This window comes from Streptomyces sp. NPDC029296 (assembly GCF_055569255.1).
Map to the genome: position 1 here is coordinate 23,912 of NZ_JBVHXT010000026.1, position 54,820 is coordinate 78,731.

The 54,820-nt window shown below is 72.1% G+C and carries 55 protein-coding genes and 1 other RNA gene; 22 read left to right on the plus strand and 34 right to left on the minus strand.

What is annotated here, in order from left to right; all coding sequences use genetic code 11:
• Window positions 1–92 precede the first annotated feature (92 nt).
• On the minus strand, window positions 93–926 hold the full coding sequence (locus ACZ4W9_RS22735; protein WP_467938602.1) for a DUF5336 domain-containing protein: 834 nt from the start codon (window positions 924–926) through the stop codon (window positions 93–95).
• A gap of 83 nt (window positions 927–1,009) precedes the next feature.
• The gene (locus ACZ4W9_RS22740) at window positions 1,010–1,966 is read right to left on the minus strand and encodes an N-acetylmuramoyl-L-alanine amidase (RefSeq protein ID WP_467938604.1); all 957 of its coding nucleotides are present in this window, start codon (window positions 1,964–1,966) and stop codon (window positions 1,010–1,012) included.
• Between the two features lie 195 nt (window positions 1,967–2,161).
• On the opposite strand from ACZ4W9_RS22740, the gene ACZ4W9_RS22745 reads away from it, so the two are divergent.
• Window positions 2,162–2,533, plus strand: a complete 372-nt coding sequence (locus ACZ4W9_RS22745; RefSeq protein ID WP_467938606.1) for a DUF6907 domain-containing protein — start codon at window positions 2,162–2,164, stop codon at window positions 2,531–2,533.
• Window positions 2,533–2,907: a helix-turn-helix domain-containing protein gene (locus tag ACZ4W9_RS22750; RefSeq protein WP_467938608.1), complete on the plus strand. Its 375-nt coding sequence runs from the start codon at window positions 2,533–2,535 to the stop codon at window positions 2,905–2,907. The genes ACZ4W9_RS22745 and ACZ4W9_RS22750 overlap by 1 nt, the downstream gene beginning before the upstream one ends.
• A gap of 194 nt (window positions 2,908–3,101) precedes the next feature.
• On the opposite strand, the gene ACZ4W9_RS22755 is transcribed toward ACZ4W9_RS22750, so the two are convergent.
• The 4 genes from ACZ4W9_RS22755 to ACZ4W9_RS22770 form a co-directional block, all read right to left on the minus strand.
• Window positions 3,102–3,554 (minus strand): glycine-rich domain-containing protein, encoded by a 453-nt coding sequence (locus tag ACZ4W9_RS22755; RefSeq protein WP_467938800.1) that lies wholly within the window; start codon window positions 3,552–3,554, stop codon window positions 3,102–3,104.
• A gap of 987 nt (window positions 3,555–4,541) precedes the next feature.
• Window positions 4,542–5,015 (minus strand): hypothetical protein, encoded by a 474-nt coding sequence (locus tag ACZ4W9_RS22760; protein ID WP_467938610.1) that lies wholly within the window; start codon window positions 5,013–5,015, stop codon window positions 4,542–4,544.
• The gene (locus ACZ4W9_RS22765) at window positions 5,012–5,350 is read right to left on the minus strand and encodes a hypothetical protein (protein WP_467938612.1); all 339 of its coding nucleotides are present in this window, start codon (window positions 5,348–5,350) and stop codon (window positions 5,012–5,014) included. Before ACZ4W9_RS22765 ends, ACZ4W9_RS22760 begins: the two co-directional genes overlap by 4 nt.
• Window positions 5,347–5,754 carry an ATP-binding protein gene (locus tag ACZ4W9_RS22770; RefSeq protein ID WP_467938614.1) on the minus strand — a complete coding sequence of 136 codons (408 nt, stop codon included), beginning with the start codon at window positions 5,752–5,754 and terminating at the stop codon, window positions 5,347–5,349. Before ACZ4W9_RS22770 ends, ACZ4W9_RS22765 begins: the two co-directional genes overlap by 4 nt.
• 331 nt (window positions 5,755–6,085) lie before the next feature.
• Here ACZ4W9_RS22770 and ACZ4W9_RS22775 point away from each other — a divergent pair, with 331 nt between their 5' ends.
• Entirely contained in the window at window positions 6,086–6,853 is a 768-nt protein-coding gene (locus tag ACZ4W9_RS22775; protein ID WP_467938616.1) for a helix-turn-helix domain-containing protein, read from the plus strand.
• A gap of 297 nt (window positions 6,854–7,150) precedes the next feature.
• Here the strand turns inward: ACZ4W9_RS22775 and ACZ4W9_RS22780 are convergent, their stop codons facing one another.
• The gene (locus ACZ4W9_RS22780) at window positions 7,151–7,804 is read right to left on the minus strand and encodes a class I SAM-dependent methyltransferase (protein ID WP_467938618.1); all 654 of its coding nucleotides are present in this window, start codon (window positions 7,802–7,804) and stop codon (window positions 7,151–7,153) included.
• 254 nt (window positions 7,805–8,058) lie between these two features.
• On the minus strand, window positions 8,059–9,804 hold the full coding sequence (locus ACZ4W9_RS22785) for an MFS transporter (RefSeq protein ID WP_467938620.1): 1,746 nt from the start codon (window positions 9,802–9,804) through the stop codon (window positions 8,059–8,061).
• Window positions 9,805–10,164: 360 nt separating this feature from the next.
• Between ACZ4W9_RS22785 and ACZ4W9_RS22790 the strand changes: the two genes are divergently transcribed.
• Window positions 10,165–11,022: a MaoC/PaaZ C-terminal domain-containing protein gene (locus ACZ4W9_RS22790; RefSeq protein WP_467938622.1), complete on the plus strand. Its 858-nt coding sequence runs from the start codon at window positions 10,165–10,167 to the stop codon at window positions 11,020–11,022.
• 70 nt (window positions 11,023–11,092) lie between these two features.
• Here the strand turns inward: ACZ4W9_RS22790 and ACZ4W9_RS22795 are convergent, their stop codons facing one another.
• Both ACZ4W9_RS22795 and ACZ4W9_RS22800 read right to left on the minus strand, forming a co-directional pair.
• The gene (locus tag ACZ4W9_RS22795; protein ID WP_467938624.1) at window positions 11,093–11,251 is read right to left on the minus strand and encodes a hypothetical protein; all 159 of its coding nucleotides are present in this window, start codon (window positions 11,249–11,251) and stop codon (window positions 11,093–11,095) included.
• Window positions 11,252–11,347: 96 nt separating this feature from the next.
• Window positions 11,348–12,763, minus strand: a complete 1,416-nt coding sequence (locus tag ACZ4W9_RS22800) for a hypothetical protein (RefSeq protein WP_467938626.1) — start codon at window positions 12,761–12,763, stop codon at window positions 11,348–11,350.
• Between the two features lie 187 nt (window positions 12,764–12,950).
• On the opposite strand from ACZ4W9_RS22800, the gene ACZ4W9_RS22805 reads away from it, so the two are divergent.
• Genes ACZ4W9_RS22805 through ACZ4W9_RS22815 form a run of 3 tightly spaced genes read left to right on the plus strand, consistent with a single transcriptional unit; the run spans window position 12,951 to window position 15,765 of the window.
• Window positions 12,951–13,787, plus strand: coding sequence for a Nif3-like dinuclear metal center hexameric protein (locus ACZ4W9_RS22805; protein WP_467938628.1), 837 nt, complete (start codon window positions 12,951–12,953; stop codon window positions 13,785–13,787).
• A 17-nt stretch (window positions 13,788–13,804) separates the two neighbouring features.
• Window positions 13,805–14,548 (plus strand): zinc ribbon domain-containing protein, encoded by a 744-nt coding sequence (locus tag ACZ4W9_RS22810; protein ID WP_467938802.1) that lies wholly within the window; start codon window positions 13,805–13,807, stop codon window positions 14,546–14,548.
• Between the two features lie 20 nt (window positions 14,549–14,568).
• Complete coding sequence (locus tag ACZ4W9_RS22815; protein WP_467938630.1) at window positions 14,569–15,765, plus strand: bifunctional RNase H/acid phosphatase; 1,197 nt, start codon at window positions 14,569–14,571, stop codon at window positions 15,763–15,765.
• Here ACZ4W9_RS22815 and ACZ4W9_RS22820 read toward each other — a convergent pair.
• The 3 genes from ACZ4W9_RS22820 to ACZ4W9_RS22830 all read right to left on the minus strand — a co-directional run bounded on the left by ACZ4W9_RS22820 (window position 15,737) and on the right by ACZ4W9_RS22830 (window position 17,835).
• Window positions 15,737–16,399: a bifunctional 4-hydroxy-2-oxoglutarate aldolase/2-dehydro-3-deoxy-phosphogluconate aldolase gene (locus tag ACZ4W9_RS22820; protein WP_467938632.1), complete on the minus strand. Its 663-nt coding sequence runs from the start codon at window positions 16,397–16,399 to the stop codon at window positions 15,737–15,739. The two genes, ACZ4W9_RS22815 and ACZ4W9_RS22820, sit on opposite strands and share 29 nt — an antisense overlap.
• A 63-nt stretch (window positions 16,400–16,462) precedes the next feature.
• On the minus strand, window positions 16,463–17,245 hold the full coding sequence (gene yaaA, locus ACZ4W9_RS22825) for a peroxide stress protein YaaA (RefSeq protein ID WP_467938634.1): 783 nt from the start codon (window positions 17,243–17,245) through the stop codon (window positions 16,463–16,465).
• Between the two features lie 68 nt (window positions 17,246–17,313).
• Window positions 17,314–17,835 (minus strand): hypothetical protein, encoded by a 522-nt coding sequence (locus ACZ4W9_RS22830; protein WP_467938636.1) that lies wholly within the window; start codon window positions 17,833–17,835, stop codon window positions 17,314–17,316.
• A gap of 259 nt (window positions 17,836–18,094) precedes the next feature.
• On the opposite strand from ACZ4W9_RS22830, the gene ACZ4W9_RS22835 reads away from it, so the two are divergent.
• The 3 genes from ACZ4W9_RS22835 (at window position 18,095) to rnpB (ending at window position 19,491) form a co-directional block, all read left to right on the plus strand.
• Entirely contained in the window at window positions 18,095–18,520 is a 426-nt protein-coding gene (locus tag ACZ4W9_RS22835) for a DUF4260 family protein (RefSeq protein WP_467938638.1), read from the plus strand.
• Window positions 18,513–19,034 carry a TetR/AcrR family transcriptional regulator gene (locus ACZ4W9_RS22840; protein WP_467938640.1) on the plus strand — a complete coding sequence of 174 codons (522 nt, stop codon included), beginning with the start codon at window positions 18,513–18,515 and terminating at the stop codon, window positions 19,032–19,034. The genes ACZ4W9_RS22835 and ACZ4W9_RS22840 overlap by 8 nt, the downstream gene beginning before the upstream one ends.
• A 55-nt stretch (window positions 19,035–19,089) precedes the next feature.
• An RNA gene (gene rnpB, locus ACZ4W9_RS22845) (RNase P RNA component class A) lies at window positions 19,090–19,491 on the plus strand.
• Window positions 19,492–19,612: 121 nt separating this feature from the next.
• Here the strand turns inward: rnpB and ACZ4W9_RS22850 are convergent.
• The 13 genes from ACZ4W9_RS22850 to ACZ4W9_RS22910 form a co-directional block, all read right to left on the minus strand.
• On the minus strand, window positions 19,613–19,909 hold the full coding sequence (locus ACZ4W9_RS22850) for a DUF6087 family protein (protein ID WP_467938642.1): 297 nt from the start codon (window positions 19,907–19,909) through the stop codon (window positions 19,613–19,615).
• A gap of 17 nt (window positions 19,910–19,926) precedes the next feature.
• Complete coding sequence (tgmC, locus tag ACZ4W9_RS22855) at window positions 19,927–20,925, minus strand: ATP-grasp peptide maturase system methyltransferase (RefSeq protein WP_467938644.1); 999 nt, start codon at window positions 20,923–20,925, stop codon at window positions 19,927–19,929.
• A 302-nt stretch (window positions 20,926–21,227) separates the two neighbouring features.
• Window positions 21,228–21,950 (minus strand): 4'-phosphopantetheinyl transferase family protein, encoded by a 723-nt coding sequence (locus ACZ4W9_RS22860; protein WP_467938646.1) that lies wholly within the window; start codon window positions 21,948–21,950, stop codon window positions 21,228–21,230.
• Complete coding sequence (locus ACZ4W9_RS22865; RefSeq protein WP_467938648.1) at window positions 21,947–23,233, minus strand: cation:proton antiporter; 1,287 nt, start codon at window positions 23,231–23,233, stop codon at window positions 21,947–21,949. The genes ACZ4W9_RS22860 and ACZ4W9_RS22865 overlap by 4 nt, the downstream gene beginning before the upstream one ends.
• A gap of 129 nt (window positions 23,234–23,362) precedes the next feature.
• Window positions 23,363–23,911 carry an RBBP9/YdeN family alpha/beta hydrolase gene (locus ACZ4W9_RS22870; RefSeq protein WP_467938650.1) on the minus strand — a complete coding sequence of 183 codons (549 nt, stop codon included), beginning with the start codon at window positions 23,909–23,911 and terminating at the stop codon, window positions 23,363–23,365.
• Window positions 23,912–23,913: 2 nt separating this feature from the next.
• The gene (cmlS, locus tag ACZ4W9_RS22875) at window positions 23,914–25,629 is read right to left on the minus strand and encodes a chloramphenicol-biosynthetic FADH2-dependent halogenase CmlS (protein WP_467938652.1); all 1,716 of its coding nucleotides are present in this window, start codon (window positions 25,627–25,629) and stop codon (window positions 23,914–23,916) included.
• Between the two features lie 72 nt (window positions 25,630–25,701).
• A complete protein-coding gene (locus ACZ4W9_RS22880) occupies window positions 25,702–26,337 on the minus strand; it encodes an LbetaH domain-containing protein (protein ID WP_467938654.1) in 636 nt (211 codons plus the stop codon).
• Window positions 26,334–27,695 (minus strand): ANL family adenylate-forming protein, encoded by a 1,362-nt coding sequence (locus tag ACZ4W9_RS22885; protein ID WP_467938656.1) that lies wholly within the window; start codon window positions 27,693–27,695, stop codon window positions 26,334–26,336. Before ACZ4W9_RS22885 ends, ACZ4W9_RS22880 begins: the two co-directional genes overlap by 4 nt.
• Window positions 27,695–28,393, minus strand: a complete 699-nt coding sequence (locus ACZ4W9_RS22890; protein ID WP_467938658.1) for an SDR family NAD(P)-dependent oxidoreductase — start codon at window positions 28,391–28,393, stop codon at window positions 27,695–27,697. Before ACZ4W9_RS22890 ends, ACZ4W9_RS22885 begins: the two co-directional genes overlap by 1 nt.
• 30 nt (window positions 28,394–28,423) lie before the next feature.
• A complete protein-coding gene (locus ACZ4W9_RS22895) occupies window positions 28,424–28,765 on the minus strand; it encodes a hypothetical protein (RefSeq protein ID WP_467938660.1) in 342 nt (113 codons plus the stop codon).
• A gap of 41 nt (window positions 28,766–28,806) precedes the next feature.
• Window positions 28,807–30,099 (minus strand): MFS transporter, encoded by a 1,293-nt coding sequence (locus ACZ4W9_RS22900; protein WP_467938662.1) that lies wholly within the window; start codon window positions 30,097–30,099, stop codon window positions 28,807–28,809.
• Complete coding sequence (locus tag ACZ4W9_RS22905) at window positions 30,096–32,567, minus strand: ATP-grasp domain-containing protein (RefSeq protein ID WP_467938664.1); 2,472 nt, start codon at window positions 32,565–32,567, stop codon at window positions 30,096–30,098. The genes ACZ4W9_RS22900 and ACZ4W9_RS22905 overlap by 4 nt, the downstream gene beginning before the upstream one ends.
• Window positions 32,568–32,646: 79 nt before the next feature.
• Window positions 32,647–33,900, minus strand: a complete 1,254-nt coding sequence (locus tag ACZ4W9_RS22910; RefSeq protein WP_467938666.1) for a condensation domain-containing protein — start codon at window positions 33,898–33,900, stop codon at window positions 32,647–32,649.
• 700 nt (window positions 33,901–34,600) lie between these two features.
• Between ACZ4W9_RS22910 and ACZ4W9_RS22915 the strand changes: the two genes are divergently transcribed.
• The 3 genes from ACZ4W9_RS22915 to ACZ4W9_RS22925 are packed head-to-tail and all read left to right on the plus strand — an operon-like array spanning window position 34,601 to window position 38,721.
• Window positions 34,601–36,805 carry an MMPL family transporter gene (locus ACZ4W9_RS22915; protein ID WP_467938668.1) on the plus strand — a complete coding sequence of 735 codons (2,205 nt, stop codon included), beginning with the start codon at window positions 34,601–34,603 and terminating at the stop codon, window positions 36,803–36,805.
• Window positions 36,806–36,856: 51 nt separating this feature from the next.
• Window positions 36,857–38,062 carry a sensor histidine kinase gene (locus tag ACZ4W9_RS22920; protein ID WP_467938670.1) on the plus strand — a complete coding sequence of 402 codons (1,206 nt, stop codon included), beginning with the start codon at window positions 36,857–36,859 and terminating at the stop codon, window positions 38,060–38,062.
• Window positions 38,059–38,721, plus strand: a complete 663-nt coding sequence (locus tag ACZ4W9_RS22925) for a response regulator (RefSeq protein ID WP_467938672.1) — start codon at window positions 38,059–38,061, stop codon at window positions 38,719–38,721. Before ACZ4W9_RS22920 ends, ACZ4W9_RS22925 begins: the two co-directional genes overlap by 4 nt.
• A 78-nt stretch (window positions 38,722–38,799) precedes the next feature.
• On the opposite strand, the gene ACZ4W9_RS22930 is transcribed toward ACZ4W9_RS22925, so the two are convergent.
• A complete protein-coding gene (locus ACZ4W9_RS22930) occupies window positions 38,800–39,345 on the minus strand; it encodes a DoxX family protein (RefSeq protein ID WP_467938674.1) in 546 nt (181 codons plus the stop codon).
• Between the two features lie 159 nt (window positions 39,346–39,504).
• Between ACZ4W9_RS22930 and ACZ4W9_RS22935 the strand changes: the two genes are divergently transcribed.
• Together ACZ4W9_RS22935 and ACZ4W9_RS22940 are read left to right on the plus strand one after the other, a co-directional pair.
• The gene (locus ACZ4W9_RS22935; RefSeq protein WP_467938676.1) at window positions 39,505–39,831 is read left to right on the plus strand and encodes a nuclear transport factor 2-like protein; all 327 of its coding nucleotides are present in this window, start codon (window positions 39,505–39,507) and stop codon (window positions 39,829–39,831) included.
• Between the two features lie 103 nt (window positions 39,832–39,934).
• Window positions 39,935–41,143, plus strand: coding sequence for a D-alanyl-D-alanine carboxypeptidase family protein (locus ACZ4W9_RS22940; protein ID WP_467938678.1), 1,209 nt, complete (start codon window positions 39,935–39,937; stop codon window positions 41,141–41,143).
• Window positions 41,144–41,489: 346 nt separating this feature from the next.
• Here the strand turns inward: ACZ4W9_RS22940 and ACZ4W9_RS22945 are convergent, their stop codons facing one another.
• On the minus strand, window positions 41,490–42,248 hold the full coding sequence (locus ACZ4W9_RS22945; RefSeq protein ID WP_467938680.1) for an SDR family oxidoreductase: 759 nt from the start codon (window positions 42,246–42,248) through the stop codon (window positions 41,490–41,492).
• A 128-nt stretch (window positions 42,249–42,376) separates the two neighbouring features.
• Window positions 42,377–43,396 (minus strand): Gfo/Idh/MocA family protein, encoded by a 1,020-nt coding sequence (locus tag ACZ4W9_RS22950; RefSeq protein WP_467938682.1) that lies wholly within the window; start codon window positions 43,394–43,396, stop codon window positions 42,377–42,379.
• 137 nt (window positions 43,397–43,533) lie between these two features.
• Here ACZ4W9_RS22950 and ACZ4W9_RS22955 point away from each other — a divergent pair, with 137 nt between their 5' ends.
• The 5 genes from ACZ4W9_RS22955 (at window position 43,534) to ACZ4W9_RS22975 (ending at window position 48,525) form a co-directional block, all read left to right on the plus strand.
• Window positions 43,534–44,841 (plus strand): multidrug effflux MFS transporter, encoded by a 1,308-nt coding sequence (locus ACZ4W9_RS22955; RefSeq protein ID WP_467938684.1) that lies wholly within the window; start codon window positions 43,534–43,536, stop codon window positions 44,839–44,841.
• On the plus strand, window positions 44,781–45,962 hold the full coding sequence (locus ACZ4W9_RS22960) for a serine hydrolase domain-containing protein (RefSeq protein WP_467938686.1): 1,182 nt from the start codon (window positions 44,781–44,783) through the stop codon (window positions 45,960–45,962). The genes ACZ4W9_RS22955 and ACZ4W9_RS22960 overlap by 61 nt, the downstream gene beginning before the upstream one ends.
• A gap of 87 nt (window positions 45,963–46,049) precedes the next feature.
• Window positions 46,050–47,027 (plus strand): small ribosomal subunit Rsm22 family protein, encoded by a 978-nt coding sequence (locus ACZ4W9_RS22965; RefSeq protein ID WP_467938688.1) that lies wholly within the window; start codon window positions 46,050–46,052, stop codon window positions 47,025–47,027.
• Window positions 47,028–47,057: 30 nt separating this feature from the next.
• Window positions 47,058–47,672: a TetR/AcrR family transcriptional regulator gene (locus ACZ4W9_RS22970; protein WP_467938690.1), complete on the plus strand. Its 615-nt coding sequence runs from the start codon at window positions 47,058–47,060 to the stop codon at window positions 47,670–47,672.
• A 115-nt stretch (window positions 47,673–47,787) separates the two neighbouring features.
• Entirely contained in the window at window positions 47,788–48,525 is a 738-nt protein-coding gene (locus ACZ4W9_RS22975) for a bifunctional DNA primase/polymerase (protein WP_467938692.1), read from the plus strand.
• Window positions 48,526–48,567: 42 nt separating this feature from the next.
• Here ACZ4W9_RS22975 and ACZ4W9_RS22980 read toward each other — a convergent pair whose 3' ends face one another.
• The 4 genes from ACZ4W9_RS22980 to efeO are packed head-to-tail and all read right to left on the minus strand — an operon-like array spanning window position 48,568 to window position 52,801.
• Entirely contained in the window at window positions 48,568–49,560 is a 993-nt protein-coding gene (locus ACZ4W9_RS22980) for an SCO2278 family lipoprotein (RefSeq protein ID WP_467938694.1), read from the minus strand.
• Window positions 49,520–50,392 (minus strand): iron uptake transporter permease EfeU, encoded by an 873-nt coding sequence (efeU, locus tag ACZ4W9_RS22985; RefSeq protein ID WP_467938696.1) that lies wholly within the window; start codon window positions 50,390–50,392, stop codon window positions 49,520–49,522. Before efeU ends, ACZ4W9_RS22980 begins: the two co-directional genes overlap by 41 nt.
• A 3-nt stretch (window positions 50,393–50,395) precedes the next feature.
• Window positions 50,396–51,646: an iron uptake transporter deferrochelatase/peroxidase subunit gene (efeB, locus tag ACZ4W9_RS22990; protein ID WP_467938698.1), complete on the minus strand. Its 1,251-nt coding sequence runs from the start codon at window positions 51,644–51,646 to the stop codon at window positions 50,396–50,398.
• A gap of 18 nt (window positions 51,647–51,664) precedes the next feature.
• Window positions 51,665–52,801 (minus strand): iron uptake system protein EfeO, encoded by a 1,137-nt coding sequence (efeO, locus tag ACZ4W9_RS22995; protein WP_467938700.1) that lies wholly within the window; start codon window positions 52,799–52,801, stop codon window positions 51,665–51,667.
• A gap of 224 nt (window positions 52,802–53,025) precedes the next feature.
• Here efeO and ACZ4W9_RS23000 point away from each other — a divergent pair, with 224 nt between their 5' ends.
• Both ACZ4W9_RS23000 and ACZ4W9_RS23005 read left to right on the plus strand, forming a co-directional pair.
• Window positions 53,026–53,670, plus strand: coding sequence for a PhzF family phenazine biosynthesis protein (locus tag ACZ4W9_RS23000; RefSeq protein ID WP_467938702.1), 645 nt, complete (start codon window positions 53,026–53,028; stop codon window positions 53,668–53,670).
• Between the two features lie 113 nt (window positions 53,671–53,783).
• Window positions 53,784–54,053 carry a hypothetical protein gene (locus ACZ4W9_RS23005; RefSeq protein WP_467938703.1) on the plus strand — a complete coding sequence of 90 codons (270 nt, stop codon included), beginning with the start codon at window positions 53,784–53,786 and terminating at the stop codon, window positions 54,051–54,053.
• On the opposite strand, the gene map is transcribed toward ACZ4W9_RS23005, so the two are convergent.
• The gene (map, locus tag ACZ4W9_RS23010; RefSeq protein ID WP_467938704.1) at window positions 54,016–54,693 is read right to left on the minus strand and encodes a type I methionyl aminopeptidase; all 678 of its coding nucleotides are present in this window, start codon (window positions 54,691–54,693) and stop codon (window positions 54,016–54,018) included. The two genes, ACZ4W9_RS23005 and map, sit on opposite strands and share 38 nt — an antisense overlap.
• Window positions 54,694–54,820 lie beyond the last annotated feature (127 nt).

Below are 54,820 nucleotides of genomic sequence, written 5' to 3' on the forward strand. Positions count from 1 at the left end.
ACCCCCCCCCCCCCCCCCCCCACCCCCCCCCCCCCCCCCCCCCCCCCCCCCCCCCCCCCCCCCTCCCCCCTTCCCGCGACGGAGATCCCGGCTCAGCCGCGCTGGATCCCGGAGGTGTCCTGGAGCACGCCACGACGGCCGTCCTGGGTCTGCGCGACCAGCGCGGCACCACGCTGCTCGACGGCCAGGTACCAGGTGCCCGGCGCCAGTTCGGCGATCTGGCCGGCCGAGCCGTCCTCCGCGAACAGCGGACGGGTCACCGGCACGGCGAACCAGAAGGGGGAGAAGTCGGCGGCCGGGGGCTGCGCGGCCGGGGCGGCGGCCTGCGCGGCCGGCTGCGGCTGCGGCGCGTACGGCTGGCCCGGCTGCGGCTGGGCACCGTACGGCTGCTGCGGCTGGGCGCCCGGGTAGCCGTAACCACCGGGCGGCTGCGTGCCGTAGGGCTGCGGGGCGGGCGGCTTCGGGGCCGGGACCAGGGGCGCCTGGAGGGCGGGGACGAGCGGGGTGGCGATGGCTGCGGCGGCCATCACCAGGGTGGCGATCAGGGCGAGGATCAGCCCCGTGCCGGCGTCGGGGGACCGGTCGGAGCCCTCGCCGATGTTGTCCAGACCGCCGACCGGGTCGAAGACGTTGCCGAGCGCGCTCCACGCGGCGAAGACCGCGAACGCCACGCCGAACGCGCCGAGTTCCAGACCCGCGATCTTGCGGGGCTGCGGCAGGCCGCGGCTCACGACGATGAGCGCCGCGCCGATGAGGCCCGCCAGTACGACACCGAGCAGGACCGGTCCGCTCTCCCAGAGGTTCGGCAGGTCGACGCTGTCGGGCAGCCCGTCGTACGAGTAGTTGTCGAGGAACGACGCGATGAGGAGCACCACCGCTGCTCCGATCACCACGCCGTCGCCTCTAGTGAGGGAGCGGATATTCACTTCAGGTCCTTCGTAGGTCGTCTCGTCGTCGGTAGACACTACAGTCCGCAAGATCGGGCTGTCCGGCCGGTTACGGCCGCCGGTCACGAATCGCGCAGGAAACTCACGATTCCCTCAGAGATCCCTTGCGCCGCCCGCTGCCGCCACGCTCCGCTGGTCAGCAGGCTCGCATCCGTGTCATCGCGCATGTTGCCGCATTCGATGAACACCTTGGGAACCTTTGACAGATTGAGACCACCCAGGTCCGTCCGCGTGACCAGACCGGTACCGCCGCCGACGTAGTCGGCGGGCGGCTCACCGGTCGCGCGGAGGTAGTCGCCCGCGACCCGCACCCCCAGCTCGTGGGACGGCCCGACGATCGGACGGGTGTCCGCCGCACCGGCGTGCACGGACCCCGGCAGGATCACGTGGAAGCCCCGGTTGCCGGGGTCGGACCCGTCGGCGTGCAGCGAGATCGCCGCGTCCGCGTGCGCGGCGTTCCCGATCCGGGCCCGCTCGTCCACGCACGGTCCCCAGGCCGGGCTGTCGCCGTCACGGGTCAGCTTCACCGTCACGCCCTCCCGCTCCAGCAGCGTCCGCAGCCGGTGCGCCAGGTCCTCGGTGAACCGCGCCTCCGTATAACCGTCGTCGGTGGACGTCCCGGTGGTGTCGCACTCCTTGAAGTTGGTGCCGATGTCCACCTGGCGGTTGATCTCGGCCGTGTGCCGGAAGTTGCCCGGGTTGTGCCCCGGGTCGATGACGACGACCTTCCCCCGCAGCGCCGCCGAGCCGCCCGGCCGGGCGGCGGGCGAGCCGGGCACCTTGCCGTCGTCGCCCCGGGAGGCCGCCGGGACGGACGCGGACGACGCGGCGGAGGCGCGCGGGGCGGACGTGGAGGGGGCCGTACGGACCTCGCCGCCCGGGTCCCCGTCGCCCAGCGCCTCGTACACCACCCAGCCGAGCAGCGCGCCGGGCACCAGCGCGGCGAGCGCCACGGTCAGCGGGCCGCGCCGGGGCCGGCGGGGCTGGGGGGCATCGAATTCCGGTCCTGTGTACGACACGTCTGCCACCTTAAAGGCCGTTCACATGCTCCGCAGTCTCAGCGAACCGTCCGCATGTTCCGCCTCAAGGGCGATTCACCCGCCCCCGCCCGCACCGTTTGTGAGACGCGTGTGAGACGGGCGGCCCCGGCTCGGTGACTCCAACACCGGCCGGGGCCTTAGTCCGAACCCTGCTCAGATCAGGAGATCGAACCTGTGACGAACCGTACTGTCACCCTGCCCACCATCGACCACGGGGACCTCACCCTCCCCGAACCCACGTGGTGCGCCGGCCACACCCACCACGACCCGCAGACCGTTCGTGTCGACCTCATCCACGCCGGGCCCTCCATCCAGTGCGACTTCCTCGGCCGGCCCCTGCTCGCCGCCGAAATCGTCCAGTCCCCCTACGCCATGGCCAGCACGCCCCGGCTCGGCGGCCGGACGCCCGGCGCCTCCGTGCACCCCCTCGGACTGACCCTCGGCCCCGCGGACCTGTACGGCCTCTCTGCCGCCCTGGACGGCTACGCCGACCGGTTGTGCGACCTCGCCGACCAGCTCACCGTGATCCTCGCCGGGGGTGCGTGATGGCTGCGCTGTCCCGCGAGGTGCGGCGCATCGTCGTCGCGCACCTCACCGACCGCGGCATGAGCCCGCAGCAGATCGCCGATGAGCTGGGCGTTTCCCGCGAAACCGTGCGCAGGGACCTCCACAACCCGCCCCCGTCGGCCGCGCCCGCACCGGTCCCCGATGTGGCGCCCGGTGAGGAGGGTCTGAGCCTGCCCGCGAGTCTCCAGCTCGGGAAGGATCTGCGCCTCCTCGCCGTCTCTTACAAGGCGCCCGCGGCGGCCGTCGCCGAGCAGTTGCTTCACCGCGCGGCGGAGGCGATCCGTGCCCGAGTGCACGCCCGCTTCTCCGCCGGAGCCGGGAGCGGTCCGGATCCGCGCGACCTCGTCCGCTGATCGGTGGCCCGGCCGGACAGTGTTCACCGACCAGGCCACCGATGTTGTTGTCAGCTCTTCGGCGGGACGATGAACGCCCGCCGCGGCTGCGGTTCCTGCGGGTCACGGGACTGCGGTAGCTGACTACGCTTCCACGTCGTCACCAACCAGGCGTACCGCGGGTCGATCCACTCTGACATCGGGCACCTCCGCCGTCAGGCTACGGGAGGCTGGGGTGTCGGCATGGGGCGAATCGTGCACTCCGGCGCATGCTGGCACTGCGCCGCCACGGCCACGAGCGTCTCGTCCGCCGGCGGCCCCCACAACTCCGGGTCCGCCTCCCACCCGAGTTCGCTGATCTTCTCGCGGGTGCGGTCCAGGATCGGCGGGTCGTAGTGCGTCGGGTCGTAGCCCGGGTAGTGGTGGATGAACCGGCCGCCGAGCCGCTCGCACAGCTCCGCGTACATCGCGGTGTGCAGGAGCAGGGCGTGCCAGCCCTCGTCCACGATCCGGCTGGGCGCGAGCCCGGTGTCGGGGTTCTTCGCGCAGGCGGCCACGAACTTCAGGCCTTCCTCCACGATCCGCCCCGCCATCTCCGGGGACATGTCCGGGTTGGCGTCCGCCACCGTTCGGCGGCAGCTCGTGAACTGCTGGTCGGTGAGAAGCATCCGGGCGAAGACCGTCGGCGGCTTGGGGTCGACGGGACCGCCGTCCGGCGTGGGTCCGGGAGGTATGGTCACGATGTTCTCCTTCGCTGGTTGCGGATGGGGACACGCACCCGGGCCGGGTGTTCTTCGCGGGACTGCTCGGCCCGGGTGACGCGGTTGTTGAGCGACGTGCGGCCGGCGCCGACAGGGTGACGAGGACGGCCGCTCGCCTCCAGCGCTCACGTTCCCCGCCCGAGGGGCTGCGCTGGAGTCTGGCCCGTGCCCGGCGCTGTCGGCGGCGCTGCCGGACACGGAGTCTGTCGGGAGGCTCGGATGGCCTCGGTCTCCTCGTCGGCCAGGGCGTCGAGGTCGGTGACGGGGGTGACGCCCTCCAGAGTGACGACCAGGCGGGCGGCGAGGTCCAGCGGATGCGTCTCGTGTCCGTGAAGGCGACGCGGTGCAGGCCCTCACCGTCCTCGGGCCCGGGCACTCGCTGGAGGGTGAGCGGGTCGTAGACCGTGCCGGCCACTCCCCAGACCGGCGTGTGTTCCACCAGGGCCGCCGTCCAGCCGCGGTGGCCGAGGGGTGGGCAGTGCTCGACGGCGAGGCGGGCGCAGACGGCGTGCACTGGCGGTGACGCCGTCTGCTCACCGTCGTAGAGGGGCTGGCGGGCGCCGGCGGCGAGAAAGAGCGTGCGCGCGTCTTTCCGGAGCCCGACCGTGGGCCCGCCGCAGAGCTGGCACAGCATGCGGCTCATCGCCTGCCGACACCGCAGTGCGTGAACGAGTCCGTGCCGCGGCCGGCCACCCCGGGTGATCGGCACGCGCATCCAGGGCACGCCGTAGTGCCGCTCGATCTCCGTCTCGCCCCGGAGCCCGAGTTCTGGTCCTCCGAGGCGCTGGACCTTGGTCAGGGGCTGGGGCGGGATCTGCTCCTTGGACCAGGCGGTGATGAACGGCACGGGCGTGCCGTCCCAGTAGCGGACGGGCCGGATGGGGCTGAGGGTGGTCATCGGGTGCTCACCCTTCCGGTCAGGCACCGGAGGTGGGCGTACCCGGCGTTGAAGCGGGTGGTGCCCTCCCAGCACAGGGGCGCGACCAGTTCCGTCGGCAGCAGCGGGGCGGGGCAGACGAGGCACTGGGGCGTCTTGCCGATGGCCGTCGCGGTCTGCTCGTGCAGGAGGCGGTGTCCGTGGCCGGCGTAGCAGGTCTGGCGCTGCTGGCAGGCGGTGCAGGCCGTGAAGTGCGTGGGCCAGTCCGCCCAGGTGAGGTACCAGGCGAGCCGGGCCGAGTAGCAGCGCATGCAGGCCCGGCGCGGGAGCCCGGCCGACGGGTCTAGCTCCACGGCAGCGGCGTCCGCCGGCCTGGCGCACCAGACGCACGCAGTGCCCGTCCGGGCCGCCTCGGGCAGCGACCGGGGCAGCTCGTACCAGGAGACGAGCCGGTGCAACCGGACCAGCTCGTCGGGGACTTGCACGGTCATCGGGGCAGCTCCAGCAGCAGAGTCCGGAGTGCCACCATGACCGGGCAGGGCTTCAGGTCGTAGACGCACTGCCGGCAGGGGCCGGGATGGGCGATGTACGCCTGGGCCGCGGCCCGCAGGGTGCAGCGGCGGCAGCCGCGCGGGAACAGCGTGATGCCGCCCGGACTCGGGCGCTCGCCGAGGTCCACGACGGTGTCGACGGACAGCCGCTTCCCACACCAGGCACACTCCGCCCCGCGCGCCTTGGCGGCGGGGAGGTCGTCCAGGGGCGGCAGGGGGAGCAGCGGGTGGAGGTCGGCGGGGATGAGGGTCAGGGTTCTCGAGGGGGCGGTCATACCCGGTCCTCCGTGGGGGCTTCCAGGTCGGCCCACACCTGCTTCTCCCAGGGCCGGCGGGTGCAGCCCCAGCCCTTCGTGATGGCGCCCACCACGGCCAGGCCGCGGCCGGCGGTGTCGCGGGGGCCAGCGGTGCAGAGGGCGGGCCAGGCGTCAGGGCTCTTGTCGATGACGATGACCCGGACGATGTCCGGCGGCAGCCGGCGCACGATGACGCGGACGGTCGGCGTCTCTGTGTGCTGGACCGCGTTGGTCACCAGCTCGGTCACGACGGTCGCGGCATCGTCCAGCACGCCGAGCAGGCCCCAGTCCTTCAAGACGTCGACCACGAAGTGCCGGGCGTCCGGCGCGGCGCACGTCTGCCGGGGCAGTACGCGGACCTGCGGCAACTGCCTGTGCTCCACGGCTGTCACCGCCGCTTCGGCCAGGTCCGGGCGGGGGCGCCAGGCGCATCGGGGGGCTCGAGCCGCCTGCTGCGGCTGACGAGCGGGGAAACGATCGGCGGCAGGAGGTGTGCTGCCGCGGGTGGCTGGGCGGCTGTACCGTGCTGCATGTCGGCGCTCCTCGGGCGTCGGCCACGTCCCGGGGTCGGTCGTACGGCCGCCGGGGCTTGTGTCGCTCATCACGTTCGCCTCGTCACCGACCGTGGCGCGACGACATTCAAGACGTCATGTCGGCGACACACAGGGCGTCATATGGGTGTCACTCTCAGCTGCCGAGGGCTACCGTGATCCCATGACGACGCCGAACAGCACCCTTCGGGCGGCCCGTATGGCGCTGCTCATGTCCCAAGACGAATTCGCCCGCGCGCTCCGCGAGGTCGGCCAGCGTGCGGGCACGCCGAACGACGCCAGTAAGCGGCTGGTCCAGCGATGGGAGTCTGGACAGACCACCGCACCGCGCCCCGTCTACGCTCGAGCCCTGGAGGCCGTCACCGGCATGCCCATCGGCAGCCTCGGTTTCCAGACCACCACCCTCGCCCGAGTCAGCGATGACGGGCATGGCGGCCACGACCTCGAAGACTCGCCCATCGGCATCCCTGCCGGGGCGGCGCCCACAGCAAAGACGGCGCCTTCGAGGAACTACTCCGGAGTGTGGCTCAGCACGTACGAGTACGTGTCCAGCGGGCGCGGCAACCAGGTGTTCACCGGCAAGCACTACGTCGTGCTGCTCCAGCACGGAAACACCCTGTCTGCCCGCAGCTTGCCCAACGGCAGCCTCAACCCGGACAGCCCGCTCACCCTGGACCTCCAAGTGGACGGAAACACGGTCACCGGCACCTGGACGGAGCAGACCGCCCCCAGCGGCTACTACCAGGGCGCCCGCTACTTCGGTGCGCTCCAGATGCTTGCGGAGCCGACCGGCCGCCGGATGGCCGGGAAGTGGGTCGGCTTCGGCCGCGAGTTCGACGTGAACACTGGCCCGTGGGAATTGCGTCTTCAGGACGCGTCCACGGACAAGGCGACGCTCGCGCGGTACAACCGGCCGCCTGAGCAGCAGTGAGGGGCCCGGACGCGCCCCGGACTCCTCGCACCTCAACCATGGTTCAGGCCGTGGGAGGGACGGGCCTCGGCCGCCAGATCAGCTCTGCGCGGCCCTCCGCAGGCATGAACAGCTCCCGCACCCCGGCAGGCTCACCCGGGTGCACGTCCCGGCCACCGGTCGTCTTCACCCACCAGTCCGCGTAGCCGAGGATCAGCCGCCCGTCCTGCGGCAGAGCGGCGTGGACAGAGCGAGCGAGGCGGCGCTGATCCCGGCCGGGAAGGTGCCGCCAGACGTTGCGCGACTCTAACCGGGGCCTCAGATTCCCGCCCCCGTGCGCCGCAGCACGCGCAGCGAGCCGGTGGCCGAGACCTCGGTGAACGCCCCGGAACCGAGGGCGCGCAGATACACCCGGTAGGGTGCCTGGCCCGTGAACTCGTCCTCGGGGTGCGGGAAGACGTCGTGGATGACCAGCAGGCCGCCCTCGGCGACGTGCGGGGCCCAGCCCTCGTAGTCGGCGGTGGCGTGTTCGTCCGTATGGCCGCCGTCGACGAACACGAAGCCGAGCGGGGAGTTCCAGAGCGCCGCGATCCGCGGGGAGCGGCCGACGAGGGCGACCACGTGCTCCTCCAGCCCCGCGCGGTGCAGGGTGCGGCGGAACAGCGGCAGCGTGTCCATCAGCCCGGTCTCGGGGTCGACCGTCTCCGGGTCGTGGTAGTCCCAGCCGGGCTGCTGCTCCTCGCTGCCCCGGTGGTGGTCGACGGTCAGCGCGGTCACCCCGGCCTGCCGGGCGGCGTCGGCCAGCAGGATCGTGGAGCGCCCGCAGTAGGTCCCGACCTCCAGCAGCGGCAGCCCGAGCCGCCCCGCCTCCACCGCGGCCGCGTACAACGCCAGCCCCTCGTCCACGGGCATGAACCCCTTGGCCGCCTCGAACGCGTCCATGATCTCGGGCTTGGGGGTGGGGGCAGACATGGCGCCCTTTCGCTCGTCCGACTGTCCAAACCCCGCATATGCTGCCGCACCCCCGGCCACCGGGGTGACAGGGGGTGCGACCGACGCCCGGCAAGGGGGGCGGGGAACCGCGCGAGGAGCCACGACGGGCCGGCAGCCGCAGACGGGCGGAACCACCGGCGCTCGCAGGGGCGCGGCGAACCGCGAGCCCGGGGCCACCGCGAGCCCGGGGCCACCGCGAGCCCGCGGCCGCCGGACCGCGCGGTCCTCCGAGCCTAGGCGCTCACGGCCTCCCCGGGCAGCGAGAGATCGAGGGAGACGGCCCGCTCCTCCCCGGAATGCGTGGCGGAAGAGGCGAGCGGCCCGTGGCCGGAGGCCTTCGCGGCGAGGACGTACGCCCCCTGCGCCGGCACGGCCAGTACATACCGCCCCTCCTCGTCGGAGACGGTCGCCCCCGCCTGCCGCCCCCGCCGGTCGATCAGCGTGACCTTCGCCCGGGCCACCGGAGCACCGTCGGCCCCCAGCACGCGCCCCCGGAAGCCCCGCAGCACCTCCTCGGCCCGCTCCAGCGCGGCGTCCTCCTCGCTGCTGGCCCGCAGCTGCGTGTGCCGCTGGGCCGGCCGGGGGCTCTTCGGCAGGAAGAGCGCCAGCAGCAGGCCGACGGCCACCGCGGCGGTGGCGATCAGGAAGGAGACCCGGAAACCGTGCATGGTGGGGATCGCGACCCCGCCCACGTTGTTCGCGGTGTTGGCCAGCACCATCCCGACGACGGCGCTGGACACCGACGTACCGATGGACCGCATCAGCGTGTTCAGCCCGTTCGCCGCACCGGTCTCGGACGCCGGGACCGCGCCCACGATCAGCGCGGGCAGCGAGGAGTAGGCGAGGCCGATGCCCGCGCCGAGGATCACGGACGTGACGATCGTCTGCCAGGCCGCGTCCATCAGGCCGAGCCCGCCGCCGTAGCCGATCGCGATGATCAGCAGGCCGGTGATCAGGGTGACCTTGGGACCGTAGCGGGCGGACAGCCGCGCGTACACCGGCGCGGTGAACATCATGGTCAGGCCCAGCGGGGCCACGCACAGACCCGCGACGACCATCGACTGGCCGAGGCCGTACCCGGTCGCGGTGGGCAGCTGGAGCAGCTGGGGCAGGACGAGCGAGACGACGTAGAACGCCACGCCGACCATGATCGACGCGAGGTTGGTGAACAGGACCGCGGGACGGGCGGTGGTGCGCAGGTCGACCAGGGGCGCCTGGACGCGCAGCTCGAACAGCCCCCACACGACGAGGACGACGACGGCCGCGGCGAACAGGCCGAGCGTCGTGCCCGAGGACCAGCCCCAGTCGCTGCCCTTGGTGATCGGCAGCAGGAGCAGCACCAGACCGGTGGACAGACCCAGCGCGCCGACCAGGTCGAAGGAGCCCCGCGCACGCATCGGGGACTCGGGTACGACGAGGAGGGTGAGGGCGATGGCGAGCATGCCGAGGCCGGCGGCGCCGTAGAACAGCGCGTGCCAGTCGGTGTGCTGGGCGACCAGGGCCGCGGCGGGCAGCGCGAGGCCGCCGCCGACGCCGATGGAGGAACTCATCAGGGCCATCGCCGAGCCGAGCCGCTCACGCGGCAGCATGTCCCGCATCAGGCCGATGCCCAGCGGGATCGCGCCCATGGCGAAGCCCTGGAGGGTACGGCCGACGATCATGGTGAGCAGTTCGCTGGTGAACGCGCTGACCAGGGCGCCGATCACCATCACGGCGAGGCTCAGGACGAGCATCCGGCGCTTGCCGTAGAGGTCGCCGAGCCGGCCCATGATCGGGGTGGCCACGGCACCCGACAGCAGGGTGGAGGTGAGGACCCAGGTGGCGTTGCTGGGGGCGGTGTCCAGCAGCTGCGGCAGGTCCTTGATGACCGGCACGAGCAGCGTCTGCATCACCGCGACGACGATGCCCGCGAACGCGAGCACCGGGACCACCGCGCCACCCGCTCTCCGGGTGGGCTGGTCGGTCGTCGTGTCTGTCATGGAGTGAGGCCTTCCACGTGTCATAAGTGCCGGGTAAACCTCGTATGCACAGGCAACTATTCCGTTGCTTCGGGCCCCTAACGAAATCTTGACCGTTTCATGGGTTTCTGATCCGTCGTCAAGCCCGGGCCGGGAAATTCCGCGAGTTGCGCGGGGCGGGTAACGGTCCGGAGGGCCCATGGACTCCTTTGGGCATCCAGGAGGTGCTCATGGGCCACCCGGGTGGACACCGCCTCCCGCCTGGCCCGGTCGAAGGCGCGGAAGGTGACGTGGACGCAGAGCGAGTGGAAGGCCGGCAGGCCCGGGCCGCCGATCCACGGGTTCGGTGTGTCGCCCTGGATCAGATGGGAGAAGGACCCCATGCCCATCGACGCAGCGCAGGCCCTCGCGGCCGGACCCCGGACCGCCGAGATCACCTGGGACCACAAGGACGTACAGCTCTACCACCTCGGCATCGGTGCCGGGCGTCCCGCCACCGACCCCGCCGAGCTGCGCTACACCCTGGAGTCCCGGCTGCACGTCCTGCCGAGCTTCGCCACCGTCGCGGGCGGCGGCCCGCCCGGTGTGATCGGCGGGCTGTCCATGCCGGGGATCGACGTCGACCTGGCACGCGTCCTGCACGGCGGACAGGGCATCGGGGTCCACCGCCCGATCCCGGTACGGGGCACCGCCACCGCCACCGGCCGGATCGCCGCCGTGTACGACAAGGGCACGGCGGCCGTCCTGGTCATGCGCACCGAGGTCGCCGACGCCGACGGTCCGCTGTGGACCAGTGACGCCCGGATCTTCGTGCGCGGGGAGGGCGGCTGGGGCGGCGACCGGGGTCCCGCCGGCCGGCTCGGCCCGCCCGCCGGCGACCCCGACCGGACCGTGGAGCGCCCCGTCCGCGAGGACCAGGCCCTGCTCTACCGCCTCTGCGGCGACTGGAACCCGCTGCACGCCGACCCCGGCTTCGCCGAGCGCGCCGGGTTCGACCGGCCCATCCTGCACGGGCTGTGCACCTATGGCATGACCCTCAAGGCGGTCGTGGACACGCTGCTCGACGGGGACGTGACCCGCGTACGGCGCTACGACACCCGGTTCGCCGGCATCGTGTTCCCGGGCGAGACCCTGCGCATCCGCATGTGGCGCGAGGAGGGGCGGGTCCGGGTGGAGGCCGGCGCCGTGGACCGGGACGACGCGCCGGTCCTCGCCGACACCGTCGTGGAGCACACCTGAGGGCCCGGGTTGCCGGGCGGGCAGAGAAAAAGGGGGCGCCCGGTCGGACGCCCCCTCCCCTTCACTGCCGTCAGGCAGCCGCCTCGGCCCTTTCCTGGACCGGCTTGCGGTGCCGGCCGTGCGGAGCGGTCTCCCTCTCCTGGGCCGCGACCGGGCCCCGGTGCCGGCCGTGGCCGACGGTCTCGGAAGAGCCGGCAGACAGCTGCTCGGTCGTGCTGGTGTCGCTCATCGGACGTATTCACCCCGTCAACATGATCTTCGGTACAGCCGGGTGAGTTTAACCGGCGCACCACGGGCCGAATCCAGGCGCACACGCCAACCGGCACTAGTTCGTTACAAGACGGCCCAGAGGGGCCTCCCGCAAGGGCACGGGCCGCATCGTCACCGGCCCGAAGGTCCGTGCCAACTCCGCGTTGGGAGAAGGGACTTCCGGTGGGGCGGGGCTCCGGTCACCGGCCGGGGAGAACGCGCCGGCGCCCGGCGGTACGGCGCTGCGGGACTCCGGTGGGACGGGGCCCCCGGACGCCGACGGCACCGCCCGGGGATCCGCGGCCACGGCCGCCCCGCGCTCCGCGGATACGGCGGTCCCGGGCGCCGGCGGCGCGGCAGGCGGGGAGGACGCAGGCGTCGCGGGCGTCGTGGGCGTCGTGGGCGTCGTGGGCTCCGGGGCCGGTCGCCGTGCGGTGTTCTCCGGGCCGGGGTCCGCCGGTCCGGAGTCCCCCCGGGGAGCCGTCAGGTCCGACACGCCGCACGGTGTCGTCCTCGTCGCGTACGGCAGGCGCAGCACCCCCTCCCGCGTCCACACCCCGGCCCCCGCGAGCCAGCCCTCGGGCGCCGGGAGATGCCGCACCCGGCGCTCGGCCGGCCGCCAGGTGCCCACCCAGGTGCCGAGCGCGCCGTCGATGCGCAGGCCCACCGCGCAGTTCTCCGGCATCAGCACCTGCCCGGGCTGGATCGCGAACGGCGTCACCACGCAGTCCGGCAGCCGCAGGCACCGGGGGAACCGCACCGGCAGTGTGCTGCCCAGCACGCCCCAGCCCAATCGTTCCTGCCCGGGCGAGGGCGCGTCGGAGGAGATGAGCAGCAGCCCGCTGTCGAGGTCGGCGAGCAGCAGCCGGTCGTCGCTGTCGTCCGTGATCTGCAGCAGCGGCGAGACCACGCCCCGCTCCAGGTCCACCACGACCGTCTTGGTGCGCCCGCCCAGTTCCCGGTCCAGCGCCAGCAGCCGCCCGGTGCCGTCCAGCCAGACCCCGCCCGAGCAGCGCCCCGGCAGCTCGGCCAGCCGCTCCGGGCCGAACGCCCCGCCCGCCACCCGCCACACCACGCTGGAGCGCGGCCCGCTGGCGAGGGCGTACGCCCGGGTGCCCCCCGGCGCCGGGGGCAGCAGGACCAGCCGGGTGCCGGGCTCCGGGCACTCCACCGCGCCGAGCGGCAGCTCACCGGTGCCGGGCCCGGTCGGGTACAGCAGGGCGAACATGTGCCGCCCGGCCGCCGGCCGGTGGATCAGCACCCGGCCGTCCCCCATCGGCTGCACCCCGGTACCGGGCTCCTCGGGCTGGTTGCCGGGCAGCGGCACCGCGTAGGGCTCCGGGCCGTCCAGGGTCCACCGCTCCGGGAACCAGCAGTCGCCGGCGGGCGCGAGCCGGGCCGCGTACGCGCCGTCCGCCGTGATCACGCATCCCGCCTCCGGCACGCCGTCGGCCCCGGCCGTGGACGGGGGTTCGATAGCACAGGCCGTCATCGTTCGGTCACCTCCGGCGACGACGCTAGTTTTGTCACGCACAGGCGGGCGAGGCGCCCAGCCCCGCTTCACACATACGGGTGGCGCAGAAGCGATTCACCCGAGGAAACCGGGACGGGTGTGCTGAGCCGGGCCAGACCGGACGCATGCGGTACACCCCCGTCGAACAGCCAGGTAGCCTTGGCCCGTGCCCCGTCTGTCTGAAGTCATCGCCGCGCTGGAGGACCTGTGGCCCGCCGAGCGGGCCGAGTCCTGGGACGCGGTCGGCACGGTGGTGGGCGACCCCGGCCAGGAGGTCGCCCGGGTGCTGTTCGCCGTCGACCCCGTACGGGAGATCGTCGAAGAGGCGGTGCGGCTCGGCGCCGACCTGCTGGTCACCCACCACCCGCTCTATCTGCGCGGGACGACCACGGTCGCGGCCACGCACTTCAAGGGCCGGGTCGTGCACACGCTGATCAAGAACGACATCGCGCTGCACGTCGCCCACACCAACGCCGACACCGCCGACCCCGGTGTCTCCGACGCCCTCGCCGCCGCCCTGGACCTGAGGGTCGTACGACCCCTCGTGCCGGACCCCACCGACCCGCACGGGCGCCGGGGCCTCGGCCGGGTCTGCGAGCTGGACCACCCGCTCACCGTCCGCGAACTGGCCGCCCGCGCCGCCGAGCGGCTGCCCGCCACCGCGCAGGGCATCCGGGTGGCCGGCGACCCCGAGGCCGTCGTCCGCACGGTCGCCGTCAGCGGCGGCTCCGGCGACAGCCTCTTCGACCAGGTCCGCGCGGCCGGCGTCGACGCCTTCCTGACTGCCGACCTGCGCCACCACCCCGCCTCCGAGGCGGTGGCCCACAGCCCCCTCGCGCTGCTCGACGCGGCGCACTGGGCCACCGAGTGGCCCTGGTGCGAGCTGGCCGCGAGCCAGCTCGACGAGATCTCCGACCGCAACGGCTGGGACCTGCGGGTCCACGTCTCCAAGACGGTCACCGACCCCTGGACCGCCCACGCGGCGTCCATCAACACCCTCTAGCCCACGGGAGCCCCCAACTGAACGCCGCGCCCGCCGACCAGATCCGACTCCTCGACGTCCAGGCCCTCGACGTCCGTCTCCAGCAGCTCGCGCACAAGCGGAAGTCGCTGCCCGAGCACGCCGAGATCGATTCGCTGACGAAGGACCTCACGCAGCTGCGCGACCTGCTCGTGGCCGCGCAGACCGAGGAGAGCGACTGCGCCCGCGAGCAGACCAAGGCCGAGCAGGACGTCGACCAGGTGCGCCAGCGCGCCGCCCGCGACCAGCAGCGCCTGGACTCCGGAGCGGTCACCTCGCCGAAGGACCTGTCCAACCTCCAGCACGAGATCGCCTCCCTCGCCAAGCGGCAGGGCGACTTGGAGGACGTGGTCCTGGAGGTCATGGAGCGCCGTGAGGCCGCGCAGGAGCGGGTGACCGAGCTGACCGAGCGGGTCACCTCGGTGCAGGCGAAGATCGACGACGCCACCGGGCGCCGGAACGCCGCCTTCCAGGAGATCGACGGCGAGGCCGCCTCGGTGACGAAGGAGCGCGAGGTCGTCGCCGCGTCCGTCCCGGCGGACCTGCTGAAGCTGTACGACAAGCTGCGCACGCAGCAGGGCGGCATCGGCGCGGCCAAGCTGTACGCCCGTACCTGCCAGGGCTGCCGGCAGGAGCTGGCCATCACCGAGCTGAACGAGATCCGCTCGGCCGCGCCGGACACCGTGGTCCGCTGCGAGAACTGCCGGCGCATCCTGGTGCGCACGGCGGAGTCGGGTATCTGACAACCTCTGGGGGAGGCGGCGTGCGGGAGTTCATCGTCGAGGCCGACGGCGGGTCGCGGGGCAACCCGGGGCCCGCGGGCTACGGGGCCGTGGTGCGCGACGCGGCGACGGGGGAGACGCTGGCGGAGGCGGCGGAGTTCCTCGGCGTCGTCACGAACAACGTCGCCGAGTACCGCGGCCTCCTGGCCGGCCTGCGCGCCGCGCACGCCCTCGACCCCACCGCGAGGGTGCACGTCCGCATGGACTCCAAGCTCGTCGTCGAGCAGATGTCGGGCCGCTGGAAGATCAAGCACCCCGGCATGAAGCCGCTGGCGGCCCAGGCACGCTCCGTCTTCCCGCCGGAGCAGGTCACCTACGAGTGGATCCCGCGCGACCGGAACAAGCAGGCGGACCGCCTGGCCAACGAGGCGATGGACGCGGGAGCGAAGGGCGAACAGTGGTCGCCGTCGCGGTCCCGCGCCGACCTGGCGACGGCGGCGGATTCGGCACCGGCAGCCGACGGGGCGGCGGCACTCCCCGGCGGGGAGGACCGCCCGCCCTCCGGTCAGGCGCACTCCTCCGCCCCCGGCTGGAGCGCCGCACCCGACCTCGGCGCGCCCGCCACCCTCGTGCTGCTGCGCCACGGCGAGACCCCGCTCACCCCCCAGAAACGCTTCTCCGGCAGCGGCGGCACCGACCCCTCCCTCTCCGCCGCCGGCCGGGAGCAGGCGCACCGCGTCGCCGAGGCCCTGGCCAGGCGCGGCACCGTCCAGGACGTCGTGGCCTCCCCCCTCGCCCGTACCCGGGAGACCGCCGCGATCGTCGCCGCCCGGCTGAACCTGGACGTCACGATCGAGGACGGTCTGCGCGAGACGGACTTCGGCGCCTGGGAGGGCCTGACCTTCGGGGAGGTCCGCGAGCGCTACCCGGACGACCTGAACGCCTGGCTCGCCGACCCGGAGGCGCACCCCACCGGCGGTGGCGAGAGCTTCGCCGAGACGGCCGTCCGGCTGGCCGCCACCCGGGACAAGCTGGTCGCCGCGTACCCGGGCCGCACGGTCCTGCTGGTCACCCACGTCACCCCGATCAAGACCCTGATCCGCCTCGCCCTCGGCGCCCCGCCGGAGTCGCTGTTCCGGATGGAGCTGTCGGCGGCGTCCCTGTCGGCGGTGGCGTACTACGCGGACGGCAACGCGAGCGTACGGCTGTTCAACGACACGTCCCACCTGCGTCCCTGAGCCCGGCCGCGGCCCGCGCCAGGTCCTCGATCCGGGCCCAGTCGCGGGCGGCCACCGCCTCCGCCGGCACCATCCAGCTGCCGCCGACACAGCCGACGTTGGGCAGGGACAGGTACTCCGGCGCGGTCGCCGGCCCGATGCCGCCGGTCGGGCAGAACCGGGCCTGCGGCAACGGCCCGGCCAGCGAGCGCAGGTACGCCGTACCGCCCGCCGCCTGCGCCGGGAAGAACTTCATCTCCCGCACCCCGCGCTCCAGCAGCGCGACCACCTCCGAGACGGTCGACACCCCGGGCAGGAACGGCAGCCCGGACGCGCGCATCGCCGTCAGCAGCGCCTCCGTCCAGCCGGGGCTGACCAGGAACCGCGCCCCGGCCGCCGTGACCGCGTCCACCTGCTCCGGGGTGACCACCGTGCCCGCGCCGACCACCGCGTCCGGCACCTCGCCGGCGATGGCACGGATCGCCTCCAGCGCCGCCGGGGTCCTCAGGGTCACCTCGATCGCGGGCAGCCCGCCGGCCACCAGCGCCCGCGCCAGCGGCACGGCATCGGCGGTGTCGGCGAGCACCACCACGGGCAGGACGGGCGCGAGGTCCACGACGGAGGGGTCGGCGGCGGAGGGCAGCGGCGAGGTCATGCCCTCATCGTGCCCAGCGTCTGCACCACTCGCAATGAGCGTTGCGCATGCTGCAATGAACGGTCAGTGGACCTCGTCCACCAGCACGTCCAGCGCCCACGCCCGGCCCGCCTTCCCGGGAGTCTCGGCCTCCACGGTGTAGGCCAGCTCCCGCAGCGTTTCCACCAGCTCGGCGGGGCCGTCCGGCGCGGCTCCGGACGTCAGCAGGGCGCGGACGATCCGGCCCTTCGTCGCCTTGTTGAAGTGGCTGACGACCTTCCGGGTGGGCGCGTGCAGCACCCGCACCGTCGCCGTGCGCCCGGCCACCTCGTCCTTCGGTTTCCAGGCGGTCGCGTAGGCCGAGGAGCGCAGGTCCAGCAGCAGCCCCTCGCCGGCCGCCGCCGGCAGCACCTCGGCCATGGGCGCCCGCCAGTGTCCGGCCAGCGCGCCCAGGCCCGGCAGCTTCACGCCCATCGAGCAGCGGTAGGAGGGGATCCGGTCCGTCACCCGCACCGCGCCCCACAGCCCGGAGAACACCAGCAGCGAGTCCGCCGCGCGCCGCCGGGCGTCCGCGTCCAGCGTGGCCAGGCCGAGGGCGTCGTAGAGGACGCCGGTGTAGATCTCCCCGGCGGGGCGGGCGCCGGCCGTGCGCAGCCCGGCGTTCTTCGCGACCTCGCCGCGCAGCCCCTCGCTCAGCCCGAGCACCTCGCGGGCCTTGTCCGGGTCGCCCGAGCACAGCTCGACCAACTCGCCGAGCACGGCCTCCCGGGCGGCGGTCAGCCCCGGCAGGGACAGCGAGCCCAGCTCCAGCGGGGCGCCCTCGCCCGCGTTCGCCTTGCCTTCCGAGGGCGGCAGCAGGACCAGCAACACGTACTCCTCACGTAGACCTCCGCGCCAGGGTACGGCGGTCCCGCGGGCGGCCTCGACCGCGGGGTTCAGTGCCCCGCGAGGGCCTGGACCAGGGCGCCCGGGTCGTCGGCGTACAGCCGGACCACGCTCACCGGCCTGCGTCGGCCCAGGACGGTCGTGTGCACGACGGGCTCGGCCAGTTCCAGCGTCACCGTGGTCTGCGAGCCGATGATCAGGTCGAGGGCGTCCGGCTCCGGCCGGTGCGTGGTCCGGGTCTCCCGGCGTACGGCCGCGATCGAGGCCAACGGGATCCGCAGGTCGACCTGGGCGCCGTGGCGCACCCGCAGCGCGCCGGGGGTCAGCACGTGCGGGCGGACCACGCAGGCCGCGTGCAGACCGATCACGAGCAGCACGGTGTAGACGTCCACCGCCAGCAGCACGTCGTGCGCGAGCGGCATGTCCCGCAGCATGAAGGAGACGCCGACCGTCTCGACGACGCAGACGAAGGCCAGCCCCAGCATCGTCGCGCCCTGCCCGCGCGCGTACCCGAACGCCCGCCCGCCGGCGGTGCCTTCCGTCCGCCGGGCCAGCCGGTACACCGTCGTCATCGCTCCACCCCCGGTCTCCAGCATACGGCGCACCGCCTCCGCCCGGACGGGCGCGAAGCCGCCGTGCGCAACCCACGACACCGCGTCGCCCAGGCCTAGTTGGCCCTCCGCCCGCGGCCCGTCCGGCGCTGTGGAAGTCACGCACCCGCCGCAGGGAAGCTTGACGGCTAACGCCGTTAGCCATACGGTCGTGGCTAACGATGTTGGCTAGTCGGCGTCAGCTAGTCCTGCGCACCGAGTTCACGCCCCGGAGGCAGCCATGACCGTGACCACCGCCACGACCGCCGTGAGGCGTCGCCTGCCACACCCGGTCGTCCTGCGACGCGGAGTCTGGCTGGTGTCCGCCCTGTCCTGGTCGGTCCTCGCGGTCATGGAGGGCGTGCGCCACGGCTGGCCGGCCGTGGTCCTCGCCCTGGCCTTCCTCGTGCTGCCGGACCTGACCTTCCTGGTGGCGCTCGACGAGGCACCCCGCATGGCCAAGGGACAGCTGCCGCCCCGCGCGGTGCCGTACTACAACGCCACGCACCGCGCCCTGGTCCCGCTCGCGCTCGCCGTCGGCTACGCCACGCTCCCGCTGCACTGGCCGCCCGCCTTCGCGGCACTGTGCGGCTGGCTCGCCCACATCTCGTACGATCGCGTCTTCGGCTACGGACTGCGCACCAAGGAGGGCTTCCAGCGTGGCTGACCGGCTCACCCCCCGGGCACGGGAGATCGTCACGGCGGCCCGGGACCTCCTGGAGGAGTCCGGACCCGCGCACCTGACCATGCGCACCCTCGCCGACCGCCTCGGCATCAAGGCGCCCTCCCTCTACAAGCACTTCCCCGACAAGCACGCCGTAGAGGTCGAGCTGGTGGCACTGCTGCTGACCGAGACCGCCGACACCCTGGAGGCCGCCGAGGCCCGCGCCCCCGGCTCGCTGGAGGCGCTCGCCGGGGCCTACCGGAGCTACGCCCTCGCCCACCCCCACCTGTACTGCCTGGCCACCGAACGGCCCCTGCCGCGCGCCGAGCTGCCCCCCGGCCCGGAGGACCGCGCCGCCGCGCCCCTGCTGCGCGCCTGCGCCGGCGACATGGACCTGGCCCGCGCCTTCTGGGCCTTCGCCCACGGCATGGTCGTCCTGGAGATCCACGGCCGCTTCCCGCCCGGCGCCGACCTGGGGGCGGCGTGGAGGCGGGGGCTCGGGGCGCTGGGGACGTAGGGGGCCGCCGGTCCGCGCGGGGGCGGCCGCCCGGTACCATGGTCCTCACGGCAGACGAGCCGGGCGGACGGCCGCGTGGAGCCCCTCAGGGGGCTTCCCGAGGAACGTCCGGGCTCCACAGGGCAGGGTGGTGGCTAACGGCCACCCGGGGTGACCCGCGGGACAGTGCCACAGAAAGCAGACCGCCGGGGACCCAGGTCCTCGGTAAGGGTGAAACGGTGGTGTAAGAGACCACCAGTGCCCAGGGTGACCTGGGCAGCTAGGTAAACCCCACCCGGAGCAAGGTCAAGAGGGGACACCCCGGTGTCCCTGCGCGGACGATCGAGGGCTGCCCGCCCGAGTCCGCGGGTAGACCGCACGAGGCCGGCGGCAACGCCGGCCCTAGATGGATGGCCGTCGCCCCGGCCGCCGCGAGGCAACCGGGGAACAGAACCCGGCGTACAGCCCGACTCGTCTGCCGCTCAGGCTTCTGACCTGCGTTGTGGGTATTGGCTGAGTCGGGGGTCCTCCGCGTGACGCGTCTACGCCTCGGTGTCCTCTGTTGTCAAGAATCAGGCATGGCACGGGACGCCAGAGAGTCATGAGGAAGTCGGAGGCTTCCGATGTCTGCCGGTCCCGGGGCCGAGCTTCGGTGTTGCCTCACGGGTGGAGGCAGCCTCGGTGTGGGGAAACAGGATGCGCCGTGCTTCTGCGAGGTTCGCCGCGAAACCGTGCGGCTCCCAGAGATGGCCGTTCCACCGCTGGATTGCACGGGGCGCATCGGGGTTCAGATGCGATGCCCTCGGGCCGTCGCCGGTCACCAGGGGTACGGCGCGGAGCTGCCCGATCCTCGCGTCGCGACGCTCGGCCCACTGGGAGAGCGGTTCGTCGTCCATGTCCGGAGAGTAGTGGGTCAGGTGGTCCGGTGCTCCCAGCGCAGGGCGGGCGCCTGGTCAATCCAGTACCGGTGGGACGCGGGCGTCACGTGGAGCCGTACGGAGTCGATCTCCGGCGCCCCGGCGTCCTGCCAGGCGACGAGGGAACGTTCCACGTCATCCCACAGGGCCACCGGACCGCCTTGGCGGACGGTCCAGTTCTCGCCGTCGGCGAGGAACTCGGCGAACGACTCCTTCTCCGGATCGAACAGGTATCGCAAGGGCGAGCCGTCACGGCCCGTCGCGCGGACGAACTGAACGCCGGGCGCCGCCAACTGCGCAAGGAAGGCGGGCATCCACTCCTCCAGGACAAGAGGAGACATCCGAGTGCGCCGCTCACTGTCCGCGTAAGCGGTCCGGGCGGAGAGATCGCCGGCCACGGGGGCCACTGCCTGGGCCCGCGCTTGCATGAAGGAGGCGCGCCTGACGATCGAGCCTTCGGCGGTGCCGTCATCACCGACGGTCAGTTTCGCGAGACCGGTTCCCCATGGCCACGAGCCGACCGTGCCGAGGACGATGCCTCCAGGTCTCGTCTGCCTGATCCACGCGTACGGGATGCGGCGGACCGCGCAGGTGGCGATGACCCGGTCGTACGGTGCTCGGTACAGGCGGCCGAGGAGCCCGTCGCCCGTCACCGTCCATGTCGAGAAGCCGGCGGCTTCGAGAGCGGCATCGGCGCGTGCGGCCACCTGTGCGTCGACCTCGACCGTGGCGACGTTGCCCTCGCCGAGGTAGTGGCACATCAGGGCTGTGGAGTAGCCGGTGCCTGTGCCGATCTCCAGGACTCGGTGGCCCGTCTCGAGGTCCAGGGTCTCGATCATGCCGACGACGGTGGCCGGGTCGGTCGAGGAGAACGTGGGCACGCCCACGACGGGTTCGTCGGCCTGGTCGGCGGTGAGGTGGCCGTCGAGCTGGGTGGTGAGGGTGACGACGCTGTAGCCACGGAAGCACCACCCCTGCACGTTTGCGCAGGTCATAGCGTTGCACTGACAGTCCCCGGCGTACAGCCCGACTCGTCTGCCGCTCAGTGTTTTCGCAGGGCCGGAAGTTACTTGCCGGCATGGGCAGGTCGGCGAAGGCGTCGGTTGCCGGGGGCTTGGCCGGTGTGTGGTGCGGAGCCTGGTGCTACTGGACGCACGCCGTGGTGAGGGGTGCTCCGGTGGCTCGGGACAAGGGGCGGGAGACGGGATCGATCACTCTCGAACTCGTGTGCACCTCCTTGAGGGGCTCGGCCGAGTGTCCGGCGGAGTCTCGATCGGGAATCGTCTGTCGGAGGGGTTCAAGAGAACTCTGATGATCGGACACGGCTGTCCTCTTTCCTTGGGACGGAAGTGGTGGGTATCAGTACCGCGGTCGCCAGATGGTCCTCCGTGCGCTGCCAGCGGCCTTGGAGGACCCGCGGTGCGCGGGGACCTGTGGGCTTTCGGCCCTCCGGTGAGAGTGCCGCGGTGAAGGTCCGGGTCCGAGGCTCGAAGTCGATCACGCAGTCGAGGAAGTCGAGCCATTGACCGGTCAGGGGGAACCACGCCTTGTGGACGCTCTCCTTGGCGCTGAACAGCAGCCGGTCCCAGGCGGTGTCGGGGTGTGTCGCGGCCAGCCGGTCGAGGGCGCGGCGTTCCGGGGCGCCGCGTATCCGTGAGAGGACCCGCGGCGGCAAGGGGCCGTGCGGCTCGGCATCGATGCCGAGGCTCGCGAACGTGTGCGTGGCCGCCACCGCCGCTGCCCGGTAACCGTCGCAGTGCGTCATGCTGCCGACGAAGCCGCGTGGCCAGACCGGGGCCCCGCCGTACGCCGCGACGAGCGGGACTTCGGGACCGCCCAGTCGGCGAAGCGCGGTGCGGGCGCACCACCGCACGGTGGTGTATTCACGGCGGCGTGCGTCCGGCGCTCCGGCCATCCGGGCCGACTCCTCCGGGAAGAGCCGCACGTCGCGGTCGCCGAAGGCTTCCACGACGGCGACCCCGTCGAGCGCTCCTTCCAGCAGGGAGGGCACGGCCCTCATGCGGCCTGCGGCTCGGACACGGGGGAGGGCGCTGCGGGAGTCCTGTCCTCGTCCCCGCGCGCGAGCGCGTTGAGCAGGGGCGTCGCGAGCGCCGTCGTGATGAGAGCCATCAAGACCATCGAGGAGAAGAGCCGGACGGACAGCAGCCCCATGCCCATCCCGACGTTCAGAAGCACCAGTTCGGTCAGGCCACGCGTGTTCATGAGCGCACCGAGCGCGGTGGACTCCCGCCAGCCCATGCCGGAGAGACGAGCGGCGCCGGCGACGCTCCCCAGCTTGCCGAGGCAGGCCACGGCGGTGATGGCCGCGGCCTGCAGCAGCCCCTCCCCGGTAAGTGACGTGAGGTCCACGGAGAGGCCGGTGATGACGAAGAAGATCGGCAGGAGCATCCTGCTCACGTTCTCCAGCGGCACGTGGGCCGCTCGGTGCAGCAGGCTGTCGGCCGCGGGACGGGGCACCACCAGACCGAACACGAACGCCCCGAATATGGCGTGGATGCCGATGTGCGACGTGACGAAGGCGGAGACGAACGCTCCGGCGGCGAGCATCGGCGCGGCGTAGGGAAGGTGCCGGGGCCGCATCCGGGCGTGCAGCCCGGCGAGGAGGGGACGGACGAGCCACAGCATCACGACGACGTACAGCAGGGACCATCCGATGACGCCGAGGAAGCCGGCCGCGCCGGCCGCGCCGGACATGGCGACGACGACGGCGAGCATGCACCAGGCGAGCAGGTCGTCCATGGCGGCGAGCCCGAGGGACAGGGTCCCGATCCGTGTTCCCTGAAGTCCGCGCTCGGCCACTATGCGTGCCAGCACGGGGAAGGCGGTGATGGACATGGCCACACCAAGGAACAGCGCGAACTCGGCGAAGGGAACGGTGTGGCCCGCGACCGTGCTGTTCGAGCCGTAGATCGCCCACGCGAGTGCGCCCCCGAGAAGCAGGGGGATGAGCGACGAGCTGAGCCCGACCGTTCCGGCCAGGCGAAGGTGTCCCCTGACGGCCCGCTGGTCGAACTCCCAGCCGATCATGAACATGAACAAGAGCACGCCCACCTGGGACACGACCCCCAGGGAGGCGCGTACCTCGGCGGGGAAGAACATGTCCGGCAGGTCGCCGGGGACCAGGCCGAGCACACTCGGCCCCAGGAAGATGCCGGCCGCGATCTCGCCGACGACCGCGGGCTGGCCGATGCGACGAGCGAGCAGGGTGAAGAGCGTCCCTGCGGCGAATGTGAGGGCTATGCCGCCCATGGCCGTGACGGCTATCGATTCAGCGCCGGACACTCGTTCTCCAAGTCGTGAGTGTGAGGTCGTGAGGGTGCACCCGCCTGGCGAGTGGGAGTGCGGGATGACGCCTACCGCGGGGTACTCGGCGAAGGAGTCGCGGAGTACCCCGCGGTATCAGGGGTGCGGTCAGCGCGCGGTCGGGGAGAAGCGGGAGTGGAGGTGGGCCCAGCCCTCCGCCCAGTCGCCGAGGTTCGAATCCGCGTTGATGTGGCCCTTGTCGCCGACGTTGATCAACGAGGAGTTCAGCAGTTCGGCATTGGCCGTCGCACTGTGGAAAGACGCGTACGGGTCCGACTCACTGGCCACCACGACCGAGGGGAACGGCAGTCGCCGGTGCCGGGCGGAGTCGAATCCCGTCGCCTGCCTGGGGAAGTTCGCGCCGTCGACGTCGGGAAACGCGACCAGGAAGGCGCCGACGACGTCCGGGTCCTGGTGCTCCGCCGCCCACTCGGCGAGCAGCGTGCAGCCGAGGCTGTGCGCGATGACGAGTTTGGGCCCCCGAACGGACCGCAGGCTGGAATCGAGCTCCGCGACCCAGGTGTCGCGCACGGGCCGGTCCCAGGAGGCGTGTTCGACCCAGACCGAGGGAGACAGCCGCGCCGCCCACTGCGACTGCCAGTGCGTGGGGCCGGAGTTGTCGATGCCGGCGAGGAAGACATACGTGAGCGAATCCATGGTCACACCTCGTACTCGACTCCGACACCGTCGAACCGCAGACGGTCCTGGACCACGACGCGCTCGCCGTGCTTGTCGTACCCGGTCAGCAGGCCCGCTTCCATCAAGCGGATGACGATCTGCGAGCTCACCTCCTGCTTCCCGGCGCTGTTGAGCTGCTTGATGACCTCCTTGTAACTGATTTCTTCCTTGATGAGCTTCTCGAATATCTCGCGGTGTTCGTCCTCGAGCGGGAACTTGACCATGTCGCGTCCGCTCTCGTTGGACAGCACCTGCTTCTGTTCGAGGCGGAAGGAGAGAGGCTCGACCTTGTAGTAGGGCTTGAGCAGCACCTCTTCACCGGTCCAGGCCAGGCGCGTGATGCGGTTGAGCTGCTTGGTCAGGCTGCCGATCCAGCGCACGCGAGCCGCGTTCAGCTCCTCCTCGGAGAAGTCGTCGCTCAGCTCCTGCCGCTGGTGCCGGCCGATGGCGATCATGGTGGAGGCGCGGTCACGGAAGTCCGCGACCGAGGCGGTGGGGTTCTTCGCGTCGTCCTGCACCAGCCGGTCGAACCACTTCTTGCGGCTGAGGCGAGCGTCGTCGGACTCGGCGATCCGCCGCTTCCGCCAGAACTCGGACTCGGGTTCGGTGAACGAGGCGAACGTGTAGAAAGAGGCGAGAAACTCGTGGTACTGCTCGTAGGTCTCGCGGTAGCTGCGGTTGTACCACTCGTGGACGGCGGCGAGTTCCGTCTCGTCCTGCGCGATCCGGTCGATGGCGGAGGCCGCCGATACCGCGGACTGGGTGGCGAGGTGGACGCCCTGGGAGAAGAGGGGGTCGGTGAAGCAAGCGGCGTCACCGACGAGGAAGTAGCGACCGTCCGAGAAGTGGTCGGATTCGTACGACCAGTCGTGGACGATGCGGACCTCGTCGGCCCTCTCGGCGTCACCGAGGAGGTCGGTGACGCGCTTGGCCTTGGCCAGGGTCTGCTCGTAGAAGCGCTCCGGGCCGAGTTCCTTGACCTCCGCGGCCTTCGACCGGTCGACCACGAGGCCGACACTGTAAAGGCCCTCCTTCACCGGGATCATCCACACCCAGCCGTCCTCGAAGGTGATCGAGTACGTCGTTCCGTGCAGGTCGCCCTTGAAGGGGTCCTCGAAGTTGAAGTAGGACCAGACGGCGAAGTTCTTGTAGAACTCGTCGTAGCGGCGCACCTTGAGCTGCCGGGCCAGCGGGCTGCCGGAGCCGCCGGCGTCGATCACGAAGTCACTGCCGACCGTGCGAGTCGTCTCGCCGTCCCGGACGGTCAGGGTGACCGTCTTGTCGGAGGAGATGTCGACGTTGGTCACGGGAGTGTTCTCGTGGACGGTGACACCCCGCTCCCTGACCTCGTCCAGGAGGAGCTGGTCGAACTCCTCCCGCTTGACCTGGATGGAGTGCCCGAACACCCAGGGTGCCGTCTTCGCCGTGGCGAACGAGAAGGTCCACGGGGCCTGGTCCTGCCCCCAGAGGAAGGTCGCCGACGGCTTCTTCACATAGTTCTGCGCGTCGATCCTGTCCTGCAGCCCGAGGCGATTGAGGATGGACAGCGTGCCGGGGAGGAAGGACTCGCCCACTCGGTACCGGGGGAATTGGCCCTTCTCGAACACCTCCACCTCGTGGCCCAGCTTCTGCAGCGTCAGCGCCGCGACGCACCCCCCGGGGCCGGCGCCGATGATGGAGACCTTTGCCTTCTTCATTCTTTCTTCCTGTTCCTTGATGCCAGGCATTTCCACGCTCTGGCAGTAGCTGGTGGGAATGGGCGCGACGGCTCAGTCCGCACCGAGGATCTTCAGGCGGGGAGGAGCGAAGTAGCTTTTCCGGCTGGCGGCGTCCTCGAACAGGGTCAGTCCTGCCTGGAACCTGCTGAAGCTGCCGATCGTGATGTCTGGCGCGACTGTGCACGACAGGCCGAAAAAGTTGTCGTCTCCCGCTGTGACGCTGTTGCCGCAGTGAAAGTTCGGAGCGATGAAATTGTTCGATCCGATATGTGAGTGATTCCCTACGGTGCAGTGGTAGTTGAGCACGTTGAACGCGCCCAGGCTCGCGTTGACGCCTATGTAGCAATGAGGGCCGATGACGTTCCCCGGCCCGGTGAGCTGTGCGGGGTCCACCCTGGAAGTCGGGTGGACGATGTTTTCGGCGACGAGGCCGTGCTTTTCGATGTATCCATCGATGACCTCGCGCCGCCGCCTCGTGTCCGACACCGCGAGGACCACCCGCGTGGCGGTGACCGGTGTGAAGTCCTCCAGCGGGGACCACAGCTCCGCAGGAACATGTACGGGCTCGTCCGCGACCCGCAGGTACCGCTCGATCCGGAAACCGGCCCCGTCCGCGGCGGCGTCTTCGACGTATCGAGAGATCTCGGCGGCGAACTTGCCGGCTCCGATCACCGTGAGGGGAGTCATGTCGGGATCCGCTTCTTCTTGAACCGTTCCGATACGTTGGCGGCGTCCACCAGGTTGATCTTCGTCGGAATCTTGAAGGCATCGACCTTGTCGGCGAGGAACTCCGTCACGTGCTTGCGGAGCTGGGCGCGGTTCATCTCCCCGACGGGGATGATGTCCGCGCAGACCGACTGTCCCGTGATGGCGTTGGGTTTGCCGTAGACGGTGCAATCAGCGATCAGCGGGCTCCCCATGAGCAGGGATTCGAGTTCCAGCGGAAGGACCTTCTCTCCGCCGACGTTGATGACTTCCTTGGCGCGCCCCTTGATCCTCAAGTAGCCGTCGGCGTTCTCCTCCACGAGGTCTCCGGTACGGAACCATCCGTCCTCGGTGAGGGAGTCGCTCGGATAGTTCATGTACCCGAGGAACTGGGTCGTGCTCTTCAGCTGGAGTTCCCCGTCGACGACCCGGTACTGGACGTTCCCGTCCTCGATCTTGAAGAAGGTGCTCTTCGACGACTCGCTGGTCGTCGTCGAGATGCCGGTCTCGCTCGTACCGAAGGTCTGCAGGAGCCGGGCCCGGGGGAACGCCGCGTTCACCCTCTTGAGGAGTTCCTCGGGCATGGGCTCCGTGCCGTACGTGATCAGGCGGAGGCAGGAGAGGTCGTGCCGCTCGTGGAAGCCGGCTATCAGGATGAGGTTGAGGAAGGTCGGGCTGGTGGGCAGCAACCGGATGCGGTGCTCTTCGATCAGGGCGCAGATCTCGTCCGGAGTGCGGCGGCGGGGCACGATCGCGGTGCCGCCCAGGCGGAGGACGCCGAGCAGGGAATTGATGCCGCCGATGTGATCGAAGAGCAGGAACATCAGGACCTTCGAGGGCTTGCCCCCGACACGCGCCTTCTTGCCCAGCTTCTCCTCGAGCAGGGAATCGAAGTTGTGCAGGATCGCCTTCGGCGCTCCGGTGCTGCCGCTGCTGAGCAGGACCAGACCGGACGCCCCTTCGCGCACGAGACCCGCATAGGCGTCCGATGCCCCGGCCGGCCCGTCCAGCTTCTCGATGGTCACCTCGTCGCCACTCTTGAGCACGTGCCGGGGCGCGCAGGAGTCGCTGACCGTGGCGAGCGTGGCCTCCGTCAGGGAAACCACGGGAATGAGGATGTTGCGGTTCAGGTAGAGGGCGAAGAGAGCGGCTATGGAAGTGAGGGAGAAGTCACCGTTGAGGACCACGGCGTCGTGCGGCCGTACCTGGTGTTCCGCCAATTGCCTGCTCAGCCGCCTGACCTCGTCGGCCAGGTCCGAGTAGCTGTACGCGGTCTCGCCATGAATCACGGCCGTTCTGTCGCCGAGTTCATCGAATCGTTCGAGCAGTTCGTTTCTCATCAGTGGACTCCACCCAGGAAAAGGGTCTCTCCGGTGACGAACCCGGATTCCTGGGAGATCAGGAACTCCGCGGGTCCGACGATGTCGTCGACTGTGCACATGCGCGTGAGTGTCTGCCGCTGCAGCAGTGCGTCGATCTTCTCTGTGGGCACCGTCCGGGTGAGCACGGTGCTTACTGGGGGCAGGCCGATCCCGTTGACCCGGATATCGAAATCCGCCAACTCCTTGCTCATCACTCGCGTGAGCTGTTCGACAGCCGCCTTGCTCGCGGAGTAGACCAGTTGCCCTTCGAGTGCCCACGGCACGGCGATCGTCGAGACGTTCAGGATCGCCGGCGAGGGTGCTGCGCTCTTCTGCAGCAGCTTCACCGTTTCCCGGCAGCAGTTGAGGACAGCGAAGAAGTTGATGTCGAAGATGCGGCGCGCGGTGTCGTCCGGTGTCATCATGAAGTGGTTCATGGTGGCTGTACCGGCGTTGTTGATCACCGCGTCCAGGCTTCCGTGTGTCGCGCGAATCGCGCGGCACATGGACTTGATCGACCTGGCGTCGGTGAGATCCGCCTCGTGGTGCGCGTACCGAGGGTGGTCGATGGTGGCGGACCTCCTGCTACAGCCCACCACCGCGTGGCCGCGTGCGAGGAAATGCTGCGCCAGCGCCTTGCCGATTCCGGTACGGGTGCCTGTGATCAGAATGTTCATGAGGATCGCACTGCGATAGCCGTGCTGTGCTCAGGCATCTTGTCCGACGAGCGCGCCGCCGGCATCCTGTGCCTCGCCCCGCGCGAGCGCGATTTCCTCCTCGATGAACGCGATCAGCCTGCGTCCGCTGCTGAACGGGCTCACGCGGCGCGAAACCGCCTTCTCGGACGTGAGCGAGATCTCGACGTCGAACTCGTCCTCCAGGCCTTCCTCGACGAGAACGAGGAAGTTCACGAGGTGCATGGAGTCGAACACGGCCGCGTCGCCGTAGAAGCTGACATCGAGCAGGTTGTCCGTCGGGATCTTCTCGTCCCGTCGTTCGTTGAGCTCCTCGATGACGTTCGCGAGCACGGTGAGCAGTTGGTCCTGCATGGCGGTACCTCTCTGTGAGAGCCGGTGTGGGTGCGGGCAGTTCAGTGGGGGTCGGCAGCGACCGCCTGGCCGGGGCCGGCGTCGGCCGGCGTCGTGCGCGGCGCGGGTTCGGTCCGGGCCAGCCGGGCACCGATCGCGGTCACCGCCACAGCCGCTCCCACGAAGAGGGCGGCGAGAGCGACCAGCCCCGTGGTCTCCCGGCTGAGCAGCAGGGCGAGAAGAGCGGGGCCCACGATGTTCGCGGTGGCGGTGCCCAGACTGAACACGGAGAGGTACTCGGCGCGTTGGGTCTCCGAGGCGTGCCGGTAGGACAGTTCCCAGCCGCCGGCCCCCTGCAGCAGTTCGCCGCAGGTGAGCACGGCCGTGGCGACCAGGAGCACGCCGATGGTCACCCAGCCTGTGGATCGCAGGGTCACGATGAGCAGCAGGTTGTACGCCGCGAGGGCGAACCCGGCCCGGCGCAGCGCACGCGTGCCGTCGCGGGAACTCTTCACGTTCTTCGCGAAGTGCACCTGGAAGGCGATCGCCAGCACCGTGTTCACGGTGAACAGCGCACTCAGCAGGCCCGCCGGCGCGTCCGTCGACTGGACGATCCACAGGGGCATGCCGATGCCCAGCAGGACGGTGTGCAGGAACAGCACACCGTTGGTGACGGTCAGCCCCAGGTAACGGCGGTCGCGGGCCACCGCCGCGATGCCGCTGTACCAGCGGGCCGGCTTGTGCTCGGCTTCCGGCACGTCGACCTTGAGGAAGCCGAACAGGACGGCCGCGAGCAGGCAGCAGGCCGCGCCCGTGAGCAGAACCGCCCGCAGTGCCTGTGTTCCTCCCAGGGAGAGGAAAGGAGCGGCGGCCAGCGTCCCCAGCGACATGCCCACGTTGATGACGGAGCTGATGACCCCGAGGGTGCGCGTGCGGTCGGCTTCCCCCGCGGCGGCGTTGATCAGGATCTGGACCATCGGGAAGACCGGGCCCTGCGAGATCATGAAGAGGGACGCGAACAGCGTGAAGGTCACGGTGTCGTGCGCGAAGGCCAGAGCGCCGAACCACACGGCCCGCCAGGTCTGCAGGAGGCGGAGCAGCTTCAGGGGGCCCCAGCGGTTGGCCAGCATGCCGACCGGCACCGTGGTCAGGAATCCCACCAGGCCCGCGATCGTGAGCCCGGTGCCGATCTGGGCCGTGCTCAGCCCCACGCCCTTGACGAAGTAGACGGTACTTCCGGCCAGGTAGAGGCCACTGCTCGTCGCGTACACCACGACACCGGTGGCGATGATGCGGGCACTTCGGTTAGGCAGCGCGTAATGGCCGAACAGGCGCCGCAACGCTGTGGCGATCACGAAGCGCTCCCGGTCCGGCCGATCGGGTCGATGTCCGCCTTGACGAGCTGTGCCGAACGGTCCAGCACGCTCCGGCACTCCTGCGGGGTCTCACCCGTGGCCAGGACGGCGGCCAGACGCGGAACGACTCCGCGCGGGGGAAGACGCAGCTCCGTTCCCGGTCCGGCCAGGGGCACCACTTCGGCGACGCCGGGCACGGCTGCCGCGGCACCGACGTCGAGCGAACGGACCACGGCGTCCTGCGGCGGATAGATGAACCGGACCTCGGCGCACAGGTCACGCCGCTGCGAGACGTCGGGCTCGTCGCCGAGGGCGACGGCCACCGCCGCGGCCGTGAGGTCGATTCCGGTGGCCAGCCGGCCGAGGTGGGGGATGAAGTCACCACCGAGGCGACCGTTGAGTTCCACCAGGCGGGGCCCCGCGGTGGTGAGCCGGACCTCGGCATGCGTGACACCGGTGCCGATACCGAGCAGTCGGTGGGCCTCGTGGACGAGCCGCGTGAGACCGTCCGCCCAGGGCTCGTGTCGCCACGGCGCGACCAAGTGGCCCACTTCTTCGAAGTACGGTGCGAAGCCGAGGCGCTTGTGCGCCACGTTGAGCACCTGGACGTGCCCGTTCCGGACGACCGAGTCGACACTGATCTCCGGGCCGTCCAGGAACTCCTCGAGCACCAGGCCGTCGAGTGAGTCGATGCCGGGGAAGCTCGCCTCGGCGGACACCCGGAACCGGTTCCGCAGCTCCTCGGCGTCGCGCGCGACGACCACACCGACACTGCCGGCCAGAGAGCGTGGTTTGACCACCACGGGATAGCCGATCGAGTCCGCCGCCCGCAGGGCCTCATCCAGTCCGTGGACGTGGGCGAACCTGACGGCGGGCAGTCCGCCGGCTCGCAGCAGTCGCCGGGTGGCGAGTTTGTCGCGGCAGTTGCGCACTGCCGCGGGCGACATATGGGGCAGTCCCAGGCCGTGGGCCGCTTCCGCGGTCGCCTCCAGGAGGGCCTCGTCCCAGGTGAGAATCCCGACCCGCCCGCGGGAGGCGAGGGCGATGTCGGAGACGGCCTGCGCCAGGGTGCCGGGAGCGGTGTCCGTGACGTGCCGATGAGCGGTGACGTAGGGCTCTTGCCAGCTGGGCGCCGTGGGCGTGACGAGAGCGAGGTCCGTCGTCGCGGACGCGGCGGCGAAGGCGTATTCGCGATAGGCGTGGCCGCCACTGCCGATGACGGCCACCAGATCAGGGGCGGCTTCGTCGAGGGGAGCACACCGGAACTCGAAATCGAGGGCAGTGCGCTCCACGGCCCGCCGCACCTCCGCGGAGTCGGCGCCTCTGAAGCGGAAACGGGCCCCGGAGTGTTCGTAACCGGGTACGGCGCGGAGCGTCTGGCCGACCGAGGGGACGCGTTCCGCATACGGCCCCCGGCCTTCACCCGGCCGCGTCCCGGCCGCCGTCACCCGGCACGGTCGCGGGGCCGGCGTGGGCACCAGGAGCCAGCCGGCGCACTCGCGCGGGCGGTCGCCCGCGTCGCGTTCGGCGAACGCGGGCACGGGAGCGCCGACCTGGAGGGCGAAGGCGACGTGCATGAGGTCGACTCCGTGGACCTCCCGCCACAGGAAGGGGATCTCCGCCCCGCCCGGTCGAGCCGCGACCTCGAGCACGTGCAGCTCCGGCGCCTCCGGCGGCCCGGAGAGGAACAGCTCGAGGTGAAACACCCAGGGCTCCGCCGACATCGCGTGCGCGACCCGCTCGGTGAATGCCCCGATGACGGACAGAAGCCGGGGATCGTCCAGCTCGACGGAGCCCAGCGACGATCCCTCGGTGAAGGCGAGACAGGTGTTGAGGTAGCGCGAGGCCCGCCAGGCTCCCAGACCGTCCGCGGTCGCGACGCCGTCGACGTGCACGATGTCGTGGGGGAGGTAGGGCTGGACCAGCATCGCCTCGTCGGAGGGGAAGGCGTACCCGGCGACATCGGCCGCCGAATCCAGGCGTGTGACGCCGGCACTCGCGGTGCCGCGCACCGGCTTGACCAGGATCGGCCATCCGTGAGCCGCGCCGAACTCCCGGAGTGCCGCATGGTCCGGTGCCGGCTCGGTGGCCGGGACGGGGACACCGGCCGCTTCCAGCTTCCGGGCCATGGCGAGTTTGTCCCGGAACGGGGCCAGGGCCTTCAGCTGCTCGCCGGGAACACCCAGCTCCTCGCGGAGCTCGGCGGCCATGTCCAGGTCGACCTCGTGCAGGGCGACGATGCGGCTCGGGTGCCCGAACTCCTCGACCAGGGAGCGGACGGCCGCCCGTACCTGCTTCCCGTCCTCGGTGCTGCTCACGGTCCTCACCGCCGCGGCCTCAGCGGGCAGCGAGCCGATGGAGCGTGGGGTGGCGACGTACGTGACCCGGTGGACACGATGGTCGATGTAGGAGCCGTAGTCCGCGTATTCATCGGTCCAGCGGTGGAGGACGACGAGGTGGTCTGGCACTTTCCCTCCCTGGGGAACAGAGCTGCGGGGCGAGCCGTTGGGCGGCCCGGAGGGGAAGGACGAAAGGGGGAGTTGTCGTTCAGCGGGATGCGCCGGCCGTCACGAGGACGTCCTCGAAGGTGTGGAGCATCCCGGTGACCGTGTCGAACCCTGTCGCGGACGAGTTCTCGCGCAAGGTGCAGGTGAGCACGTCCCCGTCCTGGACCTGGAGGTACAACGGGGCTCCGATGTTCCGGCCGCCGGTGCCCGTCTCCATCTCTCGTGGGGGTGTGCTCTGCCCCGCCTGGTATGCGCCGAGATAGTTGAAGAAATAGCGGAAGAATCCGCTGACCGACCCCTCGAACGCACCGTTGACGGTGCCGGAGTAGCCGTTCTCACGGCCCACCTCGAGGATGTCGTCCACGTTGTACGCACCGTGCTTGTAGGAGCGGACGAGTTCCCAGTGGACCTTGGTGACGAAGGCGTCGAACTCCTCCGCCGGATCGACGGTCACCAGCAGGGGGACGATCTGGTTCTGCGCGGCGACCAGTGACTCCCAGCGGGGGTCGCTGCGGTTGTTGGTGTAGACGGCGACGAGGATCCGGTCCTCACCCGTCCGCCGTGCCAGTGCGGCGCAGAAGGCGGCGATGAGCACGGAGGGAGCCGAGACGGTGAGCCGGTCCGCGATCCGCTGCACTGCCCGGGCGCCCGCGGCCGAACCATGGCGGGCCCAGCGACTGGTCACCGCCTCGGGTGCCCTGTCGCGTGCCATCGGCGGCGCCGACCGCAGGATCTGCTGCCAGTGCTTGCGGGCGGACCGCCTCCGTCCCTGCCGGGCGTCGGACCACTGGTCTGCCGCGAGGTCCAGGCAGTTGGGCGCCGAGGCGGGAAGCGGCCGTCCCGCCAGGAGAGCCGTGAACTCCTCGGACAGCTGGTTGATGGCCCAGGCGTCGACGGCGATGTGGTGGAAGCAGATCACCAGCGAGGACACGACTCCCCGCGTGGTGACGACGCGTGCCCTCCAGGGGCGGTCCACGGCCAGATCGAACGGGACGGCCGCCAACTCCTCGGCGACCTTGGCGGCTTCTCCCTCGGTCACCTCGAGGCCGGCCGGTGCGGATGCCCAGACGACCTGCGTCAGACCCTGCTCGGTGTCCTCGAACCGGGTCCGCAAGGACGCGTGGCGCTCTTCGAGGGCCTCCAGCGCCTGCTCGACCGACTCCCTGGTCGCCCCGGAGGGCAGGGCCCAGACCTGGGGAAGGTTGCAGGCAACGGAAGGGATGTTCTGAATGGACCGCCACAGGGAAAGCTGTCCGAACGTGACGGGACCCCGGCTGAGTATGGGCTGTTGCATGACTTGCGACCTCAAGATCTGAATAGACACCTGAGATCCGAAGTGGCGGCGTCGGCACATGGGCGTACGTCAGAGCACGCCCAGACTCAAGGCATCGATAAAATGAAGAAGCTATATCCGCAGAGTCGGCGTCGACATGCGATCGCCAATGACCGGGACGCTGATGGACCCTGATCAAGGGCTGGAAGACGTCAGGAGCCGCCCCAATACCAGCTTCATTGCGTGGCTGGTGGCGTCAAATTGAGCCAAAATTGCTAATGCCGTTGGCGTCGCCCAGAACTTAGATGTACTGGTGAGGGACGGTCAAGAGGTTGCCCACTTTTCGAGACGACCGCTTGGCTGGTGCGGGAGGACGCTGTTATTCCGCCTTGTTCGCGCCAGAGGGTTACCAATGTCCGATTCTGAATCAATTTAGGGCGGCCTGGAGTCGTGGGTGGTGACCCCCGTCCGTCCTCCCTACTAAAAGCCGTGGGTGCGAGTGGAAAAGCAAGGGTGCCGAGGGTAAAGAGCAGTACAAAGCCGCCTCGGGGGAGGCGCCGTTGACCCGAAACGGCACGGTTTCCGGGGTATTGGTGGGATACGAGCGATCCGGACCCCGCCGGGACGGGCCCGCCCCGCCCGGGGTCCACCACCCGGTGGACCCCGGGTTCCACCGGTCGCCGCTGTCGGCGGGGCGGGTGCCGCGCGGAGCATGAGCGGCATGAAGAATCTCCTTGTGCGCATGGCCGGCTGGAGTGCCGCTCACCCCTGGCGGGGCATCGTCGGCTGGCTGGTGTTCGTCGTTCTCTGCCTCGGCACCGGCATCTGTGCCGGCACCAACGCGGCCACCTCCGAGGACTTCCGGATCGGCGAGGCCGGACGCGGCGAGGCGATCGCCGCCGAGGGCGGGCTCCAGCAGCGGCCCGTCGAGCACGTCCTGATCACCGCCGGGCCCGGCGGCGGACGACTCGACGGCCGTGCCGCCGACGCGGCCGCCGCCGACGTCACCGCCCTGATGCGGAAGCTCCCCGAGGTGCGCTCCGTCGCCGAACCGGTGCACGACGCGCGGCACACCGCCGTACGGGTCACGGTCACCCTCAACGGTCCCGAACTGGAGGGCAAGAAGCACGTCGAGCCGCTGCTCGCGCAGACCGCCGCCGTGCGGAAGGCCCACCCGGGGCTGCGGATCGAGGAGACCGGTTCCCCCTCCATCAGCAAGGGCGTCGAGAAGCTGCGCGGCGACGACCTCTCGCGCACCGAGGTCATCGCCCTGCCGGTCACCCTCGTCACCCTGCTGCTGGTCTTCGGCTCCGTCGCCATGGCCCTCGTACCGCTGCTGCTCGCCCTGTCCTCGATCGTGGCCGCCGTGGGACTGTCGACGGCGGCCTCGCACGTCTTCCCCGACGCGGGCGTCGGCACCAACGTCATCCTGCTGATCGGCCTCGCCGTCGGCGTCGACTACACCCTCTTCCACCTCAAGCGGGAGCGGGAGGAACGGGCCCGTGCCGGGGGCCGGCTGAGCCCACGGGCCGTCGTCGAGATCGCCGCCGCCACCTCCGGCCGCGCCGTCGTCCTCTCCGGGCTCGCCGTCGCCGTCTCCAGCGCCACCCTCTACCTCGCCGACGACGTCATCTTCTCCTCCATCGCCACCGGCGCCATCGTCGTCACCCTCGTCGCCGTCGTCAGCTCCCTGACGGTCCTGCCCGCGCTGCTCGCCAAGCTGGGCATGCGCGCCGAGCGCCGGGCCGAGCGCCGGGCCGCGCGCGGGCTCGCGCCGAAGGAGCCGAAGACCGGCGAGGCGGGGCCCGGGCGGCTCACCGCCGCCGTGCTGCGGCCCGTCGCCAAGCGGCCCGCCGCCACCCTGCTGGTCACGGTCCTCGCGCTGCTCGCCCTGGCCGCCCCGGTCCTCGGCCTGAAGCTCACCGACATGGGCCGCGAGACACACTCCCGTTCGATCGCCGCCATGCGGGTCTACGACCGGCTCAACGCGGCCTTCCCCGAGCTGAAGTCCATGCACCAGGTCGTCGTCCGCGCCGACGCCGACCGCTCCGCCGAGGTCACCGCGGCCCTGCGCGCACTCGCCGCCGACGTCGCGGACGACCCGCGCCTGAGCGGCACGTCCACCCTGACCACCTCGCCCGACCGGCGGATCAGCATGCTCCAGCTCCAGGTCCCGCACCACGTCGGCACGGACCAGGCGCAGTCCTCGCTCAAGGACCTCCGCGAGCGCCACGTCCCCGAGACCGTCGGCAGGGTCACGGGCGCCGAGACCGCCGTGACCGGCGACGTCGCCCGCTACGCCGACTACCCGGCCCACCAGGAACAGAAGCTGCCGCTCATCATCGCAGCCCTCCTCCTGGTCACCTTCGCCATGACCGTATGGGCGTTCCGCTCCGTCGTCCTCGGGCTGGTCGGTGTCGTCCTCAACCTGCTGTCCGCCGGTGCCTCGCTCGGCGTCATGGTCCTGGTCTTCCAGCACAGCTGGGCCGAGGGCCTGGTCGACTTCACCTCCACCGGATCGATCGGCTCGCGCGTCCCGCTGTTCCTCTTCGTGATCCTGTTCGGCCTGTCCATGGACTACCAGGTCTTCGTGATCAGCCGCATCCGGGAGGCCGCCCTGCGCGGGGTCCCCACCCGCAGGGCCGTCACCGAGGGCATCGGCGGCTCGGCCGGCGTGGTCACCAGCGCCGCCGTCGTCATGGTCACCGTCTTCGCCAGCTTCGCCGCCCTGCACCTGATCGAGATGAAGCAGATCGGGTTCAGCCTCGCCGTCGCCGTCCTCCTGGATGCCTTCGTCATCCGCATGCTGGTCCTGCCGGCTCTGATGCTCCTGCTCGGCGAGGCCAACTGGTGGCCCTCGCGGGGGGTGCGCCGCGCCCGCGCCACCGCCGGGCCCGCCCCCCGTCCGCTGGAGCCGGTGAGCTGACCGCCACCGCCGATAGGATTCCGAACGCCCTGACGAATGAGGTGAGTCAGCGTGGCCCCCTGGCAGCGGCAGCCGAGCGACCCGCTCACCCCGGACCGGGTCCGCCTGTGGAACCTGGCGGGCTGGATCCTGTTCGGCCTGCTGCCGACGGCCGGCGGCGTCCTCGACCGGTCACCGGCCCGGCAGTACGGGATGTTCGGCCTGCTCGCCCTGATCGCGGTGTGCCACACCGCCGTCCTCCTCCGGCCGCGCGGCCGGTTCCTGAACCGCCGCGCCTACCTCGGCGTCCTCGCCCTCGTCCTGGGCGGCAGCTCCTACCTCCTCGACGGCGGGGCCGCCTTCTACACCGTGTCCCTGCCGCAGTTCTGGCTCTACACCCGCACCGCCCGTGACGCGGTCGCCTTCGGCGGCGCCGCCGCCGCGCTCACCGTGTTCGGCGGCACCCTCGGCCAGGGCTGGAGCCCGTCCTTCCTCACCGGCAACACGGTGGCCACCCTCGTCGCCTGCGCCGCCGGTTCCGGCCTCGGCCTGTGGCTCCACCGCTTCATCGGCCTGAGCAACGAGCGGCAGGAACGACTCACCGCCGAACTCGCCCTCACCCAGGAGGAACTGGCCCTCGCCCACCAGCGGCAGGGCGCCGCCGAGGAACGCGAGCGGATGGCCCGGGAGATCCACGACACGCTCGCCCAGGGCTTCGCCTCCATCGTCGTACTCGCCGAAGCCGCCCGCGCCACCCTCCCCAGCGACCCCGAACGCAGCGCACACCAGCTCGCCTCCATCGAGCAGACCGCGCGCGAAAACCTCACCGAGGCCCGGGTGCTCGTCGGCTCCGTCCCGGCGAGCGGCGTGGCACCGGGCTCGGTCGCCACCACCCTGCGCCGCACCCTGGACCGCTTCGTGCAGGACACCGGCCTCACCGTCACCGCCGAACTGCCCGACATCGACCTGGACCAGCGCACCCGCGTCGCCCTGCTGCGCTGCACCCAGGAGTCCCTCGCCAACGTGCGGAAACACTCCGGGGCCTCCACCGTCGGCGTCGTCCTCGGCGAGGTCCCCGGCGGCGTCGAACTGGAGATCACCGACGACGGCAACGGCTTCGTCGTCGCCGAGTCCCGCGGCTTCGGCCTCGACGGCATGCGCCGGCGCCTCGCCGAACTCGACGGCGAACTCACCGTCACCAGCTCCCTCGGGGACGGCACCCGCATCCTCGCCACCCTGCCCACGCCCCCTCCCGCCGACCCCGGAGGAACCGGATGACCCACAGCGACAGCGACAGCGACTCCGCCGGCGAGCGGATCCGTGTCGTCGTGGTCGACGACCACACCGTGATGCGCGCCGGGGTCGTGGCCCTGCTGGCCGGCGAGCCCACCATCGAGATCGTCGGCGAGGCGGGCGACGGCCGCGAGGGCGTCGACCTGGTCCGGCGGCTCGCCCCCGACGTGGCCCTCCTCGACCTGCGCATGCCGGTGCTCGACGGAGTGGCCGCCACCACCGAGATCGTCGCCCTGCCGGTGCCGGCCCGGGTGCTGATCCTCACCACGTACGACACGGACGCCGAGATCGAACGGGCCGTGGAGGCCGGCGCCGTCGGCTATCTGCTCAAGGACACCACGCGCCGGCAACTCGCCGACGCCATCCGCTCGGCGGCACGCGGAGAGACGGTCCTCGCGCCCAAGGTCGCCGAACGCCTCGTGGCCCGTATGCGCCGCCCCGCACCCGTCGTTCTCACCCCCCGCGAACGCGACGTGCTGCGCGCCGTCGCCGACGGCCTGTCCAACGCCGAGATCGGCCGCCGCCTGGTCATCGGCGAGGCCACGGTGAAGACCCACCTGCTGCGGGTCTTCGCCAAACTCGACGTCAGCGACCGCACCCGGGCGGTCGTCGTCGCCCTGGAACAGGGCCTGTTGGCGGGGTGACGGCCCCGCCTCGCGCGCCTGCGGTGGCCGGGGGGCTTACGGTGGTGGGGAGGCACTCACGGCGGTCGAGGTGCGCGCTCACTCCTCGAACAGCGTCTCCTGCTCGCCCTCCGCCGTGCGCCGCAGCCGACGGGCGCGCGCCCCGACCACCGCGGCCGTCACCGCCGCCGTCGCGCCGAGGGCGGCCGGAACCATCCAGCCCCGGTCGAGGACGTGCCCGAGCGCGTGGTCGAGGGAGAGGCGGCCGGGGCCGGTGACGGCGAGGCCGGACGCGACCAGGCCGAGGAGGGCCGCGTGTTCGTAGCCGCCCTCCTGGGCGAAGAAGCCGTTGGGCACGTGCACCGCCGCCGCGCCCGCCATCCCGCCGGCCGCCGCGGCGCCCGCCGCCGGGGTGGCGAGGCCCAGCGCCAGCAGGGTGCCGCCGCCGGTCTCCGCCAGGCCCGCCGCCATCGCGCTCGGCTTGCCGGGCACGTAGCCGATGGACTCCATGAACTGGCCGGTGCCCTCCAGGCCGTGTCCGCCGAACCAGCCGAACAGCTTCTGCGCGCCGTGCGCCGCCAGCATCCCGCCGGTGCCCAGCCTGAGCAGCAGCAGGCCCAGATCGCGTCGGTCGTAACAGGTCACGGTGACTCCCAGCAGACAGGCGGACGGACTTCCCCCGTGGTTCCCCGCGGTGCCCGCCGAGGGGCCCCGTGACCCCACCCTCGCACCCGCCGCCCCGCCCGGCTCCCCGTGACTGCCGTTCGGGTGGCGGGCCGGGTGCGGCGGTGTGAACCTGACGCCATGACGATCCAGCCAGCGAAGCTCAGCGACCCGGCCGTCCGGGCCTTCGTCCACGCCGTCAACGCGCACGACCGCGAGGGCTTCCTCGCCCTGCTGGCGCCCGGCGCGACCATGTCCGACGACGGCGCCGACCGGGACCTCGCCGACTGGATCGACCGGGAGATCTTCTCGTCCCACGGGCACCTGAACGTGGACAGCGAGTCGAACGGCGGCCGTACCCTGCTCGCCCGCCACCACAACGACACCTGGGGCGAGATGCGCACCAGGTGGAGCTTCACCGTGGAGGACGACGGACGGATCTCGCGGTTCGAGACCGGGCAGGCGTGAGCGGGGCGGGGCGGCTCGGGCGGACGTCCCTCCCCTGGCGTGATCCGAGCCGCATCGCCCTCCGGTCGCGGTGCGCCCGCTCGACGCGGTGTACCGTCCCCGGGTGCGTGAATGTTCCCGGCTCAGCCGGCGTGCCGTCCTCGGGCTGACGGCCGCCGCCCTGTCCCTGTCCACGGCCACCGACGCCGCCGCGAGCACGGTCACCGCCATCGGGGGCGAACGCCTGGCCCGTCCCGGCGTCCAGGTGCGCGGCGCCTCGGGACCGCCCGGGAAACTCACCGCCCGCGCCTGGCTGGTCGCCGACTGCGCGAGCGGGGAGGTACTCGCCTCGTTCGACGCCCACCGGCGGCTCGCGCCCGCGTCCACGCTGAAGATGCTGTTCGCGGACACCGTGCTGAAGAAGTTCGACCGCGCCCGGCGGTACAAGGTCACCGACGCCGACCTCGCCGACGTCCCGGCGGGCTCCAGCCTCGTCGGCATCAAGCCCGGCATCACCTACACCGTCGAGCAGTTGTGGCAGGGCGTGTTCCTGCGCTCCGGCAACGACGCCGTGCACGTGCTGTCCCACCTGAACGGCGGCCTCGCCAGGACCGTCGCCGAGATGCAGGCCAGGGCCGACGACCTCCAGGCCCTGGACACCCATGTGGTCAGTCCCGACGGCTTCGACCACAAGGGCCAGCTCTCCTCGGCGTACGACCTCACGCTCTTCGCCCGCCACGGGCTGCGGGACGCCGACTTCCGGGCCTACTGCGGCACGCGCACGGCCGACTTCCCGGCGGGCGGCAAGAAGACGTTCCAGATCCAGAACACCGACCGTCTGCTGACCGGCGCATGGGGTCTGAAGACATACGACGGGCTGATCGGTGTCAAGAACGGCTACACCAGCCATGCCGGCAACACCTTCACCGGTGCGGCCACCCGGGGCGGGCGCACCCTGCTGGTGACCGTGATGCACCCCGAGGCCGGCGGCAACGCCGTGTACGAGGAGACCGCCGCGCTGCTCGACTGGGGCTTCGCCCACGGCCGTTCGGCCCGGCCGGTCGGCACCCTGGTCGCCCCGCTCAGCGAGGGCGGGGCGGCCGCGGACCCGGTGCCCGTGCGGAAGGCGGTCCGCGCGGCGGCCGGCGCCCCCGGCGCGATGACCGCCGCCGGCACCTCGGCCGGCCCCGCCGTGGCGGCCGGTGCCGGGGCGCTCGCCCTGCTGGGAGCGGGCGCCTGGGCCCTGCGCCGCCGCCGGGCACGAACCGCGGCGGCCGGGGGTGGCGGCGAGGGGCCTCAGCCGGTGCGGAGGGACGGGACCGAGCGCCCGTAACCGGTGCGGAGGGACGGAACCGAGCGGCCGTAGCCGGGTGTCGGCGTCCGAGCGCGCGAGCGCGCGAGCGGGCGCGCACCGGCGCATCCCCGTCGTTCCCGGCCCGCCCGTGCGCGTACGTATGCGGCGGCCGTTCCCCCCGGTCGGACCGGCCTCGCGGTGGTGCGAGGTGTGTCCCCCCTGCTCCGGCCCGGTGGAACGGCCGCCGTCTCCCCCTCGGAGTGGCTCGCGGAACCTTCACATTTCAACTGTGAAGTTCCGGTGGAGAAAAGTTGAGCACACCTCAGCAACGTGCGGCAATAGTCCGGACGTCCACGTTCCGCCCGCCCGTGCGCCCGGACCCGGCTCAACCTCGCCCGACGTAGGGCATCGTCGTCGCCAGCACCGTCGCGAACTGCACGTTCGCCTCCAGCGGCAGCTCCGCCATGTGCCGTACCGTGCGCGCCACATCGGCCACGTCCATCACCGGTTCCGGGGCGACCTCCCCGTTTGCCTGGAGTGCACCCGTCCGCATCCGCGCCGTCATGTCGGTCGCCGCGTTGCCGATGTCGATCTGGCCGGCCGCGATCCGGTACGGCCGCCCGTCCAGGGACAGCGACTTGGTCAGGCCGGTCAGCGCGTGCTTGGTCGCGGTGTAGGCGACGGAGTGCGGGCGGGGCGTGTGCGCCGAGACGGAACCGTTGTTGATGATCCGGCCGCCCTGCGGATCCTGCTCCTTCATCCGCCGGTAGGCCGCCTGCGCGCACAGGAACGCCCCGTTGAGGTTGGTGTCCACCACGTGCCGCCAGGCGTCGTACGGCAGTTCCTCGACCGGGACCCCGCCGGGCCCGAAGGTGCCCGCGTTGTTGAACAGCAGGTCCACCCGGCCGAACCGCTCCACGACCGCCGTGAACAGCGCGTCCACGTCCTCGGGCCGGGACACGTCGGCGGGCGCGGCGAGCGAGGCCGTCCCGGGCGCCAGCGCCGCCGTCTCCGTCAGCGGCTCGGCACGCCGGCCGGCCAGCGCCACCGACCAGCCGGCGCGCAGCAGTTCCACGGCGACGGCCCGCCCGATGCCGGACCCGGCCCCGGTCACCACCGCGATCTTCGAGTTCCTGTCAGTCATGACTCCGCAGCGTAGGCGGAGAGTCCGTCATGCGGAATCCGATGTCCGCCATACGGCTAACGGTCGCCGGGGGACCCTGCGGCTGACGGCCACTGGAGCCGCCCCACGGCCGAAGGCCGTCGGCGCCGCTACGGCCGGACACCCACCGCCGCCGCATCCCCGGGATACCGCACCCCCACCCGCTCGCGCACCGCGTCCATCGTGCGCATCACCGCGAGCGTCCCCTCCAGCGGCACCAACGGCGACTCCTTCTCGCCCGCCCGCAGCGCCCGCATGACCTCCAGCGCCTCGTGCCGCATGCTGGTGCGCGGCCCGTCGGCGGGGTCGGCGGCGAACTCCTCCGGGTCCCGGCCCTCCCGGTGCAGCACGAACCGCTCCGGGTGGAAGAACCCGGACGGCACGTCGATCCGCCCGTGCGTGCCGGTGACCGACGCGGTGTTCGCCGTACCGCCGGTGATCGAGCAGTGCAGCGCGGCCAGCGCGCCGCCCTCCCAGGACAGCACGGCCCCCGTCTGGAGGTCGACGCCCTCGGGCGAGAGCACCGCGCTCGCGGCGATCGAGTCCGGCTCGCCCAGCAGCAACTGCGCGAACGACACCGGGTACACCCCCAGGTCCAGCAGCGCGCCGCCGCCCAGCGCCGGGTCCCGCAGCCGGTGCGCGGCGGGGAACGGCCCGGCGATCCCGAAGTCCGCCTGCACGGTGCGCACCTCGCCGATCGCCCCGTCCGCCACCAGCGCCCTCAGCCGCCGGATGAGCGGATTGCAGTACATCCACATCGCCTCCATCAGGAAGCGGCCGTGCTCCCGGGCCAGCGCGACCAGTTCCTCCGCCTCGCGCAGGTTCAGCGTGAAGGGCTTCTCGCACAGCACGTTCCGGCCCGCCGCCAGGCACAGCCCGGCCGCCGCCCGGTGCGCCGAGTGCGGGGTGGCGACGTAGACGACGTCCACGTCCTCGTCGGCGGCCAGCGACTCCCAGTCGCCGTACGCCCGCTCGGCCCCGAACCGCTCGGCGAACGCCTCGGCCGACTCCCGCCGGCGCGAGGCCACCGCCACGATCTCCGCGTCCGGGAGATCGACCAGATCCGCCGCGAACGCCGCCGCGATCCCCCCGGTCGCCAGGATCCCCCACCGCACGCTCTGCTCCGCCATCGCCGCCCCGCCCTCGCTCGTGTGTGCCTCGGCAGTCTGTACGAGCTGAGAGCATAGGTGCCGGTCGGGCCGCTGACACCGATGTCCGTGGCACCGACGGCGAAGGCGGCACCCAGGGCACGGACAGGGAGGGGCAGATGCCGGAGCACGCGGCGACACCGACGCCGGAACAAGACCACCCGATTCCCGCACCGCCCCCGCCGGCCGGCGCCCCGGGCCGCACCGGCCCCCTCGTCACCCTCCTGCTCGGCGCCCTCACCGCGACCACCCCGCTCGCGATGGACATGTACCTGCCCTCGCTGCCGGAGGTCACCCGCTCCCTGGACGCCCCCGCCGTCACCGTCCAGCTCACCCTGACCGCCTGCATGGCCGGACTCGCGCTGGGCCAGCTGATCGTCGGCCCGCTCAGCGACCGCTGGGGCCGCCGCCGCCCGCTGCTCGCCGGACTCGTCGTCTACCTGGCCGCCACCGCCCTGTGCGCCCTCGCGCCCACCGTCGAGACGCTGATCGCGTTCCGGCTGGCGCAGGGCCTGGCCGGCGCGGCCGGGGTGGTCATCGCCCGGGCCGTCGTGCGCGACCTGTACGACGGTGTGGCCATGGCCCGCTTCTTCTCCACCCTGATGCTGATCTCCGGGGCCGCGCCCATCGTGGCGCCGCTCGTCGGCGGGCAGATCCTTCGGGTGACGGACTGGCGGGGCGTGTTCGTGGTGCTCACGGTGATCGGCGCGCTGCTCACCGCGCTGGTCTGGCTGCGGCTGCCGGAGACCCTGCCCCCGGCCGAGCGGCACCGCGGCGGCACCCGCGAGGCCCTGCGCGCCATGCGCTCCCTCCTCGCCGACCCGCCCTTCACCGGCTACATGCTCGCCGGCGGCTTCGCCTTCGCCGCGCTGTTCGCCTACATAGCGGCCTCCCCGTTCGTCATCCAGGAGATCTACGGCGCCTCCCCGCAGACCTTCAGCCTGCTGTTCGGCCTGAACTCCGTCGGCCTGGTGGTCGCCGGGCAGGTCAACGGAAAGCTGCTGGTCGGCCGGGTCGGCCTGGAGAAGGTGTTCGCGGCTGGCCTGACGGTGATCGTGCTCGCCGCGACCGCCCTGCTGCTGATGGCCACCGGCGTCCTCGGCGACACCGGGCTCGTCCCCGTCGCCGCCGCCCTGTTCGTCCTGATGTCCGCGATGGGCATCACCCTGCCCAACGCCCAGTCCCTCGCCCTGCTGCGCGTCCGGCACGCCGCCGGATCCGCCTCTGCGCTGCTCGGCACCTCCTCCTTCCTCGTCGGCGCGGTGGCCTCCCCGCTCGTCGGCGTCGCCGGGGAGCACACCGCCGTGCCCATGGCCGTGGTCCAGCTGGCCGGGGCACTGGTCGCGGCGGCCTGCTTCATGGGAATGTGCCGTCCCTGGACGACACGGGAAACCGCCCGTGCGCACGCGGAGGGAGACGCGAGCTGAGCGCACCGAGACTGCGCGCCGGCACACCGGAACGCGCCGGGCTCGACCCCGTCGGGCTCGGGCACCTGGTCGCCGAGGCGCACGCCCTCACCGCCGGTGAGCGCCCCTGGGCGGCCGGTGCCGTCGTGCTGGCCGGCCGCGGGCCCGTGATCGCCGTGGCCGAGGCCGCCGGCTGGGCGGTCCGCTACGCCCGCCACGACCCCGCGACCGGCACCGGCGTGGAACTGCCGCCCCCCGCCCGGGTCCCGGCCACCCTCGACACCCGCTTCGACCTGGCCTCCCTCACCAAGCTGTTCACGTCGGTGGCCGCCGTGCAGCAGATCGAGCGCGGCACCCTCGGCATCGACGCCCGCGTCGGCGACTACCTGCCCGACTTCCACGCCGCCGCCGAGCACGGCGTCACGGTACGGCAGCTGCTCACCCACACCTCCGGGCTGCGCCCCGAACTGCCGCTGTACGACTGCCCGGACGACGCGACCCGGCTGGACCTGCTGCGCGCCGAGGCGCCGACGGGCCGGCCGGGCACCCACCGGTACTCGGACCTGAACATGCTGCTGCTCCAGGCCGTCCTGGAACGGGTCACCGGCCGCACCCTGGACGCCCTGGTGCGGGACGGCATCACCCGGCCGCTCGGCATGACCGCCACCGGCTTCGGGCCCTGCCCCGGCGCGGCGGCCACCGAGGACCAGCGGCGGCCGTGGGCCAAGGCCGAGCGGGGGATGCTGCGGGGCGTGGTCCACGACGAGAACGCCTGGGCGCTCGGCGGGATCGCCGGACACGCGGGCCTCTTCTCCACCGCGCCCGACCTGGCCGTCTTCTGCCGCGCCCTGCTCGCCGGCGGCTCCTACGGCCCCGCGCGCATCCTCGGCCCCGACTACGTGGAGCTGCTGTTCACCCCGCCCGGCCTGGGCTTCGTGCTGGACCAGCCGTGGTTCATGGGCGAACTGGCGGGGCGCGGCGCGGCGGGCCACACCGGCTTCACCGGCACGTCCCTGGTCCTCGACCCGGCCACCGACACCTTCCTGATCCTCCTGGCCAACACGGTCCATCCCCGCCGCCGCCCAGCGGACAGCGCCCCGCGAGCCCGCCTGGCGACGAGACTGGCGAGGGCGGTCGTCTGACCCGGCCGGGGATGCGCCCGCGGCCGACGGAACCGGGGCGGGTGGGCGGGCGGCGGACGAGGGGGCCGGGCGCCTTAGAATCGCGGGGTGAACGACCCCCTCCGCACGGCCCTGGCCGACCTGCTGGACGGCCTGCCCCCCAAGGAGGTGGCCGCCGCCGTCGACCGCCTGATCGCCAACTACCGCGGCGACACCCCCACCCACGCGCCGATCCTGCGCGACCGCGCCGACGTCGCCGCGTACGCCGCCTACCGCATGCCCGCCACCTTCGAGGCGGTCCGCTCCGCCCTCGCCGCCCTCGCCGACGCCGTCCCCGGCTGGATTCCCGCCGGCCACACCGACGTCGGCGGCGGCACCGGCGCCGCCACCTGGGCCGTGCAGACCACCTGGCCCGGCGCACGCGACGTCACCGTGCTGGACTGGGCCGAACCCGCCCTCGCCCTCGGCCGCCGGCTCGCCGCCGCCCACCCGGCCCTGAAGGACGCCCGCTGGCAGCGCGCCCGGATCGGCGCCGACCTCACCCTGGACGACACCGACCTGGTCACGGTGTCGTACGTCCTCAACGAACTCGCCGGCCCCGACCGCGCGGCCCTCGTCGACGCCGCCGCCCGCGCCGCGCGGACCGTCGTGATCGTCGAGGCCGGCACCCCGGCCGGCTACGACCGCGTCATCGAGGCCCGCGACCGGCTGATCGGGGCCGGCTTCCGGATCGCCGCGCCCTGCCCGCACAGCGCCGCCTGCCCCATCGTGCCCGGCACCGACTGGTGCCACTTCTCCGCCCGGGTCGGCCGCTCCTCCCTGCACCGCCGGGTCAAGGGCGGCTCGCTGGCGTACGAGGACGAGAAGTTCTCCTACGTCGCCGCCACCCGGCTGCCCGCCGAACCGGCCCCCGCCCGGGTGGTCCGGCGCCCGCAGATCCGCAAGGGGCAGGTGCTGCTCGACCTGTGCGAGGCCGACGAACGGCTGCGCCGCAGCACGGTCACCAAGCGCCACGGCGACCTGTACCGGGCCGCCCGGGACGCCGACTGGGGCGACGCCTGGCCGCCGTACGACTCCGCGTCGTAGCCCGCCCCCCTGGCTTGTTACTTTCGGTGCATGGTCAGCAAGCCCGCCCCCGACGCCACCCGCCGCAGCGAGAAGTCCCGCCGGGCGATCTACGCCGCCGCCCTCTCCCTGGTCGCGGAGGTCGGCTACCCGAAGACCACCGTGGAGGGCATCGCCGCCCGCGCCGGGGTCGGCAAGCAGACCATCTACCGCTGGTGGTCCGCCAAGGCGGACGTCCTGCTGGAGGCCTTCCTGGACCTTGCCGAGCAGGCCGCCCGCGCGGCCGGGCACGAGACGGCCGCCATCCCGGACACCGGCGACCTGGCCGCCGACCTCAAGGCCGTGCTGCGGGCCACGGTGGACGAGCTGCTCGACCCCCGCTTCGACGCGCCGGCCCGGGCACTGACCGCGGAGGGCGTCGTCAACGAACAGCTCGGCCGCGTCTTCGTCGCCAGGCTCCTCGAACCCCAGCTCCAGCTGTACGTCGCCCGGCTGCGCTCCGCACAGGACGCCGGCCACGTACGGCCCGACATCGATCCCCGGATCGCCCTGGAACTGTTCGTCTCGCCGCTCGCCCAGCGCTGGCTCCAGCACACCGGCCCGATCACCTACGACTACACGGACACCCTGGTCGACTACGCGCTGTACGGCCTGTCACCGCGTTGACGGCCCGCCCCCCGTACCGGTGACCGTCGGCTTCCCGCCCACGCCGACCCCCGGAGCACGCGATGATGGGACGATGAGGCATGCTGTCCGCTACACCAGCGAGGCGAGGGGATAGATGAGCGGGACGTTCGGCGGCCGGCCCGGCCGGCAGGGCAGACTCTCCCAGTGGCTGCGCGGACGCCGCCCGAAGGAGGGCGCCGCCGACGACGGCGGCCGCGAGGCCCTGCTGCTCGCCGCCGCCGGCGCGGGGCTGCCGCTCGCCCCGGCCGCGCACCCCGCGCCCGGCTACCGCTGCTCCTGCGACCGCGTCGGCTGCCCGACCCCGGCCCGGCACCCGGTGTCGTTCGCCTGGCAGACGCAGTCCACCACCGACCGCACCCAGATCGAGCGCTGGGCCCGGCACCAGCCGCAGGCCAACTTCATCACCGCCACCGGCATGGTGCACGACGTGCTGGACGTGCCCCTGGAGGCCGGCCGGGAGGCCCTGGAGCGGCTGCTCGGCGCCGGGATCGAGGTCGGCCCGGTCGCCGAGAGCGACGACGGCCGCATGCTGTTCTTCACCCTCACCCGGGGCACCCCACAGGACGAGGACGAGTGGTGGCCCTGCGAGCTGGACTGCCACCCCGAGACGATGGACGAGCATCCGGGCCTGCGCTGGCACTGCCGGGGTTCCTACGTCCTCGTGCCGCCCGCCCGGCTGCCCGGCGACGACGGCCAGCGGGTGCGCTGGGTGCGCGGCCCGGAGCACGCGCTGCCCGACCCGCTGACCCTGCTGGAGCTGCTCACCGACGCCTGCGCCCGGCACGGCGCCGAGGCCGACCACCCGGGCGCGGCCTGGCCCCTGCGCCACTGACCGGCGTCCCCGGGCCGGCGCTCCCGGCCGGCCCGCCGGGGCTCAGCCGCCCTGCGCGGACGTCAGTCCCTGCACCCGCCCCAGCATCCGCACCGGGCCGTCGCCGGCCGGGTCGAGCACGACCTCGTTGGCGAGGGACTCCATCGTCAGGGACTGCTTCACCTCGCCCTTGATCAGGGCCTGTACGTCCTTGTTGGGCACCGGCACGATGGCGCCGGCGGCGGCGGTCCGCTTCTCGTAGTGGTGCGTGGTGAAGAACACCAGCGCCCCGCCGTCCGCGGTGCGCAGCGCGAGCGGCGCGTAGGCGCCGTGGGTGAGGGGCTCGTCGATGAACTGCCGGACCAGTCCGGGCTTCTCGGCCTCTTTCCTGCGCTCCGCGCGCAGTGCGCTGGTGTACCGGCCGTCCGCGAAGGTCTTCCCGCCGTTCTTCAGATAGGCCGCATATGTCCTGCTCAACGCGTCGGGGCGGACGGCCAGTCCCGTGGCGCCGGCGGGCACGGCCTCGGCCCAGCCGTCCTCGTCCTTCTCGAACTCGGGCAGGTCCCCGGGCGCCACGAGGGTCAGATAGGCCACCTGCCACCGCTCGTCGAGGCCGTTGCGGGTGAACACCAGCAGCCAGCGGGCGTCGCCGCCCTTGTTGCCCCGGGCGTCGGCGACGAACCAGCGGGGCCAGCCGGCCTTCTCGGGGATCGTGATCCTCACGTCCGTCAGGGCCAGCGGGATGTGGGCCGGGTTGCCCGAGGGGCTGTTGACGTGCCCGGCCTTCAGCCGGGCGGAGTCGATGTCGGCCGGGGCGCCGGTGATGTAGGGGGCGTCCGCGGAGCCGTCGTAGGTCTTGTCGGCCTTGTTGTACGCGTCCGTGAACGCGGTGACCGCCCTGGCCGCCTCGGCGCGGGTGGCGGCGGGCAGCACCTCGCGCTCCCCGTGCACCACCACGCACCCGCTCGCCGTCAGCGACAAAGCGGTCAGTGCCGCCGCTATGAGTGCGTTGCGGTCACGCCTGCGAAGCCGCCGACGGCTGCGTTCCCTGGTCATCGGGCTCCTTCACCTTCCCCTTCCCGGAGGCGAACCCTACCGGGGAGAGGAACAGCGCGAGCACCGGGACCAGATACAGCGCCCACACCGTGACTTGCACGACCGTCGGATCCGGCTGGAAGTTGAACACGCCCTTCAGCAGCGTGCCGTACCAGCTGTCCGGCGGGATGGCGCCGCTGATGTCGAACGCCAGGTCGTTCAGGCCCGGCACCCAGTCGGCCTCCTGGAGGTCGTGGAAGCCGTACGCCAGCACGCCCGCCGCGACCACGACCAGCATGCCGCCGGTCCAGGTGAAGAACTTCGCCAGGTTGATCCGCAGCGCGCCCCGGTAGAACAGCCAGCCCAGCAGCACCGCCGTGGCGAGGCCCAGGGCGACGCCGGCCAGCGGGCGCGGGGTGCCGTCGGAGGCCGCGTGCACCGACGCCCACACGAAGAGCGCGGTCTCCAGGCCCTCCCGGCCCACGGCCAGGAAGGCGGTGGCGACCAGTGCGCCGGTGCCGAGTTTGAGGGCCGCGTCCAGCTTGCCGTGCAGCTCCGACCTGAGGTTGCGGGCGGTGCGCCGCATCCAGAACACCATCCAGGTCACCAGGCCCACGGCGACGATGGACAGGGAGCCGCCGAGCGCCTCCTGCGCCTGGAAGGTCAGCTCCTGCGAGCCGAACTCCAGGGCGCAGCCGAAGCCCATGGCGATGGCGATGGCGACACCGATGCCGGCCCAGATCGGCTTGACGGCGTCCCGGCGGCCGGTCTTGACCAGGTAGGCGATCAGGATGCAGACGACGAGCGACGCCTCCAGTCCCTCGCGCAGGCCGATCAGGTAGTTGGAGAACACGGGCTACGCCTCCTTCGAGAACAGCGTCCGGCCCCACCAGTCGCCGGAGTCCCGGACGCCGGGCGGGATCGCGAAGACCGCCGAACCCACGTGCTGGATGTACTCGTTGAGCGCGTCGTGCGCCGACAGCTTGCGCTGGAGCGGGATGAAGCCCTTGCGCACGTCCCGCTGGTAGGCGAGGAAGAACAGGCCCGCGTCGAGCCGGCCGAGGCCGTCGGTGCCGTCGGTGAAGGAGTAGCCCCGGCGCAGGATGGTGATCCCGCCGTTGGAGTCCGGGTGCGCGAGCCGGACGTGCGCGTCCGGCTTCATCGCCTTCAGGAACGGCTCGTCGTGCTCCTTGGCCTTGCCGACCGGGGCGCCCTCGCGCTTGTCCCGGCCGAAGACGTCCTCCTGCTCCTGGAGCGAGGTGCGGTCCCAGGTCTCGATGTTCATCCGGATCCGCCGGGCGACCAGATACGACCCCCCGGTCATCCACCGCGGTCCGTCGCCGTCGCCCACCCAGACGTGCCGCTCCAGCCGGTCGGTCTCGGTGCCCGCGATGTTGCGGGTGCCGTCCTTGAAGCCGAAGAGGTTGCGCGGGGTCATCGCGCCCGGGGTGGTGGAGGAGGTCTTGCCGAAGCCGAGCTGGGACCAGCGCACGGCCACCTTGCCGAAGCCGATGCGGGCGAGGTTGCGGATGGCGTGCACGGCGACCTGCGGGTCGTCGGCGCAGGCCTGGACGCACAGGTCGCCGCCGGTGCGGGAGCGCTCCAGGTTGTCGCCGGGGAACCTGGGCAGGTCGACCAGGGCCGCGGGCCGCTCGCCCGCCAGCCCGAACCGGTCGAACAGCGAGGGCCCGAACCCGATGGTCAGCGTCAGCCGGGACGGCTTGAGCCCGAGCGCCTCGCCGGTGTCGTCCGGCGGGGCCTCGGCGAGTCCGCCGTAGGCGCCGTCGCCGACCGGCTCGCCCGCGGTCATCCGGCGGGCCGCCGCCGTCCAGTCCTTGAGCAGCTGGACGAACGCCTCGCGGTCGTCGGTCTTCACGTCGAACGCGGCGAAGTGCAGCCGGTCCTGCACCGGGGTGGCGATGCCGGCCTGGTGGGCGCCGTGGAACTCCACCGCGCCGCCCGACCCGTCGGCCACCGGGTCCATGTCGTCGCCCGCCCGGGCCATCGCCACGGCCCCGCCGGCCGCGGCGGCCCCGAGCGCGAGCCCGGCACCGCCCCAGCCGATCAGCGCCCGGCGCGACGGAGTGCTCCCCTGGGTCTCGGTCATCGCCCTTCCCCTCCTGGCTTACTTCACGACCGCGGCGGCGAGCTTGGACAGCGGCTCGGCGAGCGCGTTCACCGCGTCCGACAGCTCCTTGCGCTGGTCCTTGCCGACCTTGTCGTAGGAGACGAAGTCGTACGACGTCTTGTCCGAGCGGTACTTGTCCAGCAGCGCGTCCAGCGCGGCGAACTGCTTGTCCAGCTCCTTCGTCAGCGCCGGGTCGTTCTTCGCGGCGACCGGCTTCAGCAGCTCGTAGGCCTTCTGCGCGCCCTCGACGTTGCCCTTGAAGTCGACGAGGTCGGTGTGGGCGTAGCGGTCCTCCTCGCCGGTGACCTTGCCGGTGGCGACCTCGTCCAGCAGCTCCTTGGCGCCGTTGGCCATGGAGGTCGGGGTGATCTCGGCCTTGCCGACGCGCTTCTGCCAGTCCTCGAGGTCCGTGATCAGCCGGTCGGCGAGGGCCTTCTCCTCGGCGCCGGTCTTCTCGTCGTGCCAGAGGGCCTTCTCCAGCCGGTGCCAGCCGGTCCACTTCTGCCCGGGTTCCAGGCCGTCCTCGCGGACGTCCACCTTCGGGTCGATGTCGCCGAAGGACTCGGCGACCGGCTCGGTGCGCTCCCAGCCGAGACGGGAGGGGCCGTACGCCTTCTTCGCCGCCTCCAGGTCGCCGTCCTTGACCGCCTTCGCGAACGCCTCGGCCTTCGGCAGCGTCTGGTCGGCCTGGTCCTGGGCGTACATGCGGTACTGCGCGACGGCGGTGTCCAGCCTCGGGTCGCGCTTGGCGGCGGAGCCGGCGCCGGTCACGGTCAGCTTCTGCCGGACGCCGTGGCCCTTCATGCCGGGCCGGCAGGCGATCTCGTAGGAACCGGCCTTCACCTCGGCGGTGAGCGTGTACTTCGTGCCCGGCCCGATGTTCTCCTTCTCGGAGACGATCCGGTCGTCCGGGAAGAGGATCTCGACCTCGGTCGCCCGGGAGCCCTTGTTCTCGATCTTCAGGGTGACCTGGCCGGCCGGTACGGACTTGGCGGAGGTGTCGCACGTGGAGTCGGCCGCGGTGACCCGGACGGCGTCACCGTCCTTGGCGTCGCTCTTCGAGGTGCAGGCCGAAAGGGCGGTCAGAGCGGCCACGGTCGCGGCGGCGATGACGGTCGGTCGGACGGCTCGCATGCAGGCTCCAAGCGCAATCTCGTAGGTGAGGCTGCCCTAACTTACCCGAGGCTTACCACGCCCGTCCCCGTGCGGTCGGTGATTCACCTCTCACGGAGGGCGCACGGGCGGCGCGCGGACACGGCTTGATTGCGATGCCCCAAAGCGGACATCACGGCCGGGCAAAGGAACGGTCAAAACGCCCGGTGCGGTCCCGGGCGGCCCCGTGGTGCTTGAATGCCCAGGTGAGCGACTACGACGTACTGCGCGTCTTCTGCGGCCCGGACGGCGGATACGGCAACGAACTGGGTGTCGTGCGCGACGGCTCGGTACTGCCCGGGCGGGACGACCGGCAGGCCCTGGCCGGCAAGCTCGGCTTCAGCGAGACCGTGTTCGTGGACGACCCCGAGCGCGGCGTCGTCGACATCTACACGCCCACCCTGCGCCTGCCGTTCGCCGGGCACCCCTGCGTGGGCACCGCCTGGCTGCTCGACGTGCCCGAACTCGTCACGCCCGCCGGGGTCGTCGGGGCCCGGCAGGACGGCGAGTTCAGCTGGATCGAGGCGCGCGCCGAGTGGGCGCCGCCGCGCACCCTGCGCCGCTGCGCGAGCGCCGCCGAGGTGGACGCGCTTCCCGTACCGCCGAAGGGGGAGTGGATCTACGCCTGGGCCTGGGAGGACGAGGCGGCCGGCCGGATCCGCGCCCGCGGCTTCCCCGGCCGGGACGACGGCGTCGACGAGGACGAGGCCACCGGCGCGGCGGCCCTGCTGCTCACCGAGCGGCTGGGCCGGGCGCTGAACATCACCCAGGGCCGGGGCTCGCAGATCCTGACCGCGCCCCAGCCGCACGGCTGGATCGAGGTGGGCGGCCGGGTCCGCCTGGAGCGCTGACGCCCGCTGGCGTCCGGGTGACGGGCCGCGCGCCGTCCGGGTGGAACCGCGTGTGCGCGCGTGGGGGAGCGGGGGCCTCTGGCGTGACCACTCCGCCGCCCGGGAGGAGCACCATGCGCATCGGATCCGCCCTGGCCGCGACCGTTCTCGCCGTCGCCCCGGCCGGCCACGGCGCCTCGACGGCAGCCGCCGGCACCCACGCGGTCCAGGACGACGAGGCCGTCTGCAGCCCGTACGCGGGCGCGCCGACCTCGCTGGAGAACCGCGTCACCTGGTCCGGCTCCCACTGCGGCGACTACCTGCGCCGACCCGGGGCCGGGGCGACCCGCGCGCGGTGCGCGGGTCTCAGGGGAGGGTCAGGATGTCCGCGCCGGTGTCGGTGACCACGAGGGTGTGTTCGAACTGGGCGGTGCGCCTGCGGTCCTTCGTGACGACCGTCCAGCCGTCGTCCCACATGTCGTACTCGTGCGTGCCCAGCGTCAGCATCGGTTCGATCGTGAACGTCATCCCCGGCTGCATCACCGTCGTCGCGTGCGGGCTGTCGTAGTGCGGGATGATCAGCCCGGAGTGGAACGACGTGCTGATGCCGTGCCCGGTGAAGTCCCGTACGACGCCGTAGCCGAAGCGCTTGGCGTACGACTCGATGACCCGGCCGATGACATTGATCTGCCGGCCCGGCCGCACCGCCTTGATCGCCCGGTTGAGCGCCTCCCGGGTGCGCTCCACCAGCAGCCGGGACTCCTCGTCCACGTCGCCGACGAGATAGGTGGCGTTGTTGTCGCCGTGCACCCCGCCGATGTACGCGGTCACGTCCAGGTTGACGATGTCGCCGTCCCTGAGGACCGTCGAGTCGGGGATGCCGTGGCAGATGACCTCGTTGACGGACGTGCACAGCGACTTCGGGAAGCCGCGGTAGCCGAGCGTGGACGGGTAGGCCCCGTGGTCGCACATGTACTCGTGGGCGACCTTGTCGAGCCGGTCCGTGGTCACCCCCGGCGCGATGATCTTCGCGGCCTCCTCCATCGCCCGCGCGGGGGGGGGGGGGGGGGGGCGCAGCGGCTCGAAGGGCTCGGGGGGGTGGACATCCGGCACGGTGTGCGGCGACGGGGCAGGCTAGAGCGGAAGAACACACGCCCCAACCCCAGCCCCC

Excerpts from the sequence above, each read along its gene's own strand:
- ACZ4W9_RS22750 (WP_467938608.1), top strand. The coding sequence starts at position 2,533 with ATGGCTGCGCTGTCCCGCGAGGTGCGGCGCATCGTCGTCGCGCACCTC.
- ACZ4W9_RS22755 (WP_467938800.1), bottom strand. The coding sequence starts at position 3,554 with ATGCTTCTCACCGACCAGCAGTTCACGAGCTGCCGCCGAACGGTGGCG.
- ACZ4W9_RS22760 (WP_467938610.1), bottom strand. The coding sequence starts at position 5,015 with ATGACCGTGCAAGTCCCCGACGAGCTGGTCCGGTTGCACCGGCTCGTC.
- ACZ4W9_RS22765 (WP_467938612.1), bottom strand. The coding sequence starts at position 5,350 with ATGACCGCCCCCTCGAGAACCCTGACCCTCATCCCCGCCGACCTCCAC.
- ACZ4W9_RS22775 (WP_467938616.1), top strand. The coding sequence starts at position 6,086 with ATGACGACGCCGAACAGCACCCTTCGGGCGGCCCGTATGGCGCTGCTC.
- ACZ4W9_RS22780 (WP_467938618.1), bottom strand. The coding sequence starts at position 7,804 with ATGTCTGCCCCCACCCCCAAGCCCGAGATCATGGACGCGTTCGAGGCG.
- ACZ4W9_RS22785 (WP_467938620.1), bottom strand. The coding sequence starts at position 9,804 with ATGACAGACACGACGACCGACCAGCCCACCCGGAGAGCGGGTGGCGCG.
- ACZ4W9_RS22790 (WP_467938622.1), top strand. The coding sequence starts at position 10,165 with ATGCCCATCGACGCAGCGCAGGCCCTCGCGGCCGGACCCCGGACCGCC.
- ACZ4W9_RS22795 (WP_467938624.1), bottom strand. The coding sequence starts at position 11,251 with ATGAGCGACACCAGCACGACCGAGCAGCTGTCTGCCGGCTCTTCCGAG.
- ACZ4W9_RS22800 (WP_467938626.1), bottom strand. The coding sequence starts at position 12,763 with ATGACGGCCTGTGCTATCGAACCCCCGTCCACGGCCGGGGCCGACGGC.
- ACZ4W9_RS22820 (WP_467938632.1), bottom strand. The coding sequence starts at position 16,399 with ATGACCTCGCCGCTGCCCTCCGCCGCCGACCCCTCCGTCGTGGACCTC.
- ACZ4W9_RS22830 (WP_467938636.1), bottom strand. The coding sequence starts at position 17,835 with ATGACGACGGTGTACCGGCTGGCCCGGCGGACGGAAGGCACCGCCGGC.
- ACZ4W9_RS22835 (WP_467938638.1), top strand. The coding sequence starts at position 18,095 with ATGACCGTGACCACCGCCACGACCGCCGTGAGGCGTCGCCTGCCACAC.
- ACZ4W9_RS22850 (WP_467938642.1), bottom strand. The coding sequence starts at position 19,909 with ATGGACGACGAACCGCTCTCCCAGTGGGCCGAGCGTCGCGACGCGAGG.
- tgmC (WP_467938644.1), bottom strand. The coding sequence starts at position 20,925 with ATGACCTGCGCAAACGTGCAGGGGTGGTGCTTCCGTGGCTACAGCGTC.
- ACZ4W9_RS22860 (WP_467938646.1), bottom strand. The coding sequence starts at position 21,950 with ATGAGGGCCGTGCCCTCCCTGCTGGAAGGAGCGCTCGACGGGGTCGCC.
- ACZ4W9_RS22870 (WP_467938650.1), bottom strand. The coding sequence starts at position 23,911 with ATGGATTCGCTCACGTATGTCTTCCTCGCCGGCATCGACAACTCCGGC.
- cmlS (WP_467938652.1), bottom strand. The coding sequence starts at position 25,629 with ATGAAGAAGGCAAAGGTCTCCATCATCGGCGCCGGCCCCGGGGGGTGC.
- ACZ4W9_RS22880 (WP_467938654.1), bottom strand. The coding sequence starts at position 26,337 with ATGACTCCCCTCACGGTGATCGGAGCCGGCAAGTTCGCCGCCGAGATC.
- ACZ4W9_RS22885 (WP_467938656.1), bottom strand. The coding sequence starts at position 27,695 with ATGAGAAACGAACTGCTCGAACGATTCGATGAACTCGGCGACAGAACG.
- ACZ4W9_RS22890 (WP_467938658.1), bottom strand. The coding sequence starts at position 28,393 with ATGAACATTCTGATCACAGGCACCCGTACCGGAATCGGCAAGGCGCTG.
- ACZ4W9_RS22895 (WP_467938660.1), bottom strand. The coding sequence starts at position 28,765 with ATGCAGGACCAACTGCTCACCGTGCTCGCGAACGTCATCGAGGAGCTC.
- ACZ4W9_RS22910 (WP_467938666.1), bottom strand. The coding sequence starts at position 33,900 with ATGCAACAGCCCATACTCAGCCGGGGTCCCGTCACGTTCGGACAGCTT.
- ACZ4W9_RS22915 (WP_467938668.1), top strand. The coding sequence starts at position 34,601 with ATGAAGAATCTCCTTGTGCGCATGGCCGGCTGGAGTGCCGCTCACCCC.
- ACZ4W9_RS22925 (WP_467938672.1), top strand. The coding sequence starts at position 38,059 with ATGACCCACAGCGACAGCGACAGCGACTCCGCCGGCGAGCGGATCCGT.
- ACZ4W9_RS22935 (WP_467938676.1), top strand. The coding sequence starts at position 39,505 with ATGACGATCCAGCCAGCGAAGCTCAGCGACCCGGCCGTCCGGGCCTTC.
- ACZ4W9_RS22945 (WP_467938680.1), bottom strand. The coding sequence starts at position 42,248 with ATGACTGACAGGAACTCGAAGATCGCGGTGGTGACCGGGGCCGGGTCC.
- ACZ4W9_RS22950 (WP_467938682.1), bottom strand. The coding sequence starts at position 43,396 with ATGGCGGAGCAGAGCGTGCGGTGGGGGATCCTGGCGACCGGGGGGATC.
- ACZ4W9_RS22955 (WP_467938684.1), top strand. The coding sequence starts at position 43,534 with ATGCCGGAGCACGCGGCGACACCGACGCCGGAACAAGACCACCCGATT.
- ACZ4W9_RS22970 (WP_467938690.1), top strand. The coding sequence starts at position 47,058 with ATGGTCAGCAAGCCCGCCCCCGACGCCACCCGCCGCAGCGAGAAGTCC.
- ACZ4W9_RS22975 (WP_467938692.1), top strand. The coding sequence starts at position 47,788 with ATGAGCGGGACGTTCGGCGGCCGGCCCGGCCGGCAGGGCAGACTCTCC.
- ACZ4W9_RS22980 (WP_467938694.1), bottom strand. The coding sequence starts at position 49,560 with ATGACCAGGGAACGCAGCCGTCGGCGGCTTCGCAGGCGTGACCGCAAC.
- efeB (WP_467938698.1), bottom strand. The coding sequence starts at position 51,646 with ATGACCGAGACCCAGGGGAGCACTCCGTCGCGCCGGGCGCTGATCGGC.
- efeO (WP_467938700.1), bottom strand. The coding sequence starts at position 52,801 with ATGCGAGCCGTCCGACCGACCGTCATCGCCGCCGCGACCGTGGCCGCT.
- ACZ4W9_RS23005 (WP_467938703.1), top strand. The coding sequence starts at position 53,784 with ATGCGCATCGGATCCGCCCTGGCCGCGACCGTTCTCGCCGTCGCCCCG.
- map (WP_467938704.1), bottom strand. The coding sequence starts at position 54,693 with ATGGAGGAGGCCGCGAAGATCATCGCGCCGGGGGTGACCACGGACCGG.